Source organism: Mycobacterium sp. E1747 (genome assembly GCF_001667775.1).
In the GTDB taxonomy this organism is placed as follows: Bacteria; Actinomycetota; Actinomycetes; order Mycobacteriales; family Mycobacteriaceae; genus Mycobacterium.
Genome location: NZ_LZJI01000248.1, coordinates 1 through 48,103 on the forward strand (window position 1 = coordinate 1; position 48,103 = coordinate 48,103).

30 protein-coding genes and 2 pseudogenes are annotated in these 48,103 nt (G+C 70.8%); 22 read left to right on the forward strand and 10 right to left on the reverse strand.

Annotated elements, in window-relative coordinates; genetic code table 11:
• The 3 genes and pseudogenes from A5695_RS26020 to A5695_RS26035 all read right to left on the reverse strand — a co-directional run.
• Positions 1-406: pseudogene (locus A5695_RS26020) on the reverse strand (MFS transporter); the annotation flags it as partial.
• Between the two features lie 130 nt (positions 407-536).
• Positions 537-1,256, reverse strand: coding sequence for an MgtC/SapB family protein (locus tag A5695_RS26030; RefSeq protein WP_068089459.1), 720 nt, complete (start codon positions 1,254-1,256; stop codon positions 537-539).
• 52 nt (positions 1,257-1,308) lie between these two features.
• On the reverse strand, positions 1,309-2,874 hold the full coding sequence (locus A5695_RS26035; RefSeq protein WP_082946316.1) for a glycosyltransferase family 39 protein: 1,566 nt from the start codon (positions 2,872-2,874) through the stop codon (positions 1,309-1,311).
• A gap of 285 nt (positions 2,875-3,159) precedes the next feature.
• Between A5695_RS26035 and A5695_RS26040 the strand changes: the two genes are divergently transcribed.
• Complete coding sequence (locus A5695_RS26040) at positions 3,160-3,603, forward strand: universal stress protein (RefSeq protein WP_068089464.1); 444 nt, start codon at positions 3,160-3,162, stop codon at positions 3,601-3,603.
• 60 nt (positions 3,604-3,663) lie between these two features.
• On the opposite strand, the gene A5695_RS26045 is transcribed toward A5695_RS26040, so the two are convergent.
• Positions 3,664-4,350 carry an MBL fold metallo-hydrolase gene (locus A5695_RS26045; protein WP_068089466.1) on the reverse strand — a complete coding sequence of 229 codons (687 nt, stop codon included), beginning with the start codon at positions 4,348-4,350 and terminating at the stop codon, positions 3,664-3,666.
• A gap of 112 nt (positions 4,351-4,462) precedes the next feature.
• On the opposite strand from A5695_RS26045, the gene uvrA reads away from it, so the two are divergent.
• On the forward strand, positions 4,463-7,366 hold the full coding sequence (gene uvrA, locus A5695_RS26050; protein ID WP_068089534.1) for an excinuclease ABC subunit UvrA: 2,904 nt from the start codon (positions 4,463-4,465) through the stop codon (positions 7,364-7,366).
• 8 nt (positions 7,367-7,374) lie between these two features.
• On the opposite strand, the gene A5695_RS26055 is transcribed toward uvrA, so the two are convergent.
• The 5 genes from A5695_RS26055 to lysX all read right to left on the reverse strand — a co-directional run bounded on the left by A5695_RS26055 (position 7,375) and on the right by lysX (position 14,765).
• On the reverse strand, positions 7,375-9,114 hold the full coding sequence (locus A5695_RS26055; RefSeq protein ID WP_068089469.1) for a serine/threonine-protein kinase PknH/PknJ: 1,740 nt from the start codon (positions 9,112-9,114) through the stop codon (positions 7,375-7,377).
• A gap of 31 nt (positions 9,115-9,145) precedes the next feature.
• On the reverse strand, positions 9,146-9,394 hold the full coding sequence (locus A5695_RS26060) for a hypothetical protein (protein ID WP_068089473.1): 249 nt from the start codon (positions 9,392-9,394) through the stop codon (positions 9,146-9,148).
• Between the two features lie 5 nt (positions 9,395-9,399).
• Positions 9,400-9,843, reverse strand: coding sequence for a DUF6653 family protein (locus tag A5695_RS26065; protein WP_231974986.1), 444 nt, complete (start codon positions 9,841-9,843; stop codon positions 9,400-9,402).
• Between the two features lie 7 nt (positions 9,844-9,850).
• Positions 9,851-11,335, reverse strand: coding sequence for an alpha/beta hydrolase family protein (locus A5695_RS26070; protein ID WP_197515626.1), 1,485 nt, complete (start codon positions 11,333-11,335; stop codon positions 9,851-9,853).
• A 76-nt stretch (positions 11,336-11,411) separates the two neighbouring features.
• A complete protein-coding gene (lysX, locus tag A5695_RS26075) occupies positions 11,412-14,765 on the reverse strand; it encodes a bifunctional lysylphosphatidylglycerol synthetase/lysine--tRNA ligase LysX (RefSeq protein WP_369830241.1) in 3,354 nt (1,117 codons plus the stop codon).
• Positions 14,766-15,174: 409 nt separating this feature from the next.
• Here lysX and infC point away from each other — a divergent pair, with 409 nt between their 5' ends.
• The 4 genes from infC to A5695_RS26095 all read left to right on the forward strand — a co-directional run bounded on the left by infC (position 15,175) and on the right by A5695_RS26095 (position 17,264).
• Positions 15,175-15,783 carry a translation initiation factor IF-3 gene (infC, locus tag A5695_RS26080; RefSeq protein ID WP_082946318.1) on the forward strand — a complete coding sequence of 203 codons (609 nt, stop codon included), beginning with the start codon at positions 15,175-15,177 and terminating at the stop codon, positions 15,781-15,783.
• Between the two features lie 30 nt (positions 15,784-15,813).
• Complete coding sequence (gene rpmI, locus A5695_RS26085; protein WP_068089482.1) at positions 15,814-16,008, forward strand: 50S ribosomal protein L35; 195 nt, start codon at positions 15,814-15,816, stop codon at positions 16,006-16,008.
• Between the two features lie 65 nt (positions 16,009-16,073).
• Entirely contained in the window at positions 16,074-16,469 is a 396-nt protein-coding gene (gene rplT / locus A5695_RS26090) for a 50S ribosomal protein L20 (RefSeq protein WP_068089484.1), read from the forward strand.
• Positions 16,470-16,472: 3 nt separating this feature from the next.
• Positions 16,473-17,264: an RNA methyltransferase gene (locus A5695_RS26095; protein WP_068089487.1), complete on the forward strand. Its 792-nt coding sequence runs from the start codon at positions 16,473-16,475 to the stop codon at positions 17,262-17,264.
• Here the strand turns inward: A5695_RS26095 and A5695_RS26100 are convergent.
• Entirely contained in the window at positions 17,251-18,306 is a 1,056-nt protein-coding gene (locus tag A5695_RS26100) for an oxygenase MpaB family protein (RefSeq protein ID WP_068089490.1), read from the reverse strand. The two genes, A5695_RS26095 and A5695_RS26100, sit on opposite strands and share 14 nt — an antisense overlap.
• Positions 18,307-18,497: 191 nt before the next feature.
• Here A5695_RS26100 and A5695_RS26105 point away from each other — a divergent pair, with 191 nt between their 5' ends.
• The 16 genes and pseudogenes from A5695_RS26105 to A5695_RS26180 all read left to right on the forward strand — a co-directional run.
• Positions 18,498-19,406 (forward strand): adenylate/guanylate cyclase domain-containing protein, encoded by a 909-nt coding sequence (locus tag A5695_RS26105; RefSeq protein WP_068089493.1) that lies wholly within the window; start codon positions 18,498-18,500, stop codon positions 19,404-19,406.
• A gap of 17 nt (positions 19,407-19,423) precedes the next feature.
• On the forward strand, positions 19,424-20,230 hold the full coding sequence (locus A5695_RS26110; protein WP_068089498.1) for a rhomboid-like protein: 807 nt from the start codon (positions 19,424-19,426) through the stop codon (positions 20,228-20,230).
• 120 nt (positions 20,231-20,350) lie between these two features.
• Positions 20,351-21,394 (forward strand): phenylalanine--tRNA ligase subunit alpha, encoded by a 1,044-nt coding sequence (gene pheS, locus A5695_RS26115; RefSeq protein WP_068089501.1) that lies wholly within the window; start codon positions 20,351-20,353, stop codon positions 21,392-21,394.
• A complete protein-coding gene (gene pheT / locus A5695_RS26120) occupies positions 21,394-23,880 on the forward strand; it encodes a phenylalanine--tRNA ligase subunit beta (protein ID WP_068089504.1) in 2,487 nt (828 codons plus the stop codon). Before pheS ends, pheT begins: the two co-directional genes overlap by 1 nt.
• Positions 23,881-23,919: 39 nt before the next feature.
• A pseudogene (gene argC, locus A5695_RS26125) lies at positions 23,920-24,979 on the forward strand (N-acetyl-gamma-glutamyl-phosphate reductase).
• Positions 24,976-26,187, forward strand: a complete 1,212-nt coding sequence (argJ, locus tag A5695_RS26130; RefSeq protein ID WP_068089511.1) for a bifunctional glutamate N-acetyltransferase/amino-acid acetyltransferase ArgJ — start codon at positions 24,976-24,978, stop codon at positions 26,185-26,187. Before argC ends, argJ begins: the two are co-directional and overlap by 4 nt.
• The gene (argB, locus tag A5695_RS26135) at positions 26,187-27,122 is read left to right on the forward strand and encodes an acetylglutamate kinase (protein WP_068089543.1); all 936 of its coding nucleotides are present in this window, start codon (positions 26,187-26,189) and stop codon (positions 27,120-27,122) included. Before argJ ends, argB begins: the two co-directional genes overlap by 1 nt.
• Entirely contained in the window at positions 27,119-28,315 is a 1,197-nt protein-coding gene (locus A5695_RS26140; protein ID WP_068089514.1) for an acetylornithine transaminase, read from the forward strand. The genes argB and A5695_RS26140 overlap by 4 nt, the downstream gene beginning before the upstream one ends.
• Positions 28,312-29,238, forward strand: a complete 927-nt coding sequence (gene argF / locus A5695_RS26145; RefSeq protein WP_068089517.1) for an ornithine carbamoyltransferase — start codon at positions 28,312-28,314, stop codon at positions 29,236-29,238. The genes A5695_RS26140 and argF overlap by 4 nt, the downstream gene beginning before the upstream one ends.
• A complete protein-coding gene (locus A5695_RS26150; protein WP_068089520.1) occupies positions 29,235-29,735 on the forward strand; it encodes an arginine repressor in 501 nt (166 codons plus the stop codon). The genes argF and A5695_RS26150 overlap by 4 nt, the downstream gene beginning before the upstream one ends.
• 12 nt (positions 29,736-29,747) lie before the next feature.
• Complete coding sequence (locus tag A5695_RS26155) at positions 29,748-30,956, forward strand: argininosuccinate synthase (protein WP_067754900.1); 1,209 nt, start codon at positions 29,748-29,750, stop codon at positions 30,954-30,956.
• Positions 30,953-32,371, forward strand: a complete 1,419-nt coding sequence (gene argH / locus A5695_RS26160; RefSeq protein WP_068089523.1) for an argininosuccinate lyase — start codon at positions 30,953-30,955, stop codon at positions 32,369-32,371. The genes A5695_RS26155 and argH overlap by 4 nt, the downstream gene beginning before the upstream one ends.
• Before the next feature lie 108 nt (positions 32,372-32,479).
• A complete protein-coding gene (locus A5695_RS26165; RefSeq protein ID WP_068089526.1) occupies positions 32,480-33,541 on the forward strand; it encodes a type III polyketide synthase in 1,062 nt (353 codons plus the stop codon).
• A 44-nt stretch (positions 33,542-33,585) separates the two neighbouring features.
• The gene (locus A5695_RS26170; RefSeq protein ID WP_068089528.1) at positions 33,586-39,945 is read left to right on the forward strand and encodes a type I polyketide synthase; all 6,360 of its coding nucleotides are present in this window, start codon (positions 33,586-33,588) and stop codon (positions 39,943-39,945) included.
• Positions 39,946-39,952: 7 nt separating this feature from the next.
• Entirely contained in the window at positions 39,953-46,282 is a 6,330-nt protein-coding gene (locus tag A5695_RS26175; protein ID WP_369830240.1) for an SDR family NAD(P)-dependent oxidoreductase, read from the forward strand.
• A gap of 1 nt (position 46,283) precedes the next feature.
• Positions 46,284-48,103 (forward strand): type I polyketide synthase (locus tag A5695_RS26180; protein WP_231974987.1); only part of this gene is annotated, 1,820 nt, incomplete at its 3' end.

A 48,103-nucleotide genomic window follows, 5' to 3' on the forward strand; every position in this document is an offset into this window, starting at 1 on the left:
CGTCGCCGCCCTTGGCGGTGTTGACCACCACCCCGGCCAGACCCGCCGCGATGGCCGCGGAGATCAGCTGGACGGTGTTGATCGCCGCCGAGGCGGCGCCGCCCTCGGCCGGGTCGTCGACCGAGGACATCGCGCGTGCCGACAGATGCGGCCAGGCCATCCCGATCCCGGTCCCCGCCACCAGCAGCGCCACCGCCCACAGCGCCGCCGTCCACGGGGACGTGTCCCCGCGGCGGGCGACCGCGGCCAGGGCCAGGCCGGAGGCGGCCACGATCGGCGCCGCCACGATGACCCGCGCGACCGTGCGGGGGCTCTCCAAGGATGCGCTGAGGATCTCGCTCACCGTCCAGCTGATCTCCGCGGCCATCGCGGCGGGTCTGGCCGGGGTGGTGGTCAACACCGCCAAGGGCGGCGACGGGATGGCGGCGCACTGGCTGTTCACGGTGTTCACCGCGCTCTGCGCCGCCGGGGTGGCGGTGTCCTACGGCGCGACCCGTGCACGCCAGGGGCAGCCGGTCGGCTGAGCCGCGGCGGCGTCAGTCGGGGTCGTCGTCGGCCTGGAAGACGGCAACCACCCCGTCGACGTCGCCCAACACCTGTCGGGCGCTCGCGATCCTGCTGCCGGACAACGTCATCGCCACCCGGACCTCGCCGTCGTCGATGTCGTGCGCGTCCGCGTCGAGCTCGGTGAGCTGCCAGTTTTGCTGCCCGCAGATGCGCAGCACCTCCCGCAGCATGCCGCGGCCGTTCTCGTAGATGATCTGGACCCGGACCGTGCCGCGCAGCTGGGCGGTCAGGCGCGCCTCGACCGCCTTGAAGAGGAGCGCGCTGACGAAGTGCAGGGCCACCACGGCGCTGGCGAGCAGCAGCAGCCCGGCGCCCACCGCCATGCCGACCGCCGCCGATTCCCACACCGCGGCCGCCGTGGTGAGCCCGTGCACGGCGCCGCGACGGGTGATGATAATGCCGGCCCCCAAAAAGCCGATGCCGGAAACGATCTGGGCCGCGACGCGGGAAGGGTCCAGCACGATCGTGCCGGCCGACAGGACGTCGGCGAAGCCGTACTTACTGACCAGCATGATCAATGCCGACGACGTCCCGACGATCGTCTGGGTGCGCAGGCCGGCGCTCTTGCCCTGGATCGTGCGTTCGAGTCCGATGAGCGCCGTAAGCGCGAACGCCGCGACCAGCTCGACCAGGTGTCGGAAACCCTGCACGTCGCCACCCAACAGCGGCGCGGCCAGCCAGTGTTGCATAGCCCATCGACTACCCAACAAATGGCGGTTCACGCCGCCGGCAAAGCGCCGATCAGCGCGTGGACTTCACCACCTGCGAGTAATGGAACTGCCAACGTTCGACAATGCGGAAGCCGAGGTAACTGGGGAATCGATAGGCCGGCGCGCGCCCGAATGCGGGCCCGGGCGGCAATGCCGCCCCCGATTGGTGGTCGGGCAGCGACGTTTCCTTATTGGTAATGGTCCAGATCGCGGGGCATTTGTTGATTTTGGCCGTGGCCAGCCAAACGGCGACGTGGCCATCCCACAACGTCCCGACCTTCGGCCCGTAGGCCCCGCGTTCGACGTCGATCAGCGACCGGAACGCCGCCGGCCGGGTGGCCAGCAGGGCGCGGATCGGTCCGGGCCGCCACGGCACGGTGTTGTCCACCATCAGGCAGTCACCCGGGGCCGCGTGCGAGCTGATCAAATCGGCGACCTGGCTGTAGTCCCAGCCCTCCTTGGCGTACGGCCAGCGCTGGACGAACAGGTAATTGGGCACCGCGGCCACGGCGCAGAGGAGCACCACACCGGCGATGGCCCACGGTGTGCGGGCGAGTGTCACGATGCACACGGCGAGCACGACGGCCATCGCGGGCGCGGTGAAGATCAGGTAGCGCGGGTAATAGATCGGTTCGCTGACGGCCGAATAGACGACCACGAGCGCGGTGGGGATGACCAGCCACGCCAAGCAGGCGATCAACAGGCGGCGCAGGTCGCCGGCGGGGGGCCGGACCCCCGCCAGCCTTGCCGCGATCGCCGCCACGATGAGGACCGCGGATCCGATGGCGAACGGAACGCTGTGGTCGAAATACTGGCGCAGGACGATGTCGAACGCGTAATGCCAGCTGACCGGGTAAATCCAGTTGACCTGCCAAACCTGGCCGTGGGCGAACAACATGAACGGCGTCATGGCCGCGACCGCGACCACCGAGCCGACCGCCCACCGAATGATCGGGGATTTGCGCGCTTTCTCCGGCGCCAACAGCGGCACCATTACCGCATAAACCGGCATCAACAGCACCATGTTCAGATTCAGCAGAATCGACAGCATTAACGCCAGCGCGTAGCAAATCCACAATCGCGGACTGTTGCGCCGAACGGCGGCGACCAGCAATACGGTGAGCCAGACCGCCGCGGCCGCCGCGAAGGCGTAGGGCCGCGCCTCCATGCCCGCCCAGGTGGTGCGCGGCAGGATGGCGAAGACGACGCCCGCGCACACCGCGACCGGCCGGGTCGAGAACCGTCGGGTGAACACCGTGACACCCGCTGCGGCGGCGCCGACCGCCAGGGCGCTCGGCGCCCGCGACCAGAACTCGGTCGGCGGAAAGACGGCGAACCAGCCATGCATCACCAGGTAATACAGCCCGTGCACGGCGTCGATGTGGCTCAGCAGCCGCCACAGCTCGGCCAACGTTCGGCTCGCCGCGGCGGAGATGGTCGCCCCTTCGTCGAACCAGAGCGAGGGTCGGCAGGCCCAGGCGCCGCTGACGACGGCCGCGAATACGGCGACCGCCCCCGGGTCGAGCAATCGGCCGGGCGGACGCGCGGGCACGGGCTCCTCGACTTCATCCGCGACGCGCTGCTCGACGATGGACATGATGCCTGTCACTGTAAAGCTGAATCGCCGGGATAGGTCACAAAACGGCTCCCGCCCATTCGGCCCCGGCGTACGCATTCGACGAAAAGCTGCGTTATGCAACGCTTTCCGCCCCGGGTGAGAGCATTTGATTGTTTTGTCATCGGCGATATTCTCCGTTGACGCGGCGCGGCGCCGCAAATTGTCGACACGCCCGGCCGCGTGGTGTGGCTAATCTCTTCCCTGCGCAACGGGCAAACGCGATAGTGTCTTGGATTGGCTGACCAACCGAATCAGGGAGGGTAAATGGGCGCCTATCGGAATGTGGTGGTGGGAACCGACGGCTCGGACTCGTCAATGCGTGCGGTGGACAGGGCGGCGCAGATCGCCGGGCCGGACGCCAAGTTGATCGTCGCGTCGGCGTACCTGCCCCAACACGAGGACACCCGGGCCGCCGACGCCTTGCGCGACGAGAGCTACAAGGTGTCCGGGACGGCGCCCATCTACGCGATCCTGCAGGACGCCAAGGAGCGCGCGCACAAGGCCGGAGCCACGAACGTCGAGGAGCGCCCGATCGTCGGCGCCCCGGTCGACGCGCTGGTCAAGCTCGCCGAGGACGAGAAGGCCGACCTGCTGGTCGTCGGTAACGTCGGCCTCAGCACGATCGCCGGCCGGTTGCTGGGATCGGTGCCGGCCAACGTCTCACGGCGGGCCAAGGTCGACGTGCTGATCGTGCACACCACGTCGTAAGTCGATGGTGGCGACGCGATTCGCCCGGCTACGCCGCGCTCGCGATCGCCACGCCTCGGCTCACCAGCCTCGTTCGCGCCATTCGGCCAGGTGTGGGCGCTCGGTGCCCAGCACTGTGTCGTCGCCGTGGCCGGGGTAGATGACGGTGGAATCGTCGTACACGTCGAACACCCGGGTGGTGACGTCGTCGAGCAGCTGGGTGAAATCCCCAGGCTGCCGCGTCTTGCCGACGCCGCCCGGGAACAGGCAGTCGCCGGTGAACAGCTGGGTGACGCCGCCCGTCGCGGGCCCGTCGAGGGCGAGCGCGACCGAGCCGGGCGTGTGACCGCGCAGATGGATGACCTTGAACTGCAGCTCGCCGATTCCGACGGTGTCGCCGTCGGCCAGCAAACGGTCCGGTTTGACCGGCAGCGGCTCGGCGTCGATTTCGTGCGCGGCGGTGGGCGCGCCGGTGGCGGCGGCCACCGCGGCAAGCGCCTGCCAGTGGTCGAAGTGCTGGTGGCTGGTCACGATCAGCGACACCTTGGGTGCGTTCTGCCGGATCAGCTCGATCAGGACGTCGGCGTCGTTGGCGGCGTCGATCAACAACGTTTCGCCGGTGGCGGAACAAGTCACCAAATACGCATTGTTGTCCATGGGGCCCACCGACGCCTTTAGGATCGTGGCGCCGGGTAGGGTCCGGCGAGCCGCGGTACCAGGGTCGACGTGTCCGGTGTAGTTGTCGCTTACCTTGTCGGGGGCAGTCATAGCGGCCACGTTACTGGTCAAACGTTGCTTGTCGGTATGGGCACATAGCATGGAATGCGCCGTGCGCATCAACGGCTACAGCACGTCAAAGATCCACTTGAAAGAGGGCAGCGTGGCTGACCGCCTCATCGTCAAGGGCGCCCGCGAGCACAACCTGCGGGGCGTCGACCTCGATCTGCCGCGTGACGCGTTGATCGTGTTCACCGGGCTGTCGGGGTCGGGCAAGTCGTCGCTGGCGTTCGACACCATTTTCGCCGAGGGCCAGCGCCGCTACGTCGAGTCGCTGTCGGCCTACGCCCGCCAGTTCCTCGGGCAGATGGACAAGCCGGACGTCGACTTCATCGAGGGCCTGTCGCCGGCGGTGTCCATCGACCAGAAGTCCACCAACCGCAACCCGCGGTCGACCGTCGGCACCATCACCGAGGTCTACGACTACCTGCGGTTGCTCTACGCGCGCGCGGGCACGCCGCACTGCCCGGTGTGCGGTGAGCGGATCGCCCGTCAGACGCCGCAGCAAATCGTCGACCAGGTGCTGGCGATGCCGGAGGGCACCCGGTTTTTGGTGCTCGCGCCGGTGGTGCGCACCCGCAAGGGCGAGTTCGCCGACCTGTTCGAGAAGCTGAACGCGCAGGGCTACAGCCGGGTGCGGGTCGACGGCGTGGTGCACCCGCTGACCGACCCGCCCAAGCTGAAGAAGCAGGAAAAGCACGACATCGAGGTGGTGGTCGACCGCCTGACCGTCAAGGCCAGCGCCAAGCAGCGGCTCACCGATTCCGTGGAGACCGCGCTGAACCTGGCCGACGGCATCGTGGTGCTGGAGTTCGTCGATCATGAACACGACGCCCACAACCGCGAGCAGCGGTTCTCCGAGAAGCTGGCCTGCCCCAACGGGCACTCACTGGCGGTCGACGACCTGGAGCCGCGGTCGTTCTCGTTCAACTCGCCCTACGGCGCCTGCCCGGAGTGCACCGGCCTGGGCATCCGCAAGGAGGTCGACCCCGACCTGGTGGTGCCCGACCCCGAGCGCACGCTGGCCGAGGGCGCGGTGGCGCCGTGGTCGACGGGCCACACCGCGGAGTACTTCACCCGGATGATGGCCGGCCTGGGCGAGGAGATGGGCTTCGACGTCGACACGCCGTGGCGCAAGCTGCCGGCCAAGGCGCGCAAGGCGATTCTCGAAGGCTCCGACCACCAGGTGCACGTGCGCTATCGCAACCGGTACGGCCGAACCCGTTCCTACTACGCCGATTTCGAGGGCGTGCTGGCGTTCCTGCAGCGCAAGATGGCGCAGACCGAATCCGAGCAGATGAAGGAACGCTACGAGGGCTTCATGCGCGACGTGCCCTGCCCGGAGTGCGACGGCACCCGGCTCAAGCCCGAGATCCTGGCCGTCACGCTGGCCGCGGGGACCCGGGGCAAGAAGTCCATCGCCGAGGTGTCCGAGCTGTCGATCTCGGACTGCGCGGACTTCCTGAACGCGCTCACGCTGGGGCCCCGCGAGCAGGCGATCGCCGGGCAGGTGCTCAAGGAGATCCAGTCCCGGCTGGGCTTTCTGCTCGACGTGGGGCTGGATTATCTGTCGCTGTCGCGCGCCGCGGCCACGTTGTCCGGCGGTGAGGCCCAACGCATCCGGCTGGCCACCCAGATCGGCTCGGGCCTGGTGGGCGTGCTCTACGTGCTCGACGAGCCGTCCATCGGGCTGCACCAGCGCGACAACCGTCGTCTCATCGAAACCCTCACGCGGCTAAGGGATTTGGGCAATACATTGATCGTCGTCGAGCACGACGAGGACACCATCGCCCACGCGGACTGGATCGTCGACATCGGCCCCCGGGCCGGCGAGCACGGCGGGCAGATCGTGCACAGCGGGACCTACGCCGAGCTGCTGGCCAACACGGCATCGATCACCGGCGCCTTCCTGTCGGGCAAGGAAGCCATCGAGATGCCGGCGCTCCGGCGTGCGATAGACCGCAAGCGGCAGCTCACCGTCGTCGGCGCGCGCGAGCACAACCTGCGCGGCATCGACGTCTCCTTCCCGCTCGGCGTGTTGACGTCGGTGACCGGAGTGTCCGGGTCCGGCAAGTCGACGCTGGTCAACGACATCCTCGCCACGGTGCTGGCCAACCGGCTCAACGGCGCCCGGCTGGTGCCGGGGCGGCACACCCGGGTGACGGGCCTGGACCACCTGGACAAGCTGGTGCGGGTCGACCAGTCGCCGATCGGACGCACGCCGAGGTCCAACCCGGCGACCTACACCGGCGTGTTCGACAAGATCCGCTCGCTGTTCGCGGCCACCACCGAGGCCAAAGTCCGTGGCTACCAACCGGGCCGGTTCTCGTTCAACGTCAAGGGCGGCCGCTGCGAGGCGTGCACGGGCGACGGCACGATCAAGATCGAGATGAACTTCCTGCCGGACGTCTACGTGCCCTGCGAGGTGTGCCACGGCGCGCGCTACAACCGGGAAACCCTGGAAGTGCACTACAAGGGCAAGACCATCTCCGAAGTGCTGGACATGTCGATCGAGGAGGCGGCGGAGTTCTTCGAGCCGATCACCGGCATCCACCGCTACCTGCGCACGCTGGTCGACGTCGGCCTGGGCTACGTCCGGCTGGGCCAGCCCGCCCCGACGTTGTCCGGCGGTGAGGCGCAGCGCGTGAAGCTGGCCGCCGAGCTGCAGAAGCGCTCGACGGGACGGACCATCTACATCCTCGACGAGCCCACCACCGGGCTGCATTTCGACGACATCCGCAAGCTGCTGACCGTCATCAACGGGCTGGTGGACAAGGGCAACACGGTCATCGTCATCGAGCACAACCTGGACGTCATCAAGACGTCGGACTGGATCGTCGACATGGGTCCCGAGGGTGGCGCCGAGGGGGGAACCGTGGTGGCCGAAGGCACTCCAGAGGACATCGCTTCCGTGCCGGAAAGCTACACGGGGAAGTTCCTCGCCGAGGTGATCGGCCGCGCCGCCCCGCCGCCGCGGTCGAAGCGGCGACGCAAAGTCACCGCCTGATCGGGCCGTCAGCTGGGGACCTTGGTCGCCATCTGGCTGGCGATCAGCCTGGCCTGGTTGATGGTTCCGGGTGCGCAGACGTTGACGTCGAAAACCACATTGGATATCGCGTTGAGGACGTGCTGGCACACGACCGGGCTGTTGGCCAGCGTGTGCTGCAGCGCGATGTTCGGCGGATTGCCGCTGATCTGCCCGAAGGTCCATTCGAATGGGGCTTTGTCGCTGGGCTGGGTCACGGTCTTCCCACCGCAGTCCCGCCATTGGTTCCACTGATCGGTCACGAATCCCCGGGCCTGGTCGGCGGACGCGAAGATCACCGCGCCCTGGACCACGACGTAGGCCGGGTTGCTCTGCGGCTTCTTCATCAGCTGGGCGAGCATCGCGGTGTAGCCGCTGCTCTTGTACGTCCGGGTTTGGAAACCGATCAACGCCCCGAGGCACTTGTCATCCGACAGCGTATTGCCGGGGCCGGGGTCCGTCATCTCCGTCACGTTGTGGTCGACGATGATGCCGGTGGTGCCGACCAGGGTGTTGATCTGGTCGACCGGAAGCAGCAGCGAATCCAGTTGTGCGGGAACCACTGTGGGGGCGGCGGCGCTGGTGGTCACCGCGCTCGTGGTGGAGGGGGTGGCGGTGGTCGTCGTCGGGGAGGCGTCGGGCTGGGAATCGCCGGACTTGTCGATCGCCAGCCACACCCCGGTGCCCGCGATGACCGCGACGACGAGCGCGAGGGCGCCGATGACCAGTCCCAGCCTGCGCCGCGGCGGCGCGGGCGGCGGCGCCCACGGCGGCTGAGTGGCGAACCACGCCGGGTGCGGCGGTGCGGGTTGACCGCGAAACGGTTCCCCGCTCGGCGGCGGCGCGAAATGTTGGCTGTGCTGGATCAGCTCGGTCGCCTCGCGTTGGTCCGGCGTGCTCAGCGCATGCAGGGCCGCCTTCGCCAGGTCGCCCGCGGTGAGGTAGCGGTCGGCTGGGTCTTTGGCCATCCCGCGGGCGACGACCTCGTCGAATGCCGCCGGGACGGCGGGATTGCGTTGACTCGGGCGCGGCACCGGCTCCACCAGGTGGGCGGCCATCAGGCTGCTGAGGCTGGTGGTCTGGAACGGCCTTGTGCCCGTGAGGCATTCGAAAAGCAGGCAGGCGAGGGCGTAGATGTCCACGCGGTAGGTGGGGTCGTCGTTGCCGAATCGCTCGGGTGCCATGTAGTTCCAGCTGCCGATGGCGGCCCCGGTCCTGGTCACCCGCTCGTCGGTGGCCGCGGCGGCGATGCCGAAGTCGACCAGGTAGGCGAAGTCGCCCTCGCCGAGCAGGATGTTCTCGGGTTTGATGTCGCGATGGATGACCCCGGCGCGGTGCGCGGCGTCAAGGGCGGCGGCGACCTGTTCGACGATCGCGACCGCCCGCGGTGGCGGTAGCGGCCCGGTGCGGCTCAGCACCGACCCCACGTCGCGGCCCTCGATGAGGCGCATGTCGATGAACACCTGACCGTCGACCTCGCCGAAATCGTGAATCGGCACGATGTGCGGTTCCTGCAGCCGGCCGGCGGTCCGGGCCTCGCGTTGCATGCGCCGCCGAAAGGAGTCGTCGGAGCTCACCTGCTCGGACATCAGCTTGAGCGCCACCACCCGGTCCTTGACGGTGTCGTAGGCCTCGTAGACCTCGCCCATCCCGCCGCGCCCCAGCAGGCGCCGCAGTTGGTAGGGCCCGAACCGGCTGCCAATCCGCGAACTGGGCTGCGTTTCACTCATCCGACGTCCCCCCGACGCTAAGCCGACTTCCCTAGGCCTCGTCCGCCCGCATGGACTCGCGGATCTGGGCCAACCGCTCGGCGGCGGCGCGCTCGCGCTCGTCGTATTGCTCGGCGACGGAACGGCCCTCGGGGGACTCGGCGTCCAATTCCGCGCCGCCCACGGACGTCGCGTAGCGATGTTCGATCTTCTCGCGCACGGACTCGAAGGTGGGAACGCCCGCACTGTCGTACCCGGGGTCGGGTGGGGCGGTACCGGGCGTTGCTGATTCGTCGGGCATGGTCGTTACGCTACTAAAAGCCCGGCCCGGTCCCGCCGCTCGCGCTCCCAATACCGCACCATTTGCTGCCAGTACACCAGCGTCAACGCCATCTGCACCGCGATGGCGATCGCCGCCGGCCGCGGCCGGCGGCGCCAGGCGGCGACCACCGCGCCCAGCGCGGCCACCGACGTCAGCGCGCTGACCGCCATCGCCCCGTCGCGGGGGCGACGGCTGATCCACAGCTCCTCACCGAGCATGGCCCGCGTCGACCACGCCCGCTCGTGCGCCGGCGCGCCGAACACGAACGGGTTCACGGCCAGCCACAGCGCGATCCACGCCGCGGGCCGCAAGCGCCGCGTCCACGGCGGCACCAGGATCAACGGTGTGCTCGCCCAGCGGGTCCAGGCGCTCCACGGATTGCAGTGCCGCGCGAAGATCGCGCGCCGAACCCGCGCAACCGAGAACACCGGCGGCCTACCGCCGGGCTTGGTTGGGATGGTCGGCCGGGACGACGACCGGAGGGGCGGGCGCGGGCGGGGCGGCGCCGGGCAACGGGATCCGCGGAATTCCCGGCGTGCCCAGCCGGCCTGCCAGCCACGGCAGCGCCGTGGCGAACACCCGGTCGGCGAACGGCCAGTCGTGCTTGCCGGGCTGCACCAGCACCGCGCAGTCGATGCTGTTGGCGTGCCCGAGCGAACACAGCGAGTACGCCGCCGCCGTCTGGTTGCCGGGGTCGGCGGCCGCTTGCCGGCTTGCGAGACGGATCGCGCCGCTGTCGGTCATCACCGGGTCGTGCCGCCCGGCGGGCGGACCCTCCGAAGAGATCGCGAACCAGCCCGCCACGTCGCTGTACGGCCCGTGCCGGCTGATCACCGTCGTCGGGTCGAACGCCGCCCACGCGTCGGCGTTTCCGCCGAAGAGCCGGGCGATGGTCTGGGTCTTGTTGCCCGCGTTCGGGAAGAAGTCGCCGGCGACGTCGACGAACGCGCTGAACATGTCGGGGTGCATCACGGTCAGGTCCACGGCGCAGGTCCCGCCCATCGACCAGCCGGCGATGCCCCAGTGGGAGCGGTCGCGGCTGACGCCGAACTTGGAAACCATATACGGCACAACGTCTTTGGTCAGATGGTCGGCGGCGTTTCCGCGGACTCCGTTGACGCATTCGGTGTCGTTGTTGAAGGCCCCGCCGGAGTCGACGAACACCAACACCGGAGCCTTGCCGGCGTGGGCGGCCGCGAAGTCGTCGACCGTCTTGACCGCGTTGCCCGCTCTGGTCCAGTCCGCGGGGGTGTTGAACTGGCCGCCGATCATCATGACCGTCGGCAGCGCCGGCGGCGGGCTGCTGGTGAACCATTCGGGCGGCAGGTAAACCAGCTCGCCGCGGTGCTTGAAATGCGATGCGTCCGAGGGGATCACCACCGGGACCACGCTGCCGTGCGGCGGCCGCGCCCGCTTGGCGGCCATGACGGTGACGGTGGCCGGGTCCGTCTGGTCGGGCAGCGGGCCGGAGGTGAGCTGGTTCCACGCGGCCTGCACGGTGGGGAAGTAGCCGACCCACAGGTTGAGCACCAGGGCCGCGCACAGCGCGCACAGCGGTATGGCCAGCAGCCCGGCGCCGCGCCGCCAGCCGCGCGCGCTGCGCCAGCCGAGGATCAGCACCGCCGCCGCGGTGCCCGTGAGCGTGATCCAGAGCCACAGCGCGGGCGGCGCGGGGTCGTCGGACAGGCCGCGGTCGACGATGTACCAGTGCGTCAGGTAGGCGGCGGCAGCGCCGGCCGACACGGCGGCCGGCAGCCACACCGTCCGCCAGCGGCGCGAGCGCCACCCCACGGCCAGCGTCAGTACCACGGCGGCCACCACCTGGATCGTGATGGGCACCCAGCCGTGCATCAGCGACGTGTGACTACTTGCCAGCAACTGCGTCGTGGCGTTGGTCGTCGACCCGGTCACGGCATTCATTGTGATCGATTGTTAACCGGCCTGGAACATATTCACCGAATGTTCGCCGTCGGCCGCCCCCGGGTCGCGGGGCGGGTCAGTGCGGCTTGGCCAGCGGAAATGGCAGCGTCTCGCGGATGCTGCGGCCGGTTATGAGCATGACGAGCCGATCGATGCCCATGCCGAGTCCGCCGGTGGGCGGCATCGCGTACTCCATGGCTTGCAGGAAGTCCTCGTCGAGCTCCATCGCCTCGGGGTCGCCGCCGGCGGCCAGCAGCGACTGCTCCTGCAGGCGACGCCGCTGCTCCACCGGATCGGTGAGCTCGCTGTAGGCGGTCCCCAGTTCGACCCCAAAGGCCACCAGGTCCCACCGCTCCGCGACGCCGCGCCGGCTGCGATGCGGCCGGGTCAACGGCGAGACGGACGTCGGAAAGTCGATGTAGAAGGTCGGTCCCTCGGTGCGGTCCTCGACCAGGTGCTCGTAGAGCTCGAGCACCACGGCGCCGGCGTCCCACTGCGCGCGATACGGAATGCGGGCGGCGTCGGAAAGTCTGCGCAACACGGACAGGGGCGTCTCGGGATCGATGTGCTCCCCGAGCGCCTCGGACACCGCGTCGTGCACGGTCTTGACCGGCCAGTCCCCGGAGATGTCGACCGGATGCAGCCCGCCGTCGGTGCCGTCACCCCGCAGCACGGTCTGCTCCCCGTGGGCCGCCTGGGCGGCGTTCTGGATGAGCTCGCGGCAGCCGTCGATCCAGACGGTGTAGTCGGCATGCGCCTGATAGGCCTCCAGCAGGGTGAACTCCGGGTTGTGGCTGAAGTCGACACCCTCGTTGCGGAAGGCCCGGCCCAGCTCGAACACCCGCTCCACGCCGCCGACGCACAACCGCTTCAGGTACAGCTCCGGCGCGATGCGCAGGAACAGGTCCATGTCGTAGGTGTTGATGTGGGTGACGAACGGCCGGGCCGTCGCCCCGCCGTGGATCTGCTGCAGGATGGGCGTCTCGACCTCGATGAAACCCTTGGCGAACAACGTTTCCCGGACGGAGCGCAGGACGCTGCTGCGGGCCGCGATCAGCTCACGGGATTCCGGGTTGACCGCCAGGTCCACGTAGCGGGTCCGCACCCGCGCCTCCGGGTCGGTCAGCCCGTTCCACTTGTTCGGCAGCGGCCGCAGGCATTTCCCGATCATCCGCCAGTCGCGCACGATCAACGAGCGGGTTCCGTTCTTGGAGAAACCCATGTGCCCGGTCACCTCGACCAGGTCGCCGAGGTCGATGGCCGCGGTGAAGTCCGCGGTGCGGCCGCGCTCCAGGCGGGAATTGTCCAGCAGCACCTGCAATTCGCCCGACCAATCCCGCAGCTGGGCGAACAGTACGCCGCCGTAGTCGCGGATCCGCAAGATCCGGCCCGACACCGAGACGGGCTCCTGGTCGTCGGCGTCCAGCGCCCGGGAGACGGTGTGGCTGGGCGGCGAGCCGACGGGGTAGGCGTCGATGCCCTTGCGCCGCAGGACCTTCAGCTTGGCCAGCCGGACCCGGACCTGCTCGGGCAGGCGGGCCCTCGACTCTTCCAGTTCCGCGTCGTCGCGGCGCTGCTGCAGCTCGCTGACGTCGGGCGCCGAGCCGTCATGGTGCAACAGCCCCGACTCCGCCAGCCGGGCGGGCACGGCGGAGTGATGGCCGGTGTGCACCCGGTCTCGCCGGGTGAACGGCAGCACCAGGAAGCCCTCCGCGATCACCGAGGCGACACCCACTCGGGGGATCAAGCGCGCGTCCTCGTAACAGGCGTAGCGCGGAACCCATTCCGGTTGGTACTTCATGTTCGAGCGGTACAGCGTCTCCAGCTGCCACCACCGCGAGAAGAACAGCAGCAGCCCCCGCCACAACCGGGCGACCGGGCCGGCGCCGAGCTGGGCGCCTTGTTCGAACGCCGAGCGGAACATCGCGAAGTTCAGCGAGATCCGGCTGATGCCGAGGGTTTCGGCGGTCAGGGCGAGCTCGCTGACCATCAGCTCGATGGTGCCATTGGGGGATTGCGGGGAACGACGCATCAGGTCCAGGGAGACGCCCGTTGTTCCCCACGGGACCAGCGACAGCATCGCCACGACGGCGCCGTCCCGGTCCAGCGCCTCGACCAGCAGGCAATCCCCGTCCGCCGGATCGCCGAGGCGGCCCAGCGCCATGGAGAAGCCGCGCTCCGTCTGGGTGTCACGCCAGGCGTCGGCGCGGGTGATGGTCGCGGCCATCTCCTCGGCCGCGATGTCGCGGTGCCGCCGGATGCGCACGGTCAGCCCGGCCCGGCGGGCCCGGGTCACCGCTTGGCGCACCCCGCGCATGTCGGGACCCGACAGCCGGAAGTCGGCGGTCCGCAGGATCGCCTCGTCGCCCAGCTCGAGCGCGTTGAGTCCGGCTTCCCGATACACCCGCGCCCCCTGCGTGCTGGCGCCCATCACGCCCGGCGCCCAGCCGTAGGTTTGGCACAGTCCCAGCCAGGCGTCGATGGCCTGCGGCCAGGCCCGGGGTTCGCCGATCGGGTCGCCGCTGGCCAGGCACACGCCGACCTCGACGCGGTAGGTGATCGCGGCGCGGCCGCTGGGCGCGAAGACCACCGATTTGTCGCGGCGGGTCGCGAAGTAGCCCAGCGAGTCGTGCTTGCCGTACAGCTCGAGGAGCCCGCGGATGGCCGACTCGTCCTCACCCGTCAGCGCGTTTTCGGCCCGCTGGGATTGGAACAGCACGATGGTCGCCATGATCAGTGCCAGCGCGCCGAACAGCCCGAAGATGGCGTTGAGGAAGACGTGCGGCTTGCCGGTGAACAGGTCCGGGTCGGCCAGGGCGAAGCCGACCACCCGGTTGGCGACGTAGGGCAGGCGGTCCTGGCGCGCCAGCGTTCCCGGCCACATCTCGACCAGGCCCCAGGACACCAGGATCCCGATCACGTCGCCGGCGACGAGCACCGCGGCGGCCTTGACCAGCGCGCCCCTTCTGACCTTGGCCCAGAACTCCCGGTAGGCCAGCACCAGCAGCACGATCGCGACGATGTGCACCGCGAAGCCGAGGTTCTCCCCGAAGGTCTCGGCGGCGGTGTTGTCGCCCGCGGCGATGTCGGCGGCGTTCAATGCGGCGGCGAGGATCATCTGGCCCAGCAGCACCAGCCAGGCGACCCGCTTCCGCGCGGTCAGGGCCGCCGCCAGCAGCGCCAGCACGAACGACCACGCAATGCTGGTGTCGGGGAAGTTGAACAGGTAGTTGTTGATGAACTCGCGTGGGACTTTGATCAGCCACCGCAGGGCCGGGGACACACTGGCCAGCAGCGACACGCTGGCGATGACGCCCACGATCCACCCGGCCGCCGCCGGTACCCAGCGATACCGGGAATGCGAGCGGCCGCGGGGCCCCGAACGGTGCCCCGAACGAGATGAAGCGAGTGTCACAGACCGCGAGGATATGCCCTTCGTCCGGGAAAAGCTTGGTGAAGCGCGAAGAGTGGCTAGCACTAGTTCGCCCGGTGGCGCAACGGCGCCGGACGGGGGCGAAGTGCGGAAAGTAGCCCCGTGGCTGCTAAACTAGCGATCGCGACCATCCCGGCGAAGGCCAGGAAACAGTAAGTGGAGTCCCACTCCCACCGCGAGCCGCGAGATTTCTTCCAGGCTTGGCGGTCCGGTCACAGGCATCGAGCATGTCTGTTCCGCGAGCGACGCGGGCGGCTTGACCATTGGCAAGCCTCGATCGGTCGGCATTGGGCCCTGCTATTGCAGGGCTTTTCTGCTGGTGGTGTGGTGTTTCCGCCGCTGGATCCTAACCAAGCCTGGCCGTGGATCGCAGGACACCACCTATAAGCCCAACAAGGGAGGCCCCATCAGCACTGAGACCCGCGTCAACGAGCGCATCCGCGTACCTGAAGTCAGATTGATCGGCCCCGGGGGAGAGCAGGTAGGCATAGTGCGCATCGAAGACGCACTGCGCGTCGCTGCGGACGCCGATCTCGACCTTGTCGAAGTCGCCCCGAATGCCAGACCCCCGGTCTGCAAGATCATGGACTACGGCAAGTTCAAATACGAGGCGGCGCAAAAGGCGCGCGAATCCCGCCGGAACCAGCAGCAGACCGTCGTCAAAGAGCAGAAGCTGCGACCCAAGATCGACGATCACGATTACGAGACCAAAAAGGGTCACGTGATCCGCTTCCTGGAGGCGGGTTCGAAGGTGAAGGTCACCATCATGTTCCGCGGACGTGAGCAGTCGCGGCCCGAACTGGGCTACCGCTTGCTGCAGCGGCTGGGCGCGGACGTCGCCGAATACGGCTTCGTCGAGACGTCCGCCAAGCAGGACGGTCGCAACATGACGATGGTGCTGGCCCCGCACCGCGGCGCGAAAACCCGCGCCAGGGCGCGGCACCCCGAAGGACCCGGGGAGGGCGCGGCATCGGACGCCGATGCGGGCGCCGACACCGACCCTTCACCCAACTGACCCGGCACGAAACGAAGAATCAGAGGAAACATGCCCAAGGCCAAGACCCACAGCGGGGCTTCGAAGCGGTTCCGGCGCACCGGGACCGGCAAGATCATGCGCGAGAAAGCCAACCGTCGGCACCTGTTCGAGCACAAGCCATCCACCCGGACTCGTCGTCTGGAAGGCCGCACCGATGTGTCGGCCAACGACACCAAGCGGGTCAACAAGCTGCTGAACGGCTGACCGTCAACAAGCCGAGTGCCGGCGCCGCTGCCGGCCCGACCATTACTTAGAGAGTAGGAACACCCATGGCACGCGTGAAGCGGGCGGTCAACGCCCAAAAGAAGAGGCGCAGCATTCTCAAGGCCTCGAAGGGCTATCGCGGCCAGCGCTCGCGGCTCTACCGCAAAGCCAAAGAGCAGCAACTGCATTCGCTGAACTACGCCTACCGCGACCGCCGCGCGCGCAAGGGCGAGTTCCGGAAACTGTGGATCTCGCGGATCAATGCGGCGGCGCGCGCAAACGACATCACCTACAACCGGCTGATCCAGGGTCTGAAGGCCGCCGGCGTGGAAGTGGACCGCAAGAACCTCGCCGACATCGCGATCACCGACCCCGCGGCGTTCACCGCGCTGGTTGACGTCGCCAGGGCCGCGCTGCCCGAGGACGTCAACGCTCAGTCGGATTCCGGAGAGGCCGCCTAGCCCCTGCTGACCGAACGTTCGGCCCGCGTCGCCGCGGCGGTCAAACTGCATCGGCACGTCGGCCGGCGGCGGGCGGGCCGATTCCTGGCGGAGGGCCCCAACCTGGTCGAGGCCGCGGCCGCCCGCGGCCTGGTCCGCGACGTCTTCGTCACCGAAGCCGCCGCGCAACGGTATGCGTCTTTGCTTGCCGCGCAGCGTGATTCAGTCCACCTGGTCACCGAGCGGGCCGCAAAGGCGCTGTCGGACACCGTCACCCCCGTCGGGCTGGTGGCGGTGTGCGAGATGCCATCGACGCGGCTGGCGGACGTGCTGGCCGGCTCGCCCCGGCTGATCGCGGTCGCCGTCGAGATCGGCGAGCCCGGCAATGCCGGCACGGTGATCCGCATCGCCGACGCCATGGGCGCCGACGGCGTGATCCTCGGCGGGCACAGCGTCGACCCGTACAACGGCAAGTGCCTGCGCGCCTCGACCGGCAGCATCTTCTCGATCCCGGTCGTCGCCGAGCCCGACACCCCCGCGGCGTTAGGTGCCCTGCGCGGGGCGGGGCTGCAGCTGCTGGCCACCACAGTCGACGGTGAGACCCGGCTCGACGAGGCCGCCGACTTGCTCGGCAGGCCGACGGCGTGGCTGTTCGGGCCCGAATCACAGGGCCTGCCAACCGAAATCGCGGCGGTGGCCGATCACCGCATGCGCATCCCGATCGCCGGCGGGGCCGAAAGCCTGAATGTGGCGTCCGCCGCGGCGATCTGTCTCTACCAGAGCGCGCAGGCGCTGGGCGCGTTCACGCGGCGCTGACCCGCCCCCGGGCGGGCCGCAGACCCGCCAGCGACAGCGTCCCGTGCACCAGCGAGCCGGCGCGCTCCATCAGCGCTTTGGCCGGGTCGAGGGGCGAGCGAAGAGCCGGGCGGGAATGGGGAGGGAAGTAGTGCATCGGCAGCCCACGGCGGTCGCGGGGCGGCGCCATGAACGTCGGCGCCTCCACCAACGGCGCGTTGCTGGGCAGCCGGCCCTGCGCCCGGCGGTAGGCGGCGAGCGCGCGCGGGTGCAGCCGGATCTCGTCGGGGACCGCCAGGAAGGCCAGCTCGACGAGCTTGCCGAACAGGCGCAGCAGCACCTCGTCGCCCGGGGTCCAGCGCATGCCCGCCTTCTCGCGGACCACCGGCTCGAACAGGCCCGCCGCGATCCAGCGTTGGCCGGCGACCAGGGGCCTGAACATCTGATCCCAGATCGGCGTGGGCATCAGCACGAATTTCGGCTTGGGAATCCGGATTTGAAAGATGTCCAGCGTCGCCTGGTTGATCTCGAGTTCCTCGCGACAGACCCGATCCCAGTACTCGCAGAATTCCTCCCAGGAGCCGGGCACGGGGCGCATGCTCATCCCGTACATCCGGTACCACCGCACGTGCTCGTCGAACAGCTGCCTTTTCTCGGCCTCGGTCAGGCCGCCGCAGAAGTACTCGGCGACCTTGATCACCAGCATGAAGAAGGTCGCGTGCGCCCAGTAGAACGTTTCCGGGTTCAGCGCGTGATACCGGCGGCCGGAGGCGTCGACACCCTTGATGCTGTGGTGGTAGCTCGTGATCTGCCGACCGGTCGCCGCCGCGCGGTCACCGTCGTAGACGACGCCCATGATCGGGTACACCGAGCGGGCCACCCGCTGCAGGGGCTCGCGCAGCAGGATCGAATGCTCCTCGACGCCCGCGCCCAGCTCCGGATACATGTTTTGGATGGCGCCGATCCACACGCCCATCATTCCCGTGCGGAGATCGCCGAAGTATTTCCAGGTGAGGGAATCGGGGCCCAGAGGATCGTCGGATGTCATTGCAGTGGCAGTCATCTCGGCCTCCTGCGCTCACGATAACTTTGACAACGAACGTTGTCCACGATTTCGGCCGCGCGTGCCACCGGGTGTTATCGACCGTCGACGGCGGCGTGCCGCGCTCGTGATCAGGCGATACGTTGCGCGGTGGGCCACACCCGCGCGACCGTTCATTGCCCGCGTCCCGCGGAAGGAAATAACCTGGCCAGGTGGAACTCGCGCGTCGCGATTCGGATCCGGGCGGGCCCGAAGAACCGACGGCATCCGATCCGCCGCGGCGTCCTTCGGTCTCGATGCACAACGCCACGCAGTGGTTGCACAGCCGAAACCGCAGCCCGGGCGCGGTGGCGTTCATCCGCCGCGCGCGACGACTGCTGCCCGGCGATCCCGAGTTCGGCGACCCACTCTCCACGGCGGGTGACGGTGGGCCGCGCGCCGCGGCGCGCGCCGCCGACCGGCTGCTGGGGGATCGCGACGCGGTGTCGCGTGAGGTCGGCCTCGGGCTGTTGCAGGTGTGGCAGGCGCTGACCGAGTCGGTGTCCCGCCGGCCGGCCAACCCGGAGGTCACCCTGGTCTTCACCGACCTCGTCGGCTTCTCGTCGTGGTCCTTGCAGGCCGGCGACGAGGCGGCGCTCACCCTGCTGCGGCAGGTGGCGCGGGCCGTCGAGCCGCCGCTGCTGGACGCCGGCGGCCACATCGTCAAACGGATGGGCGATGGCCTGATGGCCGTCTTCGGCGATCCGACGGTCGCCGTGCGTGCGGTGCTGGCCGCCAAAGAGGCGTTGAAGTCGGTCGAGGTGGCGGGTTACACGCCGAGGATGCGCGTCGGAATCCACACCGGCCGGCCCCAGCGGATGGCCTCCGACTGGCTCGGCGTTGACGTCAACATCGCCGCGCGGGTGATGGAACGAGCCACCAAGGGTGGGGTGATGGTGTCAGGTTCGACACTCGACCTGATCGCCCAGAGCGAACTGGACACGATGGGTGTCGTCGCCAAACGCGCACGTAAACCGGTATTTGCTGCGAAGACGTCCGGAGTCCCGGCCGATTTATCGATATATCGTTTGCGGACTCATAGGGAGTTGACAGCCTCCGATGACAGTTCCGAAACAAATTAGCCGACATAATGGATGCAATGTTTGGGGGCATCCTTTCCCGGCTCGCCCGGGTCCAGTTCACCGCGGGGTACGTGGCGGCGCTGCTTGCCGTCAGCGCTGCCATCCTGGCGCTGGGACCGCACGCGCATGACGTGCTGGTCGAGCGGGCCAGCACCAACCTGCACAACCTGGCCCACGGCCACGTGGGCACGCTGCTGGGCAGCGCGCTGGTGGTCGACGCGGGTCCGCTCTACTTCTGGTTGCCGTTCCTGACCTGCCTGCTCGCGCTCGGCGAGCTGCACCTGCGCACCATCCGGCTGGTCGCCGCGTTCCTGATCGGACACATCGGCGCGACGCTGCTGGTGGCCGCCGCCCTGGCGGCGGCCGTCGAGTTCGAGTGGATGCCGGTGTCGATCACCCGGGCCAGCGATGTCGGGATGAGCTACGGCGCCCTGGCGGTGCTCGGCGCGATGACGGCGGTGATTCCCCAGCGCTGGCGGCCAGCCTGGGTCGGCTGGTGGGTGGCGGCCGGCATCGCCTCGGCGATCATCGGCGGCGATTTCACCGACGCCGGTCACACCGTCGCCGTGGTTCTGGGCGTGCTGGTGTCCGCCCGGTTCCGCCAACCCGTCCACTGGACGCCGGTGCGCATCCTGATGCTGGCCGCCTCGTCGGGCTTCGGCTTCTTGATCCTGGCCCACCACTGGGGGACGATGGCCGCCGCGCCCGCGTTCGGCGTCCTGGGCGCCCTGGCGGCCCACAAGATCGTGCAGTTGGCCACCCCGCGCGGCGGGGTGCTGAATGACGCGGCGCTGACCCGCCCGCAGCCGGTCACGGCAGGCTAGGCAGCCCGCCGGTCATCCCCTTCAAGCACGCGCCAAGCGCCGTGCTCAGATCACTTATGATCGGCACTTGCCGCTGGGCCACTTCTTCCCAGCCCTCATCAGCAAGGAGCGTGTCGCCGCGTGGGTGCTCAGCCCGTCGACCTGTCACCGGACGCCTTGACCGAGGCGGTGCACGCCGCCCAGGAGGCGATCGCGCGCGCCGGCGATCTCGACGCGCTGGCACGCGTGAAGATCGAGCATCTCGGCGACCGCTCGCCGCTGGCGCTGGCCCGACAGGCTCTCGGCAGCGTCCCCAAGGACGAGCGCGCCGACGCCGGCAAACGCGTCAACTCCGCGCGGACCGAGGCTCAGCGCAGCTATGACGAACGCCTGGCGACGCTGCGCGCCGAGCGCGACGCGGCGGTGCTGGCCGCCGAGGGCATCGACGTCACGCTGCCGTCGAGCCGCCAACCGGCGGGCGCCCGGCACCCGATCACCCAGCTGGCCGAGCACATCGCCGACACCTTCGTCGCGATGGGCTGGGAACTGGCCGAGGGTCCCGAAGTCGAATCCGAGCAATTCAACTTCGACGCGCTCAACTTCCCGGCGGACCACCCGGCGCGCAGCGAGCAGGACACGTTCTACATCGCGCCGGACGATTCCCGGCAGCTGCTGCGCACACACACCTCGCCGGTGCAGGTCCGCACCCTGCTGGCCCACGAGCTGCCGGTCTACATCGTCTCGATCGGGCGGACCTTCCGCACCGACGAACTCGACGCCACGCACACGCCCGTCTTCCACCAGGTCGAGGGGCTGGCGGTGGACCGCGGGCTGTCCATGGCGCACCTGCGGGGCACCCTGGACGCGTTCGCCCGCGCGGAGTTCGGCCCCGAGGCCCGTACCCGGATCCGGCCGCACTTCTTCCCATTCACCGAACCCTCCGCCGAGGTCGACGTCTGGTTCACCGGCAAGAAGGGCGGGGCCGGCTGGGTCGAGTGGGGTGGCTGCGGCATGGTGCACCCGAACGTGTTGCGGGCCGCGGGGATCGACCCCGAGGTCTATTCCGGGTTCGCGTTCGGGATGGGCCTGGAACGCACCCTGCAGTTCCGCAACGGCATCCCCGACATGCGCGACATGGTCGAGGGCGACGTCCGGTTCTCGCTGCCTTTCGGGGTGGGTGCCTGATGCGCATTCCCTACAGCTGGCTGCGGGAGATCGTGGCGGCCGGCGCCCCGGACTGGGACGTCACCCCCGCCGATCTGGAACAGACCCTGGTGCGCATCGGCCACGAGGTCGAGGAGGTCGTCCCGCTCGGCCCGGTCGACGGGCCGCTGACCGTGGGACGGGTGGCCGCCATCGAGGAGCTCACCGGTTTCAAGAAGCCGATCCGGGCCTGCCGCGTCGACGTCGGCGAGCCTGAGCCGCGCGACATCGTCTGCGGCGCAACGAACTTCGCCGTCGGCGACCTGGTGGTCGTGGCGCTGCCCGGCACCACGCTGCCCGGCGGGTTCGCCATCACGGCGCGCAAGACCTACGGCCGCGAATCCGACGGCATGATCTGCTCTGCGGCCGAATTGGGTTTGGGGGCCGACCATTCCGGCATCCTGGTGTTGCCGCCCGGCACCGCAGGACCGGGCGCCGACGGCGCCGCGGTGCTGGGGTTGGACGACGTGGTCTTCCATCTGGCGATCACCCCCGACCGGGGCTACTGCATGTCGGTGCGGGGCCTGGCCCGCGAGATCGCCTGCGCCTATGACCTCGACTTCGTCGACCCGGCGGACGTCAAACCATTGCCGGCCGCGGGGGAGGCTTGGCCGTTGACCGTGCATCCCGAAACCGGTGTCCGCCGGTTCGCCCTGCGCCCGGTGACTGGCATCGACCCCGCCGCCGTGTCGCCGTGGTGGCTGCAGCGCCGACTGTTGCTGGCCGGCATCCGCGCGACCTCCCCGGCGGTGGACGTCACCAACTACGTGATGCTCGAGCTCGGCCACCCCATGCACGCGCACGACTGCAACCGCATCTCCGGGGGCCTCGGGGTGCGGTTCGCCCGGGCCGGCGAGACCGTCGTGACGCTCGACGACATCGAGCGCCGGCTCGACCCGGCCGACGTCCTCATCGTCGACGACCGGGCGACCGCGGCGATCGGCGGCGTGATGGGCGCGGCGAGCACCGAGGTCCGCGCCGACTCCACCGACGTGCTGCTGGAAGCCGCCGTGTGGGACCCGGCCGCCGTCTCGCGCACCCAGCGGCGTCTGCACCTGCCCAGCGAGGCCGCCCGGCGCTACGAGCGCGGGGTGGACCCGGCGATCTCGGTCGCCGCGCTGGACCGCTGCGCCACGCTGCTCGTCGACATCGCCGGCGGAGCGGTGTCGGACGAGCTGACCGATTGGCGCGGCGAGCCGCCGAGCGACGACTGGTCGCTCCCGCCGATCCGGATCGCCGCCGACCTGCCCGACCGCGTCGCCGGGGTCGCCTACCCGCCGGGCACCACGGCACGGCGCCTGGCGCAGGTCGGGGCTTCGGTGAGCGACGACGGCGAGACACTGACCGTGACCCCACCGAGCTGGCGGCCCGACCTGGTGCAGCCCGCCGACCTCGTCGAGGAGGTGCTGCGCCTCGAGGGGCTGGAGGCCATCCCGTCGGTGCTGCCCGCCGCCCCGGCGGGCCGGGGCCTCACCGCGAGGCAGAAGCGTCGCCGCGCCATCGGCAGATCGCTCGCCCAATCCGGCTACGTCGAGATCCTGCCGACGCCGTTCCTGCCCGCCGGCGTGTTCGACCTGTGGGGCCTGCCGGCCGACGATCCCCGGCGCTCGACCACCCAGGTGCTCAACCCGCTGGAGGCCGACCGCCCGCACCTGGCCACCACGCTGCTGCCCGCGCTGCTGGAAGCGTTGGTGCGCAACGTGTCCCGGGGTCTGGTGGACGTTGCGCTCTACGCGCTGGCGCAGGTGGTGCAACCGACCGAGCAGACCCGCGGAGTGCAGCCGATCCCGGTGCACCGGCGGCCCACCGACGAAGAGATCGCGACGCTGGACGCCTCGCTGCCCCGGCAACCGCAGCACGTGGCGGCGGTGCTGGCGGGGCTGCGCGAACGGCGCGGCCCCTGGGGTCCCGGCCGTCGGGTGGAAGCCGCCGACGCGTTCGAGGCGGCCCGCATCATCGCCCGCGCCAGTGGGGTCGAGGTGAGCCTGCGGGCGGCCCAGCACCTGCCGTGGCACCCCGGCCGCTGCGCCGAGGTGCTCGTCGGGGAGACCGTCGTCGGCCACGCCGGCCAGCTGCACCCCGCGGTGATCGAGCGCTCCGGGCTGCCGAAGGGAACCTGCGCCGTCGAGCTCAACCTCGACGCGATCCCGATCGTCGAGGCGTTGCCCGCGCCGCGGGTGTCGCCGTTCCCGGCCGTCTTCCAGGACCTCAGCCTGGTGGTGCCCGCGCACGTGCCGGCCCAGGCGGTGGCCGACGCCGTCCGCGAGGGCGCCGGCGACCTGCTGGAAGACCTGCAACTGTTCGACGTCTTCACCGGCCCGCAGGTCGGGGAAGACCGCAAATCGCTGACCTTCGCGTTGCGGTTCCGCGCGCCGGACCGCACGCTGACCGAGGATGACGCCAGCGCGGCCCGCGATGCCGCGGTGCGCCGCGCCGCGGAGGCGGTCGGGGCCGAGCTGCGAGCCTAGGCCGGCCCTAGTAATGGATTTGCAAAGCATTGCATAACCATGCAGAATCGGCGGAATGGCCGACGTATTGAAGGTGGCGGTTGCCGGGGCCAGCGGCTATGCGGGCGGTGAGGTCCTGCGCCTGCTGCTGGGGCATCCGGCCTACGCCGACGGCCGCCTGGCCATCGGCTCGCTGACCGCCGCGACCAGCGCGGGCAGCTCGCTGGGCGAACACCACCCGCACCTCACACCGCTGGCGCAGCGGGTGGTCGAGCCCACCGAACTCGCGGTACTCGCCGGGCACGACGTGGTGTTCCTGGCCCTGCCGCACGGGCACTCGGCCGCGCTGGCCGAACAGCTCGGCCCCGACACCCTGATCGTCGACTGCGGCGCCGACTTCAGGCTTACCGACGCCGCCGCCTGGGAGCGGTTCTACGGTTCCCCGCACGCCGGCAGCTGGCCCTACGGGCTGCCGGAACTGCCCGGCGCGCGGGAACGGCTGCGCGGCGCCCGCCGCATCGCCGTGCCGGGCTGCTATCCGACCGCGGCGCTGCTGGCGCTGCTCCCCGCGGTCGCCGAGGACCTGATCGCGCCGGCCGTCACCGTCGTCGCCGTCAGCGGCACCTCGGGCGCGGGCCGGGCCGCCAAGACCGACCTGCTCGGGTCGGAGGTCATCGGGTCGGCGCGGGCCTACAACATCGCGGGGGCCCACCGGCACACCCCCGAGATCGCCCAGGGCCTGCGGGCGGTCACCGACCGCGACGTCACCGTGTCGTTCACCCCGGTGCTGATCCCGACGTCGCGTGGCATCCTGGCCACCTGCACGGCCCGCACCCGTTCGCCCCTGTCTCAGCTGCGCGCCGCCTACGAAAAGGCTTACGACGCAGAGCCTTTCGTCCACCTGCTGCCCGAGGGTCAGCTGCCCCGCACCGGCTCGGTGATCGGCAGCAACGCCGCGCACATCGCCGTCGCGGTCGACGAGGCCGCCGAGACGTTCGTGGCGATCGCCGCGATCGACAACCTGGTCAAGGGCACCGGCGGCGCGGCGGTGCAGGCGATGAACCTGGCGCTGGGTTGGCCGGAGGCCCAAGGCCTTTCGGTGGTCGGGATCGCCCCGTGACCTATACGACCCAGGCGCGCTTGGTGCGCGAACAGGGCGTCACCGCGCCGGCCGGGTTCCGAGCGGCAGGCGTCGCCGCCGGCATCAAGGCGTCGGGCAACCGCGACCTCGCCCTGGTCTTCAACGAGGGCCCCGACTACGCGGCCGCCGGGGTGTTCACCCGCAACAAGGTCAAGGCCGCGCCGGTGCGCTGGACCCAGCAGGTGCTGACCACCGGAGCGCTGCGCGCGGTGATCCTCAACTCCGGCGGCGCCAACGCCTGCACCGGCCCGGGCGGCTTTCAAGACACCCACGCCACCGCCGAGGCCGTCGCGGCCGCGTTGTCGGACTGGGGGACCGAGACCGGGGCCATCGAGGTCGCGGTGTGCTCCACCGGGTTGATCGGTGACCGGTTGCCGATGGACAAGGTGCTGGCCGGTGTGCGGGCGATCGTGCACGACATGGCCGGCGGGCTGAGCGGCGGCGATGAGGCCGCGCGCGCGATCATGACCACCGACACCGTGCCGAAACAGGTTGCGCTGCACCATGCGGGCAACTGGACGGTCGGCGGGATGGCCAAGGGCGCCGGCATGCTGGCGCCGTCGCTGGCCACCATGCTCTGCGTGCTGACCACCGACGCCGCCGCCGAGCCCGCCGCGCTCGACCGGGCGCTGCGCCGGGCCACCGCGCGCACCTTCGACCGGCTCGACATCGACGGCAGCTGTTCGACCAACGACACCGTGCTGCTGCTGGCATCGGGGGCAAGCGAAATCACGCCGAGCCAGGCCGATCTGGACGACGCCGTGCTGCGGGTCTGCGACGACCTGTGCGCGCAGCTGCAGGCCGACGCCGAGGGGGTCACCAAACGCGTCATCGTCACCGTGACCGGGGCGGCCTCCGAGGACGACGCGCTGAGCGCCGCGCGGGTGATCGCCCGCGACAGCCTGGTCAAGACCGCGGTGTTCGGGTCCGACCCCAACTGGGGGCGGGTGCTGGCCGCCGTCGGCATGGCACCGGTGATGCTGGATCCTGATCGAATCACCGTGTCGTTCAACGGATTTGCCGTGTGTGTCGACGGCGTCGGGGCGCCGGGTGCGCGCGAGGTGGACCTGTCCGGCGCCGACATCGACATCACGGTCGACCTGGGGGTGGGCGACGGTAGCGCCGCGGTCCGCACCACCGACCTCTCGCACGCCTACGTCGAAGAGAATTCGGCCTACAGCTCATGATGCGCGCCGGCGACGATGCAGAACGCAGTGATGAGGTGGAGCGGCGCATATTCTTGCGCACCCAGGAGCTGTCCACCGCGGTCAAGGCCCAGGTGCTGGCCGAGGCGCTACCGTGGCTCAAGCAGCTGTACGGCAAGGTCGTCGTCATCAAATACGGCGGCAACGCCATGACCGACGACACACTGCGGCATGCATTCGCCGCCGACATGGCCTTCCTGCGCAACTGCGGCATCCTGCCGGTCGTCGTGCACGGCGGTGGCCCGCAGATCACCGCCATGCTGCGACGCCTGGGCATCGAGGGCGACTTCAAGGGCGGATTCCGGGTCACCACACCGGAAGTGCTCGACGTGGCGCGAATGGTGTTGTTCGGCCAGGTGGGCCGCGAACTGGTCAACCTGATCAACGCGCACGGCCCCTACGCCGTCGGCATCACCGGCGAGGACGCGCAACTGTTCACCGCCGTGCGGCGCAGCGTCACCGTGGACGGCGTGGCCACCGATATCGGGTTGGTGGGCGACGTCGAACGGGTCAACACCGCCGCGGTGCTGGATCTCATTACCGCGGGCCGCATTCCGGTGGTGTCGACGCTGGCCCCGGACGCCGAGGGCGTGGTGCACAACATCAACGCCGACACCGCCGCGGCGGCCCTCGCCGAGGCCCTGCGCGCCGAGAAGCTGTTGATGCTCACCGACGTCGAGGGCCTCTACACCAGCTGGCCGGATCGCGGCTCGTTGGTCAGCGAGATCGACACCGCCACACTTTCGCAACTGCTACCCACGCTGGAGGCGGGGATGATCCCCAAGGTCGAGGCGTGCCTGCGGGCCGTGACCGCGGGTGTGCCGAGCGCCCACGTCATCGACGGCCGGGTCGAGCACTGTGTGCTGGTGGAGCTTTTCACCGACGCGGGCACCGGCACCAAGGTGGTAAGCGCGTGACTGAAGGGGAGTTGATGCAGCAGCGTTGGGAAGCCGTGATGATGAACAACTACGGCACCCCGCCGCTGGCGTTGGCCAGCGGTGACGGCGCCGTGGTCACCGACGTCGACGGCAACACCTACCTGGACCTGCTCGGCGGCATCGCCGTCAACGTCCTGGGCCATCGCCACCCGGCGGTCATCGAGGCCGTCACACATCAGATGGCGACGCTGGGCCACACGTCGAACCTCTACGCGAGCGAGCCGGGCATCGCGCTGGCCGAGGAGCTGGTCGCGCTGCTGGGCGCCTCCGACGAAACCGGGGCGCCGACGCGGGTGTTCTTCTGCAACTCGGGCACCGAGGCCAACGAGGTGGCGTTCAAGCTCTCGCGGTTGACCGGGCGCACGAAACTGGTTGCGGCGCAGGGCGGTTTCCACGGCCGGACGATGGGCTCGCTGGCGCTGACCGGTCAGCCGAGCAAGCGGGCGCCGTTCGAACCGCTGCCCGGGTACGTCACGCACGTGCCCTACGGGGACGCCGACGCGCTGGCCGCCGCGGTCGACGACGCCACCGCCGCGGTGTTCCTCGAGCCGATCATGGGAGAGGGCGGTGTCGTGGTGCCGCCCGAGGGCTATCTGACCGCCGCCCGCGACATCACCGCGCGGCACGGCGCGCTGCTGGTGCTCGACGAGGTGCAGACCGGAATGGGCCGCACCGGAGCCTTTTTCGCGCACCAGCACGACGGCATCACCCCGGACGTCGTCACCATGGCCAAGGGGCTTGGCGGCGGGCTGCCCATCGGCGCCTGCCTGGCCGTCGGGCCGGCCGCCGAGCTGATGACCCCCGGCCTGCACGGCAGCACCTTCGGCGGCAACCCGATCTGCGCGGCGGCGGCCCGGGCGGTGCTGCGGGTGATCGCGGAGAAGGACCTGACCCGGCACGCCGAGGTGCTCGGCAAGTCGGTGCGCCACGGCATCGAATCCCTGAATCACCCGCTGATCGACCACGTCCGCGGACGCGGGTTGCTGCAGGGCATGGTGCTCACCGCGCCGCGGGCCAAGGAGGCCGAAAGCGCCGCGCGTGCAGCCGGATTCCTGGTCAACGCCGCCGCGCCCGACGTCATCCGGCTGGCGCCGCCGCTGATCATCACCGAGGCCCAGCTCGACGGCTTCGTCGCGGCCCTGCCCGGCGTCCTGGACCGGGCCGCGGCATGACGCGGCATTTCCTGCGCGATGACGACCTGTCACCCTCCGAGCAGGCCGAGGTGCTGCAGCTGGCCGCCGAACTCAAGAAGGACCCGTTCAGCTGCCGCCCGCTGGAGGGGCCGCGCGGCGTCGCGGTGCTCTTCGACAAGAACTCCACCCGCACCCGGTTCTCCTTCGAGGTGGGCATCGCCCAGCTCGGCGGGCACGCCGTCGTCGTCGACGCCCGCAGCACACAGCTGGGCCGCGACGAGACGCTGGCCGACACTGCGCGGGTGCTTTCCCGCTACGTCGAGGCCATCGTGTGGCGGACGTTCGAACACGACCGGCTCGAGGCCATGGCCGAGGCGGCGACGGTGCCGGTGGTCAACGCGCTCTCCGACGACTTCCACCCCTGCCAGGTGCTCGCCGACCTGCAGACCATCACCGAACGCAAGGGATCGCTCACGGGGCTGCGGATGTCCTACTTCGGCGACGGCGCCAACAACATGGCCCACTCGCTGCTGCTCGGCGGCGTGACCGCCGGTATGCACGTCACCGTCGCCGCGCCGGACGGCTTCGCCCCCGCCCCGGCCTTCGTCGCGGCGGCCACGGCGCGCGCCGAAGCCACCGCCGCCTCGGTCACGCTCACCGCCGATGCCGACGCGGCCGCGCGCGGCGCCGACGTGCTGGTGACCGACACCTGGACGTCGATGGGGCAGGAGGATGACGGTCGCGACCGCCGCACACCGTTCCGGCCGTTCCAGGTCAACGAGCGGCTGTTGGGTCTCGCTGACCCGGAAGCCATTGTGCTGCATTGCCTTCCGGCTCACCGCGGCGACGAGATCACCGACGCCGTGATGGACGGGCCGGCCAGCGTGGTGTGGGACGAGGCCGAGAACCGGCTGCACGCCCAGAAGGCGCTGCTGGTGTGGCTGCTGGAGCGCTCCCGATGACCCGCTCGAAGACCACCACCGAGACCACCCGCGCCGGCCGCCAGGACCGCATCGTGGCGATCCTGTCGTCGGCGTCGATCAGCAGCCAGAGCGAGCTGGTGGCCCGGCTGGCCGACGAGGGCATCGAGGTCACCCAGGCCACGCTGTCGCGCGACCTCGAGGAACTGGGCGCGGTGAAGCTGCGGGGCGCCGACGGCGGCGTCGGGGTCTACATCGTTCCCGAGGACGGCAGCCCGGTACGCGGGGTGTCCGGCGGCACCGCCCGGCTGTCCCGGCTGCTGAGCGAGCTGCTGGTGTCGGCCGACGCCAGCGCCAACCTCGCCGTGCTGCGCACCCCGCCGGGCGGTGCCAACTATTTGGCCAGCGCGATCGACCGCGCGGCGCTACCGTACGTCGTCGGGACGATCGCCGGTGACGACACCGTCTTCGTGGCCGCCCGAGAGCCGATGACCGGCACCGAGCTGGCCCGCACCCTGGAAAGCCTCACAACAACCTAAGGAGATTGGTTCATGTCAGATCGCGTCATCCTGGCGTATTCCGGCGGGCTGGACACGTCGGTCGCGATCAGCTGGATCGGCAAGGAGACCGGCCGCGAGGTGGTGGCCGTGGCGATCGACCTCGGCCAGGGCGGCGAGGACATGGAGGTCGTCCGCCAACGCGCCCTGGACTGCGGCGCGGTGGAGGCCGTCGTCGTCGACGCCCGTGACGAGTTCGCCGAGGGCTACTGCCTGCCCACCATTCTGAGCAACGCGCTCTACATGGACCGCTACCCGCTGGTGTCGGCCATCAGCCGGCCGCTGATCGCCAAGCACCTGGTGGCGGCGGCCCGCGAGCACGGCGGCACCACCGTCGCGCACGGCTGCACCGGCAAGGGCAACGACCAGGTTCGGTTCGAGGTCGGATTCGCTTCGTTGGCACCGGATTTGGAGGTGCTCGCGCCGGTCCGCGACTACGCCTGGACCCGGGAGAAGGCGATCGCGTTCGCCGAGGAGAACGCCATCCCGATCAACGTCACCAAGCGCTCGCCGTTCTCCATCGACCAGAACGTGTGGGGCCGTGCCGTGGAAACCGGCTTCCTGGAACATCTTTGGAACGCGCCCACCAAGGACATCTACGCCTACACCGAAGATCCCACGATCAACTGGAACACGCCCGACGAGGTGATCGTCGGATTCGAGCGCGGAGTCCCGGTGTCCATCGACGGCAAACCGGTCTCGGTGTTGGCGGCCATCGAGGAGCTCAACCGCCGCGCCGGCTGCCAGGGGGTGGGGCGGCTCGACGTGGTCGAGGACCGGCTGGTGGGCATCAAGAGCCGGGAGATCTACGAGGCCCCTGGGGCGATGGTGCTGATCACCGCCCACACCGAGCTGGAACACGTCACGCTGGAGCGCGAGCTGGGCCGCTTCAAGCGGCACACCGACCAGCGCTGGGCCGAGCTGGTCTACGACGGGCTTTGGTATTCGCCGCTGAAGACCGCGCTGGAAGCCTTCGTCGAAAAGACCCAGGAGCACGTCACCGGCGAGATCCGAATGGTGTTGCACGGCGGCCACATTGCCGTCAACGGCCGGCGCAGCGCGCAGTCGCTCTACGACTTCAACCTGGCCACCTACGACGAGGGCGACAGCTTCGACCAGTCCGCCGCGAAAGGCTTCGTGTACGTGCACGGGCTGTCGTCGAAGATCGCGTCCCGCCGGGACCTGGCGGCCGACGAAGCGTGAGCACGCGCGAGGGCTCCCTGTGGGGCGGCCGGTTCGCCGACGGCCCGTCGGACGCGCTGGCCGCCCTGAGCAAGTCCACTCACTTCGACTGGGTGCTGGCCCCCTACGACATCGTCGCCTCGCGCGCGCACACCGTGATCCTGTTCCACGCCGGACTGCTCGACGAGGAGCAGCGCGACGGGCTGCTGGCCGGGCTGGACAGCCTCGCGCAGGACGTGGCCGACGGCAGCTTCACACCGCTGGTCACCGACGAGGATGTGCACGCCGCGCTGGAACGCGGTCTGATCGACCGGGTCGGCCCCGACCTGGGCGGCCGGCTGCGGGCCGGGCGGTCCCGCAACGACCAGGTGGCCACGCTGTTCCGGATGTGGCTGCGCGACGCGGTGCGCCGGGTCGCGCAGGCGACGCTGGAGGTGGTGGCCGCGCTCGCCGCCCAGGCCGGCGCGCACCCGAGCGCGATCATGCCGGGCAAGACGCACCTACAGTCCGCCCAGCCGGTCCTGCTGGCCCACCACCTGCTCGCCCACGCGCACCCGCTGCTGCGCGACGTCGACCGCATCGTGGACTTCGACAAGCGCGCCGCGATCTCCCCGTACGGGTCCGGGGCGCTGGCCGGCTCGTCGCTGGGGCTGGACCCGGACGCGATCGCCGCCAAGCTGGGTTTCGCGGAGGCCGCCGGCAACTCCATCGACGCGACCGCGGCCCGGGATTTCGCCGCCGAGGCCGCGTTCGTCTTCGCGATGATCGCGGTGGACCTGTCGCGGCTGGCCGAGGACATCATCCTGTGGAGCTCGACGGAGTTCGGCTACGTGCGGCTGCACGACTCGTGGTCCACCGGCAGCTCGATCATGCCGCAGAAGAAGAACCCCGACATCGCCGAGCTGGCCCGCGGCAAGTCCGGGCGGCTGATCGGCAACCTGGCCGGGCTGCTGGCGACGCTGAAGGCGCAGCCGCTGGCCTACAACCGTGACCTGCAGGAGGACAAGGAGCCGGTCTTCGACTCGGTGGCCCAGCTGGAGCTGGTGGCACCGGCGATGGCCGGGCTGGTGGCCAGCCTGACGTTCGACGTCGACCGGATGGCCGCGCTGGCCCCGGCCGGGTACACGCTGGCCACCGACATCGCCGAATGGCTGGTGCGCCGGGGGGTGCCGTTCCGGTCCGCGCACGAGGCCGCCGGGGCCGCCGTGCGCGTGGCCGAGGGGCGTGCCGTCGGGCTCGACGAGCTCACCGACGACGAGTTGGCCGCCATCAGCCCCGAACTGACGCCCGAGGTGCGCGAGGTGCTGACGATCGAGGGCTCGGTGGCCTCGCGCGACCGGCGGGGCGGGACCGCTCCCGCCCGGGTCGCCGAACAGCTGGAAGCGGTCCTGGCCGAGGCCGCGGAGCTCATGGCGCGGCTCGGCGGCGGGGAATGAGAGGACTTTCGTTTCTGTGCCGGGCGCCTGCAAGCCGACTAAACTGCCGGGGGAAGCGATCCGGGTGAACATTTCGGCCCTGATCTTCGTCACCAAGGGGTGGGACCAATGAGCGTCGTCGCCGGCGTATTCGGCGCCTTGCCGCCGTACCGTTATTCCCAGCGCGAGCTCACCGACTTCTTCGTCAGCATCCCCGACTTCGAGGGCTACGAGGACATCGTCCGGCAGCTGCACACCGCCGCCAAGGTCAACAGCCGGCACCTGGTGCTGCCGCTGGAGCGCTATCCGGCGCTGACCGACTTCGGCGCGGCGAACCGGATCTTCATCGAAAACGCCGTCGACCTCGGGTGCGAGGCGCTGTCGGGCGCCCTCGACGAGGCGGGCCTGCGCCCGCAGGACCTGGACGCGCTCATCACCACGACCGTCACCGGCCTCGCGGTGCCCTCCCTGGACGCCCGGATCGCCGGGCGGCTGGGGCTGCGCGACGATGTGCGCCGGGTGCCGCTGTTCGGCCTGGGCTGCGTGGCCGGGGCCGCCGGCGTGGCCCGGCTGAACGACTACCTGCGGGGCGCGCCGGACGCCGCCGCGGCGCTGATCTCGGTCGAGCTCTGCTCGCTCACCTACCCGGGGTACAAGCCGACGCTGCAGGGCATGGTCGGCAGCGCGCTGTTCGCCGACGGGGCGGGCGCGGTGGTGGCCGTCGGGGAGCGGCGCGCCGAACGGGTGGCCGCGGGCGGGCCGGCGATCCTGGATTCGCGCAGCACGCTCTACCCCGACTCGTTGCGCACCATGGGCTACGACGTCGGCGCCACCGGGTTCGAGCTGGTCCTGGCCAAGGACCTGGCCCAGGTGGTCGAGGAGCACATCGAGCAGGACGTCTCCGGATTCCTCGGGGCGCACGGGCTGACGACGACCGACATCGGCGCCTGGGTCAGCCACCCCGGCGGTCCGAAGATCATCGAGGCCATCAACGCGAGCCTCGGCCTGCCGCCGGACGCGCTGGAGCTGACCTGGCGTTCGCTGGGTGAGATCGGCAACCTCTCGTCGGCGTCGGTGCTGCACGTGCTGCGGGACACCCTGGCCAAGCCGCCACCGAGCGGAAGCCCCGGCCTGATGCTCGCGATGGGTCCGGGATTTTGTTCCGAACTCGTGTTGCTGCGCTGGCACTGACCGAAGGCGTTGCTTCTTGTGCCCCCCATACCTTCGGTGACGTCATGACTGCCAACCCCGACGAGCTCGTCAAGGCCCTGCGCGCCGCGCTGAAGGAAAACGAGCGGCTGAAGCGCGAGACGCGCGAATACCTCTCGGCGGCAACCGAACCCATCGCCGTGGTGGGGATGGGCTGCCGGTACCCGGGTGGGGTGGATTCCCCGGAGGCCCTGTGGCAGATGGTGGTCGAGGGCCGCGATGTGGTCTCGGACTTCCCGGCCGACCGCGGCTGGAACCTGACGGGCCTGTTCGATCCCGACCCCGACGCGGTGGGTAAGTCGTATGCCCGCTGCGGGGGCTTCCTGGCCGACGTGGCCGACTTCGACGCCGCGTTCTTTTCCATCGCGCCCAGCGAGGCGCTGGCGATGGACCCGCAGCAACGCCTGCTGCTCGAGGTGTCGTGGGAAGCGTTGGAGCGGGCCGGGATTGACCCCCTCACCCTGCGCGGTTCGCCGACGGGCGTGTTCGCCGGCATCTTCCACGGTTCGTACGGCGGCCAGGGCCGGGTGCCGGGGCACCTGGAGCGTTACGGGCTGCGCGGTTCGACGTTGAGCGTGGCGTCGGGCCGGGTGGCCTACGAGCTGGGCCTACAGGGGCCGGCCATTTCCGTTGACACCGCCTGTTCGTCGTCGTTGGTGGCCCTGCACCTGGCGGCCCGATCGCTGCGGGCCGGCGAGTGCGACCTTGCGCTGGCCGGCGGCGTGACGGTGATGGCGACCCCGGCGATGTTCATCGAGTTCAGCCGGCAGCGGGCGCTGGCCGCCGACGGGCGGTGCAAGGCGTACGCGGGCGCCGCCGACGGCACCGGTTTCTCCGAGGGCGTCGGCGTGTTGGTCCTGGAACGGTTGTCCGACGCGCGTCGGTCGGGGCATAGCGTGCTGGCGCTGCTGCGCGGGTCGGCGGTTAACCAGGACGGCGCCTCGAACGGGCTGGCGACGCCGAACGGGCCGTCGCAGCAACGGGTGATTCGCGCCGCGCTGGCCGACGCGCGCCTGCGGGCGGCGGACGTGGACCTGGTGGAGGGGCACGGGACGGGCACCACCCTCGGGGATCCGATTGAGGCGCAAGCGGTTTTGGCGACGTACGGGCAGGACCGGCCAGCGGATCGGCCGCTGTGGTTGGGGTCGGTCAAGTCCAACATGGGTCACACGTCGGCGGCGGCGGGCGCCGGCGGGGTGATCAAGATGGTGCAGGCGATCCGCCACGGGGTGATGCCCAAGACGTTGCACGTGGATGTGCCTACGCCGCATGTGGATTGGTCGGCGGGGGCGGTGTCGCTGCTAACCGAGGCGCGGGACTGGCCGGCGCAGGACCGGCCTCGCCGCGCGGGGGTGTCGTCCTTCGGGATCAGCGGCACCAACGCGCACGTCATCGTTGAGCAGCCGCCGCCGGAAAGCCCCGCCCCTGCGGGTGCTGACGCGCCCGCGCCGTGGGTGCTGTCGGCCCGATCGGCCGACGCGCTGGCCAACCAGGCGTCCCGGCTCCTGGCGCGGCTGAACGCCGACCCGGGTCTGCGAGTGGTCGACGTGGCCTGGTCGCTGGTTTCGACACGGTCGTTGTTCGAGCACCGCGCGGTCGTGGTCGGCGCGGACCGCGAACGCCTGATCGCGGGGCTGTCCGACCTGGCGGCCGGTGCGCCGGGCGTGGGCGCGGCGGTGGGCCGGGCGCAGCCGGCCGGCAAGACGGTGTTCGTGTTTCCCGGCCAGGGGTCCCAGTGGGTCGGCATGGGCGCCGAATTGCTGGACAGTTCAGCCGTTTTCGCCGAACACCTGCAGCGCTGCGAGAAGGCGCTCGCCGAACACGTCGACTGGTCGCTGATCGACGTCATCCGCGGGGCGCCCGGCGCGCCCGGGTTGGACCGGGTGGACGTGGTCCAGCCGGCGCTGTGGGCGGTGATGGTGTCGCTGGCCGAGTTGTGGCGCTCGGTGGGCGTCGTCCCCGACGCTGTGATCGGTCATTCCCAGGGTGAGATCGCCGCGGCGTACGTGGCCGGTGCGCTTTCCCTGGAGGATGCGGCCAGGGTGGTGGCGTTGCGCAGCCGGCTGCTGGTGGAATTGTCCGGCGCGGGCGGCATGGTGTCGCTGGCGTGCGGGCTGGGCCGGGCCGAGGAATTGATCGCCGGCTGGGGAGAACGGTTGAATGTCGCTGCGGTGAACGGTGTTTCCGCGGTGGTGGTGTCCGGCGAGGTCGGCGCGCTCGACGAGTTGATGATCCGCTGCGAGTCCGACGGCGTGCGGGCCCGCCGGATCGACGTGGACTACGCCTCCCACTCCCGGCACGTCGACGCGATTCGCCCGGCGCTGGCCGAGGCGCTGGCCGGCATCGAGCCGCGACCGTCCTCGGTCGCATTGTTCTCCACCGTCACCGGCGAACTGCTGGACACCGCCGGCCTGGACGCCGACTACTGGTACAGCAGCATCCGGCAGACGGTCCAGTTCGAGCGGGCGGTGCGCAGCGCGTGCGGCGCCGGCTACGGGGTGTTCGTCGAATCCAGCCCGCACCCGGTCCTGCTGGCGGCCGTCGAGGACACCGTGACCGACTGCGGCGCTGACGCATTGGTGGTCCCCTCGCTGGGCCGCGACGACGGGTCGCTGCAGCGGTTTTGGTTGTCGGCTGGCCAGGCCCATGTGGCCGGCGTTGCCGTGGATTGGCGCGCCGCCATCGCCGGTCTGGGCGGGCGGCGCGTCGACCTGCCCACGTACGGCTTTGCGCGGCAGCGTTTCTGGCTGCCGGGTGGCGCCACCGGCTCGGGTGACGTGGCCACCCTGGGCTTGGCGGGTGCGCGGCACGCGCTGCTGGGTGCGGTGCTGGCGCGGCCCGATTCGGGCGGGGTGGTGTTGACCGGCCGGCTGTCGACGGCCGCCCAGCCGTGGTTGGCCGACCACGCGGTGGGCGGCACGGTGCTGTTCCCCGGTGCGGCGTTCGTGGAGCTGGCCATTCGCGCGGGCGACGAGGTCGGGTGCGGGGCGGTCGAGGAGCTGACGTTGTCGGCCCCGTTGGCGCTGCCGGCGACCGACGGCGTGCAGGTGCAGGTGGTGGTGGGTGCCGCCGCGGAGTCGGGGCAGCGCGAGCTATCGGTGTATTCGGCTGCCGCGCAATCGGACTGGGTGCTGCACGCCCATGGCTCGGTGCGCCCGGCGGCGGTGACGCCGTCCGCCGATCTGTCGGTGTGGCCGCCGGCGGGGGCTGCGCCCGTTGACGTGGGCGACGCCTACGCGCGGCTGGCCGAGCGCGGCTACGAGTACGGCCGGTCATTCCGCGGCCTGCGCGCGGTGTGGCGGCGAGGTGATGAGATCTTCGCCGACGTCGCCGTGCCGGACGACGCCGGCGCGCAGGACGGCGGCTTCGGGATCCACCCGGTGTTGCTGGACGCGGCGCTGCACGCGATCGGCGCCGCCGGCGATCAGGGTCAAACCGTGTTGCCGTTCTCGTGGCAGGGGGTGACGCTGCATGCTGGGGGCGCCGCCCGGGCGCGGGTCCGGATAGCGCCGTCCGGTTCGGGGGCAGTGTCGGTGGAACTGGCCGACGGGTCCGGGCTGCCGGTTTTGTCGGTGCGCTCCCTGGCGATGCGACCGGTCTCGGCCGGGCAGCTGGCCGCGGCCGCCGCGCCTGCCGAGGGACTCTTCGAGGTGGCGTGGTCACCGATAGCGTTGAGCGACAAGCATTCCGACGCCAGGCTGTGGGAGCCCGGTGCGCACGGCGGCGATCCGGTGCGGTCGGTGCACGCGGCCACCACCGAGGCGCTGGGCGTACTGCAGTCGTGGCTGGCCGATCCGGAGTCGGCAACGCTGGCGGTGCAAACCCGCGGGGCGGTCGCGCTCGCGGGTGAGGACGTCGCGGACCTGGCCGGCGCGGCGGTGTGGGGGTTGGTGCGCTCGGCGCAGGCCGAACAGCCGGGCCGGGTGGTGTTGATCGACACCGACGGATCGTTGGACGCGCGCGCCGTGATCGGCTGCGGGGAACCGCAATTGGTGGTCCGCGCGGGTGTGGCCTACGCGGCCCGGATGCGCCCGGCACGCGGCGGATCGGTGTTGCGGCTGCCGCCCGGGGGCTGGCGGCTGGACGCGGGCGGCGCGGGGACGCTGGAGGATTTGGTGGTGGGCTCGTGCCCGCGGGCGGAACTGGAGGCCGGGCAGGTCCGCGTGGCGGTGGCCGCGGTCGGCGTGAACTTCCGGGATGTGTTGGTGGCGTTGGGCATGTATCCGGGCGGCGGCGAGTTGGGGGCCGAGGGCGCCGGCGTGGTCGTCGAGGTCGGTCCCGGCGTCGATCACCTGGCGGTTGGTGATGCGGTGATGGGGCTGCTCGGTGTGGTCGGTTCCGAAGCGGTGGTGGATAGGCGGCTGGTCACGCCGGTGCCGCAGGGCTGCTCGCTGGTCACGGCCGCGGGGGTGCCGGTGGTGTTTCTCACCGCGCTCTACGGGTTGTCGGTGCTGGCCGGGCTGCGCGCGGGTGAGCGGGTGCTGGTGCACGCCGCCACCGGCGGGGTGGGCATGGCCGCTGTCCAGCTGGCACGCCACTGGGGCGCGGAGGTGTTCGCGACCGCGAGCCGCGGCAAGTGGGACACCCTGCGCGCCATGGGGTTCGACGACGACCACATCGGCGATTCGCGAACGCTTGACTTCGAGGAGAAGTTCGCGGCGGGGACCGGCGGCGCCGGGGTCGACGTGGTGCTCAACTCGCTGGCCGGTGAGTTCACCGACGCGTCGCTGCGGCTGTTGGCCCCCGGCGGCCGGTTCATCGAGATGGGCAAGACCGACGTCCGCGACCCGCGCGTCGTCGCCGAACAACATCGCGGCGCGCAATACCGGGCCTTCGACCTGCTGGAGGCCGGACCCGACCGCACCGCGGCGATGCTGGCCCAGATCGTGGAACTGCTGCGGGATGGCGCCGTGACACCGTTGCCGCTCAAGACCTTCGACGTCCGCTGCGCCTCGGCGGCGTACCGGTTCGTCAGCCAGGCCCGCCACATCGGCAAGGTCGCACTGACCATCCCGACCGGGCCCGGCGCCGTGCTCAGTGGCTGTGGCGGGCTCGTCGGCGGCAGCGTGGTGATCACCGGCGGGACCGGCATGGCCGGGTCGGCGCTGGCCCGCCACCTCGTCGACCGCTATCGCGTCGGCCACGTCGTCCTGGTCAGCCGGGCCGGCGCCGGGGCCCCGGGGGTCGCGGAGCTGGTGGACCGGCTGCGGGAGGCCGGGGCAGGCGTGTCGGTGGTGGCCTGCGACGTCGCGGACCGCGGCGCAGTCGCGGCGATGCTGGCGCAGATTCCGGCGCAGCATCCGCTGCGCGCCGTGGTGCATGCGGCCGGCGTTCTCGACGACGGGTTGATCGCCTCGCTGACCCCGGATCGGGTGGCTGCGGTGTTGCGGGCCAAGGTCGACGGCGCCTGGCACCTGCACGAGCTGACCCGGGACCTCGACCTGTCGGCGTTCGTGGTGTTCTCGTCGATGGCCGGCATCGTCGGGACGCCGGGCCAAGCCAATTACGCCGCGGCCAACAGCTTCCTCGACGGCCTGGTCGCGCACCGGCGGGCGCACGGGCTTGCGGGCCTGTCGCTGGCCTGGGGGCTGTGGGAGCAAGCCTCGGCGATGACGGCGCACCTCGGGGAGCGCGACAAGGCCCGAATGAGCCGGCTCGGCATCGCGCCGCTGTCCACCCAGCAGGCGCTGGAATCGTTCGACGCCGGCATGCTGCTCGAGACCCCGGTGCTGATGGCCGCCCGCCTGGATCGGGTCGCCCTGTCCGACAACGCCGCTGCGCTGCCACCGTTGCTGAGCGAGCTGGCCGCCCGCACCACCCGCCGCGTTGTCGACGACGTCGACACGACCGCGCTGCTGACCGGTCTCACCGCGCGCCTGCACGGCCTGGCGCCCGACGCGCGCCAGCGTGAGCTGGTGGACCTGGTCCGCGCCAACGCGGCGACCGTGCTGGGCCTGCCCAACCCGGGCGACATCGACGCCGGCCGCGCGTTCGGGGATCTCGGCTTCGATTCGCTCACCGCCGTCGAGCTGCGCAACCGGCTGAAAACGGCGACGGGCCTTACCCTTTCGCCCACATTGATCTTCGACTATCCCACGCCGGCGGCCCTCGCCGAGCACCTCGACGGCCACCTGTCCGCCGGTCCGGTTGACGACCGGCCCGACCTGATGGCCCGCTTCACCGACATCACCCGGGAATTGCAGGCGCTACTGACCCGACCCGACTGGGACCCATCCGACAAATCGGCGCTGCGCGCGCGCCTGCACCACCTGCTCGCCGCGGTGGGCCCCGCCGATCACCCCGAACCCGAGGGCCTCGACGCCGACCTCGACGCCGCCACCGAAAGCCAACTCTTTGCCATCCTCGATGAAGAACTCGGCCGCTGAGACCGCGATGCCGGATACCACGCAGCACGTCGACTACCTGAAACGCCTGACGGCCGATCTCCGGCGGGCGCGGCGACGCGTCTTGGAGCTGGAAGGCAAGCTGTCCGAACCGATCGCGGTGGTGGGTATGGCGTGCCGGTACGCCGGTGGGGTCGATTCGCCGGAGACGCTGTGGGAGCTGGTGAACGACGGCCGCGATACGGTGTCGGACTTCCCGGCGGATCGCGGCTGGGATGTCGAGGGCCTCTACGACCCCGATCCCGACACGGCGGGGAAGATGTACACCCGCCAGGGCAGCTTCCTGCGGGACGCGGCGGATTTCGACGCCGGCTTCTTCGGGGTGGGGCCCAGCGAGGCCCTGGCGATGGATCCCCAGCAGCGATTGATGTTGGAGATCTCGTGGGAAGCGTTGGAGCGGGCGGGGATTGACCCGCTGGGGTTGCGTGGCTCGGCGACCGGCGTGTTCGCCGGCGTCATCCACGCCGGCTACGGCGGCGAGGTCAAGGGGGAGTTGGAGGGCTACGGGCTGACCGGTTCGACGCTGAGCGTGACCTCGGGCCGGGTGTCCTACGTGCTGGGGCTGGAAGGCCCCGCGGTGTCGATCGACACGGCGTGTTCGTCGTCGTTGGTGGCCATGCACCTGGCGGCGCAGTCGCTGCGCTCCGGGGAGTGCGACCTGGCGCTGGCCGGTGGTGTGACGGTGATGGCCACCCCCGCCGCGTTCGTGGAGTTCAGCCGGCAGCGGGCGCTGGCTCCCGACGGCCGGTGCAAGGTGTACGCGGGTGCCGCGGACGGCACGTCGTGGTCGGAAGGCGCGGGCGTCCTGGTGCTGGAGCGGCTGGCCGACGCCCGGCGGCTGGGCCATCCGGTGGTGGCGGTGCTGCGCGGTTCGGCGGTGAACCAAGACGGCGCCTCCAACGGGCTGACCGCACCGAACGGGCCGTCCCAGCAGCGGGTGATCCGGGCGGCGCTGGCCGACGCCGGGTTGAGCGCGGCCGACGTCGACGTGGTCGAAGGTCACGGCACGGGAACGGTTTTGGGTGATCCGATCGAGGCCCAGGCCCTGCTGGCGACCTACGGGCAGGACCGCCCGGCGGACCGGCCGCTGTGGCTGGGATCGATCAAATCCAACATCGGCCACACGTCGGCCGCGGCGGGGGTGGCCGGCGTGATCAAGATGGTGCAGGCGATGCGGCATGGGGTGATGCCCAAGACGCTGCACGTGGATGTGCCTTCGCCGCACGTGGATTGGTCGGCGGGCGCGGTGTCGGTGCTGACCGAACCCCAGCCATGGCCGGCGCGGGACGGGCAGCGGCGGGCGGGGGTGTCGTCGTTCGGGATCAGTGGGACCAACGCCCACGTCATCGTCGAGCAGCCGCCGGCCGATCCGGAAACCGTTGCGGTGCAAGGTGACCAATCCGACGTGGTGATGCCGTGGGTGGTGTCGGCCCGGTCGGCCGAAGCGTTGGCCGCGCAGGCGGGGCGGCTCTCGGCATACCTGGATGCCCAGCCCGCGCTGCGCGCGCTGGATGTCGGCTGGTCGCTGGCCACCACCCGGGCGGCCCTGGAACACCGGGCCGTGCTGGTGGGCGGCGATCGGGACACGCTGATGGCTGGGCTGGCCGGGGTGGCGTCCGGGACGCCTGGCCCGGGTGTAGTGATCGGGCGTTCCCGCCCGGTGGGCAAGCGCGTGTTCGTGTTTCCCGGCCAGGGCTCGCAGCGGCTCGGGATGGGACGCGAACTGTGTCAACGCTTCCCGGCGTTCGCTCAGGCCTTCGACGAGGCGGTGGCGGCGGTGGATGGCCACGCGCGGCTGCCGCTGCGCGACGTGATGTGGGGCGGCGACCCGGACCTGTTGGAAAACACGGAGTTCGCCCAGCCGGCGTTGTTCGTCCTCGAGATCGCCCTGGCGGCGCTGTGGCGGTCCTGTGGGGTAACCCCCGATCTGGTGATCGGCCACTCGGTGGGGGAGATCGCGGCGGCCTGCGTGGCCGGGGTGTTGTCTTTGCCCGACGCGGCCCGGCTGGTGGTGGCCCGCGGGCGGTTGATGGCGGCGCTGCCGGCCGGCGGGGTGATGGTCGCGGTGAGCGCCACCGAGGCCGAGGTCGCGCCGCTGCTCAACGGCGATGTGAGCCTCGCGGCGGTCAACGGACCCGATGCGGTGGTGCTTTCCGGCGAGCGGACCGCGGTCACGACGGTGACGGATCGGCTGGCTGACTGCGGCCGGCGGGTGCGGCGGCTGGCCGTCTCGCACGCCTTCCATTCACCGTTGATGGAGCCGATGATCGAGGAGTTCGCCGCGGTACTGGCTGAGGTCTCGCCCGGGACGCCGCGAATCGACCTGGTGTCCAACGTGACTGGGCGATTGGCGGAGCCCGGATACGGGTCCGCGGACTACTGGGTCGAGCACGTGCGCCGGCCGGTGCGGTTCGCCGACGGCGTGCGGGTGGCCGGATCGCTGGGCGCCGGCGCCTTTGTGGAGGTGGGCCCGGGGGCGGCGTTGACGGCCGCGGTGGAGCGGTCGCTGGCGGGGGAGCCCGCCGTCGCGGCGGTGTCGATGGCCAAGGACCGTCCCGAAATCGATTCGCTGCTGCTGGCGGCCGGGCAGCTGTTCGTCTCCGGCGCCGAGGTGGACTGGGCCGCGGCGTTCGCCGGCCTGACCGCCCACCGCGTCGACCTGCCGACGTATGCCTTTCAACGGCGCCGGTTTTGGCTGTCGTCTCAGGAGGTGGGCGGCGGCGACCCCGCCGGCTTGGGGTTGACCGGCGCCGAGCATGCCCTGCTGGGCGCGGTGGTGGAGCGGCCCGATTCGGGCGGTGTGGTGTTGACGGGCCGGCTGTCGACGGCCGCCCAGCCGTGGCTGGCCGATCACGCGGTGACTCAGACGGTGCTGTTCCCGGGTGCGGGGTTTGTGGAGCTGATGCTGCGGGCCGGCGACGAGGTCGGCTGCCCGGTGATCGAGGAGCTGACGCTGTCGGCCCCGTTGCCCCTGCCGGCCGGCGCGGTGCGGGTGCAGGTGGTGGTGGATGCCGCCGGCGAGGCCGGATCCCGCGCCGTGGCGGTCTATTCGCAGGCCGGTCCGGACTGGGCCTTGCACGCCCAGGGTGTGCTGAGCGAAGGGTCGCCCGCGCCGGACGCGGACCTGTCGGTCTGGCCGCCCGTCGGCGCCACCGCGGTCGACGTGACCGGCGCCTACGACGATTTGGCGCGGCGCGGCTACGGCTACGGCCCGGCCTTCCGGGGTCTGCGGAAGATGTGGCGGCGGGGGGACGAAATCTTCGCCGAGGTCGAGGCGCCGCAGCAGGCCGGCGTGACCGTGGGCGGCTTCGGGATTCATCCGGTGGTTCTGGATGCGGCTTTGCACGCCCTGGGCGTGGCCGACGGGGACGCCGAGACCGTCTTGCCGTTCTCCTGGCAAGGAGTATGCCTGTACGCGGCCGGCGCGTCGCGGGTCCGGGTGCGGCTGGCGCCGGTGGGCAAGGGCGCCGTGTCAATCGAACTGGCCGATTCGTCGGGCGTGCCGGTGCTATCGGTGCGGGAGCTGGTGACGCGGCCGGTGTCGGCCGCCCAACTGTCGGCGGCCGCGGCGGCCCGCTCCGCGGGCGGGGAACTCCTGGAGGCGGTGTGGTCCCCCGTCACGTTGGCCGACAACGCCGGTAACCCCGCTCCCGACGTGTGGCGGCCGCCCACGAACGGCGACGGGGTGGTCGGATCGGTCTACGCCGCCACCCATGAGGCGCTGGGCGTTTTGCAGTCCAGGGTTGGCGACGTCGAGCCGTTGGTGGTGCTGACCCGCGGCGCCGTCGCGCTGCCCGGCGAGGAGCTCTCGGACCTCGCCGGTGCCGCGGTGTGGGGGCTGGTGCGCTCGGCGCAGGCCGAGCAGCCGGGCCGGGCGGTGCTGGTCGACTCCGACGGTTCGCTCGATCTCGGCTCCGTAATCGACTGCGGCGAACCGCAATTGGTGGTGCGCGCAGGGATCGCCTACGGCGCACGGCTGCAGCCGCTCAAGCCGCACCCGCTGTTGCCCCTTCCCGAGGCGCCGTCGGTGTGGCGACTAGCCGCCGGTGACGCCGGGACGTTGGAGGACTTGGCGGTGCAGTCGGGCCCCCCGGTGGAGCTCGCGGCCGGGCAGGTGCGGGTGGCGGTCGCCGCGGCCGGGGTGAACTTCCGTGATGTGTTGGTAGCGCTGGGCATGTATCCGGGCGTCGCGCAGCTGGGCGCCGAGGGCGCCGGCCTGGTGACCGAGATCGGGCCCGGTGTCACGGATTTGGCCGCGGGCGACGCGGTGATGGGCATCTTGGGCCTGACCGGGTCGGAAGCGGTCGTCGATCGCCGGCTGGTGACCCGGGTCCCGTCGGGTTGGTCGTTCGCGCAGGCAGCGGGCGTGCCGGTGGTGTTCTTGACGGCGTATCACGGGTTGTCGGTCTTGGGCGGCCTGCGCGCGGACGAGCGGGTGCTGGTGCATGCCGGCGCCGGCGGCGTCGGGATGGCGGCCGTGCAGCTGGCCCGGCATTGGGGGGCCGAGGTGTTCGCGACCGCCAGCCGCGGCAAGTGGGACACCCTGCGCGCCATGGGCCTCGACGACGAGCACATCGCTGATTCGCGCACGCTGGACTTCGAGGAGAAGTTCGCCGCCGCCACGGGCGATGCCGGCATGGACGTCGTGCTGAACTCGCTGGCCGGCGAGTTCACCGATGCGTCGCTGCGGTTGCTGGGCCCCGGCGGGCGCTTCATCGAAATGGGCAAGACAGATTTGCGCGACCCGGCGGCCCATCCGGGGATCTATTACCGCGCTTTCGACCTGATGGAGGCCGGCCCCGACCGCATCGCGGAGATGTCGGACGAACTGATGCGGCTGTTCGCCGCCGGAACGTTAAACCCCTTGCCCGTCAAGGCCTTCGACGTGCGTTGCGCCGCGGAGGCTTACCGGTTCGTCAGCCAGGCCCGCCACATCGGCAAGGTGGTGCTCACCATGCCCGACGGCCCGGCCGGCCTGGCCGGCGGCACCGCGTTAATCACCGGCGGAACCGGCATGGCGGGCTCGGCCGTGGCCCGCCACCTGGTCGACCGCTACCGGGTGAGGCACGTCATGCTGGTCAGCCGCAGCGGTGAGCGGGCGGACGGGATGTCCGGGCTGGTCGCCGAGCTGCGCGAGGCGGGCGCCGAGGTGTCGGTGGTGGCCTGCGACGTCGGTGACCGGGACGCCGTGGCGGGGTTGCTGGCGCGGGTGCCGCAGCGCTTCCCGCTGCGCGGCGTGTTTCACGCCGCGGGGGTGCTCGACGACGCGGTGATCGCCTCGCTGACACCGGAGCGCATCGACACGGTGCTGCGGTCCAAGGTCGACGGGGCGTGGCACCTGCACGAGCTGACGCGGGAGCTGGATCTGGCGGCGTTCGTGGTGTTCTCGTCGATGGCGGGGATCGTCGGCGCGCCGGGCCAGGGCAACTACGCCGCCGCGAACTCCTTCCTGGACGGGCTGGCGGCGTACCGCCACGCCCACCGCCTGCCCGCCCTGTCGATTGCCTGGGGAATGTGGGAAGAGTCGTCGGCCATGACCCGGCACCTGGGCGATCGCGACAAGGCCCGGATGAGCCGCGCCGGGCTGGCCCCGCTGTCCACCCGGCAGGCGCTCGACCTGCTCGACGCCGCACTGCTGACCGAGCCGCCGGTCGTCGTGGCCACCCGGCTCGACACGGCCGCGCTGGCGCACGGCGGCGCCGCGCTGCCACCGCTGTTGAGCCGGTTGGCCACTCGCCGAGCCCGGCGGGTCCTCGACCCCACCGACATGGTGTCGCTGACTGGCTTGCGGGCGCGGCTCGACGGCCTGACCCCCGAGCAGCGGCGGCTCGAGCTCGTCGAGTTGGTATGCGGCAACGCCGCAACGGTGTTGGGGCACAGCACCGCGGACGTCAACGCCGACCAGGCTTTTCAGGATCTCGGGTTCGACTCGCTGACCGCCGTGGAACTGCGCAACCGCCTCAAGATTGCGACCGGCCTGACCCTTTCGCCGACGCTGATCTTCGACTTCCCGACGCCTTCGGCCCTGGCCGAGCACCTCGACGGCCAGCTGTCCACCGGCACGACCGGTGAGCCGCCCGACCGGATGGCCCGTTTCAACGACGTGGCCCGCGAATTGCAGGGGCTGCTCGGCCAATCCGACTGGAGCCCCGGCGACAAGGCGCAGCTCGTCACCCGGCTGGAAGCCCTGTTGCACACGCTGACCGGCCCGGCGGAAGCTCCCTACCCGGAGCAGCCCGACGACCCGTTCGACGACGACATCGCCACCGCCACCGAGAGCCAGCTCTTCGCCATCCTCGATGAGGAGATCGGCCCCTAGCATGACGGACGTCGCAGTCATCGGCATGGCGTGCCGATTCCCCGCCGCGGCAAGCCCCCGCGAGTTCTGGGATCTGATCCGCGCCGGCCGGGAAGCGACGCGGTTGCCCGGGGACGTCGCCGACTTCGACGCCGACTTCTTCAACCTCTCGCCGCGCGAGGCGTGCGCGATGGATCCCCGTCAGCGATTGGCCCTCGAACTGACCTGGGAAGCCTTCGAGGACGCGTTCGTGGTGCCCGAAACGGTTCGGGGAAAGCCCATTTCGGTATACGTCGGTGCGATGGCCGATGACTACGCGGTCCTTACGCTGCGCGACATCGCCGACAACCTCGACCACCACTCGTTCGTCGGCATCGGCCGGGCAATGATCGCCAACCGGGTCTCGTACGCCTTCGGCTTGCACGGACCGAGCATGACCGTCGACTCCGGCCAGTCGTCCTCGCTGGTCGCCGTGCACCTCGCCTGTGAAAGCCTGCGCGCCGGCGAGTCCACGCTGGCGATCGCCGGCGGGGTGCACCTCAACCTGGCCGACGAAACCGCAATGCTGGAGCGCGAATTCGGTGCGCTGTCGACGTCGGGGCACACCTATGCGTTCGATCGGCGCGCGGACGGTTATGTGCGTGGCGAGGGCGGGGGACTGGTCCTGCTGAAGCCGTTGCCGGCGGCCCTGCGCGACGGGGACCGCGTTCACGCGGTCATCCGCGGGAGCGCCGTGGGTAACGCGGGGCACAGCGCCGCGGGTCAGACCGTGCCCTCGGCCGCCGGTGAGGTGGACGTGATCCGGCGGGCGCTCGCCGCCGCCGGGCTCGGCGGCGACGACGTCGACTACATCGAGGCCCACGGCACCGGCACCAGGGTCGGCGACGCGGTGGAGGCCCGGGCGCTTGGCGAGGTGTTCGGTGCGCGCGAGCGCCCGATGCTCGTCGGCTCGGTCAAGACCAACATCGGTCACGCCGGCGCCGCCGCCGGAATTGCGGGCCTGCTCAAAGCCGTGCTGGCCGTCCGGCATTCGGTGCTGCCGGCAAGCCTCAACTACGCCGACGGCGTTTCCGAACTCGAACACCTGCGGGTCAGTACCGCCGCGCTGCCCTGGCCGGCGGTGGGGCGGCCGCGCCGCGCCGGGGTCTCGTCCTTCGGGATGGGCGGCACCAATGCGCACGTCATCGTGGAACAAGCACCGCCGCAACCGGATACGCCCGCCGAACCGCCCGAACCGCCGCTCGCGTGGGTGCTGTCGGCACGCTCGGAGCCGGCCCTGGCCAACCAGGCACGCCGGCTGGCGGCGTGGGTCGACGACCCCGGGCTGGGCGCGGCGGACGTGGCGTGGTCGTTGGCGACGACCCGCTCGGTGTTCGAGCACCGGGCGGTGCTGGTCGGCGGGGACCCCCGGGCGCTGACGCGCGCCCTGGCGGGCGGGGAGTCTCCCCCCGGCGTGATCGCCGGCCGTGCCGGGCCCGCGGCCAAGACGGCCTTCGTGTTCCCCGGTCAGGGTTCCCAGTGGCTGGGGATGGGCCGTGAACTCCATCGACGGTTCCCGGCCTTCGCTCGCGCCTTCGACGAGGCCACGGCGGAGATGGATCCCCACCTGCGCTCGCCGCTGCGCGCGGTGATGTGGGGCACCGACGCGCAGCTGTTGCAAGGCACCGAGTTCGCCCAGCCGGCGTTGTTCGCGTTCGAGGTCGCCCTGGCCGCGCTCTGGCGGTCCTGGGGGGTTACTCCCGATGTGGTGCTGGGCCATTCGGTCGGCGAAATCGCCGCGGCGCAGGTGGCCGGCGTGGTGTCGCTGGCAGACGCGGCGCGCATCGTGGCGGCGCGTGGCCG

What these genes read in the sequence shown, in the direction of transcription:
- A5695_RS26030 (WP_068089459.1), bottom strand. Translation starts at nt 1,256, where the DNA reads ATGCAACACTGGCTGGCCGCGCCGCTGTTGGGTGGCGACGTGCAGGGT.
- A5695_RS26035 (WP_082946316.1), bottom strand. Translation starts at nt 2,874, where the DNA reads ATGTCCATCGTCGAGCAGCGCGTCGCGGATGAAGTCGAGGAGCCCGTG.
- A5695_RS26040 (WP_068089464.1), top strand. Translation starts at nt 3,160, where the DNA reads ATGGGCGCCTATCGGAATGTGGTGGTGGGAACCGACGGCTCGGACTCG.
- A5695_RS26045 (WP_068089466.1), bottom strand. Translation starts at nt 4,350, where the DNA reads ATGACTGCCCCCGACAAGGTAAGCGACAACTACACCGGACACGTCGAC.
- A5695_RS26055 (WP_068089469.1), bottom strand. Translation starts at nt 9,114, where the DNA reads ATGAGTGAAACGCAGCCCAGTTCGCGGATTGGCAGCCGGTTCGGGCCC.
- A5695_RS26060 (WP_068089473.1), bottom strand. Translation starts at nt 9,394, where the DNA reads ATGCCCGACGAATCAGCAACGCCCGGTACCGCCCCACCCGACCCCGGG.
- A5695_RS26070 (WP_197515626.1), bottom strand. Translation starts at nt 11,335, where the DNA reads ATGAATGCCGTGACCGGGTCGACGACCAACGCCACGACGCAGTTGCTG.
- rpmI (WP_068089482.1), top strand. Translation starts at nt 15,814, where the DNA reads ATGCCCAAGGCCAAGACCCACAGCGGGGCTTCGAAGCGGTTCCGGCGC.
- rplT (WP_068089484.1), top strand. Translation starts at nt 16,074, where the DNA reads ATGGCACGCGTGAAGCGGGCGGTCAACGCCCAAAAGAAGAGGCGCAGC.
- A5695_RS26100 (WP_068089490.1), bottom strand. Translation starts at nt 18,306, where the DNA reads ATGACTGCCACTGCAATGACATCCGACGATCCTCTGGGCCCCGATTCC.
- A5695_RS26110 (WP_068089498.1), top strand. Translation starts at nt 19,424, where the DNA reads ATGTTTGGGGGCATCCTTTCCCGGCTCGCCCGGGTCCAGTTCACCGCG.
- pheT (WP_068089504.1), top strand. Translation starts at nt 21,394, where the DNA reads ATGCGCATTCCCTACAGCTGGCTGCGGGAGATCGTGGCGGCCGGCGCC.
- argB (WP_068089543.1), top strand. Translation starts at nt 26,187, where the DNA reads ATGCGCGCCGGCGACGATGCAGAACGCAGTGATGAGGTGGAGCGGCGC.
- argF (WP_068089517.1), top strand. Translation starts at nt 28,312, where the DNA reads ATGACGCGGCATTTCCTGCGCGATGACGACCTGTCACCCTCCGAGCAG.
- A5695_RS26150 (WP_068089520.1), top strand. Translation starts at nt 29,235, where the DNA reads ATGACCCGCTCGAAGACCACCACCGAGACCACCCGCGCCGGCCGCCAG.
- A5695_RS26155 (WP_067754900.1), top strand. Translation starts at nt 29,748, where the DNA reads ATGTCAGATCGCGTCATCCTGGCGTATTCCGGCGGGCTGGACACGTCG.
- A5695_RS26165 (WP_068089526.1), top strand. Translation starts at nt 32,480, where the DNA reads ATGAGCGTCGTCGCCGGCGTATTCGGCGCCTTGCCGCCGTACCGTTAT.
- A5695_RS26170 (WP_068089528.1), top strand. Translation starts at nt 33,586, where the DNA reads ATGACTGCCAACCCCGACGAGCTCGTCAAGGCCCTGCGCGCCGCGCTG.
- A5695_RS26175 (WP_369830240.1), top strand. Translation starts at nt 39,953, where the DNA reads ATGCCGGATACCACGCAGCACGTCGACTACCTGAAACGCCTGACGGCC.